Here is a 44,126-nt window from a genome sequence, read left to right on the forward strand (position 1 = left end):
GAGGTAGGGTGCGACCAGACCCCATTCCTCATCGGATACGTCGGACGGATAAGCCTTGCGGGTCATCCCGCAAATCTGGACCTCCCCTCAGTCCACAACAGCCTCTAGGGTGTTCTGGCCTGGCGCTGTCCCCGGACGGCCCGGGGTTGGCGGACGTGCTGGAGCACGCTGGGATGTTCGCGCCCGTGGACCGGGACGCCGACGCGATCCGGGCGCGCATGGTGGCACTGTCAGCCGGCTACGCCGAACGCGCCGCGGCGATGGCGGTAGCGAGCCAGGACAACACGCCCGACGATTGGCTGGGCCGGGTGGTGGACGTTCCCGTTGATGCCGCGCCCGTTGCCGCCAGCATCGGGGACGTTGAGACGGCCGTGTCGGACGCGCTGGCCGGCTTCTTCGCTGGTGCAGGGGACCGCTTGGCGGCACGCCGCCCTGTGGCAGCGCGGGGTGCCCGGCCGTGAGCGGCACCGATGCGCTACCCCTGGAGGATCTGGCCGGCGGGCCGCAGGTGGGCATCCGTGCTCCGGTGGGCATCGGCAAGACCCGCGCGCTGGCCGAGCGCATCCGGGACGTGCTGGCCCGCGATCCCGCCGCGCGCGTGGCCTTTGTCGTGCCGGATCATCGGCTCGCGGCCGAGGCGCAGGCCCGGCTCGCGGCCGAGCTGGGTTCGGCTGCTACCGTCGCGACCTGGCCGGGACAGGACCAGCCGGACCCGAACGTGCCAGGCGAGCGCATGTGCCGCCGCCCGGCCGAGGCGCGCGCCGTGCAACGTGTCGGTGGCGAGCTGTCCACCCTCTGCGGCGGGCCGCGCGTGGGCATGTGCCCGTTCCACCCGGACAACCCGGCGGGGACAGCGGCGTGCGGCTACCGCGCGCAGGGGACAGCGGCCCGCGCGGCGCGCGTCGTGGTGCTCGCCACGGCCAACCTGTCCCGGGCCGCGCCCAAGGCGCTACGCCGGCGCGAGACGGACGCGGCGGGCGTCGTGCGCGAGCTGCCCCCCTTCGACCTGGTGGTACTGGACGAAGCGTTCTGGCCGGCGCTGCTGGGCGGGTTCGGCCCGGAACCCGTAGCGGTGTCGCTGGCGGACCTGGAGCCGGCGCTGTGGGCTGGCGTGCCCGCGCGTGGCAGCGAACCTGCCGGCTGGGCCGCGGGGCACGTCCAGGCTGCCCTGGGCGCTCTGGCAAAGGCAGTGGGTGCATCCACACCGGGGGACGGCTTGTCGAAGGCTGCGCTGCAAGCCGCCGGGCTACGCTCCCCCGGCGAGTGCAGCACGGCCCGCGAATACGTCTGGCGGTGCAAGCAGGACGTGGCGGGCACGGTCGGGCGGCTGCTCCAGCCGCAGGACGACGCGGCGCTGTCCCAGACCCTCGCGCCGCTGGCGGACACGAACCGGCGTGTCCTGGCCGTGGCGCGGCTGCTGGACATTGCCGGGGACATCCTGGCCGGGCGGATCGGGCCGGCGGCGCTGCGCGCCGGGACGCGCCAGGGACAGCCGGCGCTTTTCCTTCGGTGGCGGGAGGACATTCACCAGCACTGGCTGGCCGCGCCGCTGGGCATCGTCCACGCCGACGCCACGATGCAACCGGACATCGTGCGCTGCTGGCTGCCGGATTTGGTGGTGGCGCCTACCCCGGCGGCGCCGGCACCGCACATGCGGGTGGTCCAGGTAGAGGACCGCCAGGTGGGCTACGGCTCCCTGCTGGAAGCCCGGAACCGAAGCCAGGACGGGCAGCGCGCTGCGCGCAACAACACGGCGCGCGTTCTGCGCGTGCTGGAGCGCATGGGTCGGGTGTTCCGAGGCCAGGGCGCCGCGGGCGGCCCGGACGTGCTGGCGGTGCTGCCGAAGGCCCTGGAGGACGCGTTGCGCGGGAAGCTGCCGGCCAACGTGGGCACGCTGCATTTCAACGCGCTCCGGGGACAGGACGCGTTCCGGGGCGCGGCCGGCGCGCTGATCGTGTCCCGACCGATGCCGGGCGTGGCGGACGTAGAGGACCGGGCCGAGGTCATCTTCGGCCGGGAGGTCCAGCGGCTCCCGTCAGGCGTGTTCTTCCCGAAGGTCGCCGGCGCTCGCCGGATGGCGGACGGGACGTTCCGCGGCGCCGTCGCCCACCGTCACCCCGACCCGGACGCTGAGGCCGTGCGCTGGGCGACATGCGAGGCCGAGCTGGTGCAGGCGGTGGGCCGGGTGCGCGGCGTGCGCCGGACGGCGAACAATCCCGTGGAGGTCTGGTTGACGACGAGCACGCCCCTGGATGACGTGGCGGTGGCCGAAGCGATCCCGCTGCGCGAGGCGTGGGAGCGGTGGGGCGGGCTGGACCCGGCGACGGCGCTGCTGGAGGCCGGCGTTGTCCCCGCCGGGTGGCGCGGGCGGGGCGCCGTGCTGGAAAAGGCCGGGTTCTTCCCGGGCGCCGCCGATAAGGGCGAGGCGTGCCGGGATTGGTTCCGGCGGGACAAGACGGCCGCCGGCCGGCTGGGCGCCGGGCTGTCGGAGAGACCGGGTTGCCCGCCTGTCCTGTCGGGGGATGGCGCTCCCGGGACTAAGCGCACGAGTTCCGGGAAAACCTCTATAAAGATGTCTATAGAGGAAAACCCGGAAGTCGCGCGCGCCCACCCCGCGGCCACCGAAGGCAGTAACCCCGGCCCGTCCGCGGCCCTCCGCTGGGCCGCCTTCACCTACCGCGCCGCTGGCAGCCGCCAGCGCGATACGGTCCACGTCGCCGCTTGGCACCCGGACCCGCGCGCCGCGGTGGAAGCCCAGATCGGCCCTCTGGACCTCTTCGCGCCGGCAGCACAGGCACCCGCTTCCTTGGTCTGCGCGCGCCGCCAGCGCCGGCCCGCCCGGGCTGTCACGCCGGCCAGTGGCCCGACCCCGGCTGCGTTGCTCCCTGACCCGCTGCTGGCGCTCCCGGCCCCGCCGCGCCTGCTGGCGTTGCCCGCGCCTCCTGCGCCTGCTGCCGTACCTGCCCTGGCCATGGCCACGGCCGGGGAGGAACCTCCCACCGCGAGCCCCCCGGCCCCGGCGCGCCTCCCTGTCCGGGACAGGCAAGTCCGCCTGCCCGACGTGATCCGCGCCGCGGGCCTGGACATGGCCGGGCTGCGTTCCTTCATGCTGCGCGGCGAGGCTCGCGACCTGGAACGGGAACTGGCTAACCGCGGCGTGCGGCTGGAGCTGCGCCGGGCCGCGGCAGCGCGCGTCTGGATCGGCCCGGCTGAGTTCGACGCGGCTCTGTCCCGGGTGGCGTCTGGTGCGTCCGACCGGCTGGCCGCGTAATCGGGACGCTGGCACCCTGTCCAACGGACGCCGGCCCCCGCGCGTGGCGCTGGCTGGAGGCCATCCGATGCTCGACTTCTTCGAAGCCCTACAGCTCACCGTAGCAGCCGCCAACGCGAGAACTGGGAAGCACGAACCTAAGCTAGAGCTTCCTCGGAACGGGAGACATTGGGCAAACTGCGGCGGCTACCTTGGCCATGAATGGATGTACCCGAGCGTGGATTTTTGGGCTCCCGCCGCGATCTCAACCTCCTTCTATTTCGATGCCAACAAGGACGGGAACGGTCTGCACCTCTACAATGAGGTCCACCTGCCCTTACAGGCTGCGCTGTCCCGAGCGTTCCCAGACCAGGAAGTCCGACTCAGTAAGCGCAAGGACGGCTCAGCTGTGGTCGTCAGGGCTTCAGAGCGCGTGTACCAACTAACAACGGAAGAGGCGGCGGTGGTCGTAGCGGACCAGTATGCACGCATGATTGCGGCCGGCCGGCGTGTGTTCCGGCGACATGCTCTCGATGCAGACCAGCCGACGCTGGAGACGCTGCGGAGTGAGTTCGACGCCGATGTCAAGGCGTCGCTAAAGGACCCTGAATCGAGGCGCAAAGCACTTGCTGATCTGGCGAACAAGCGCGGTCCTTCAAAGCGGGTAGAGCGGACAGTCACAGTCTATGAGCGCAATCCGCATGTCGTGGCCGACGCCCTCATGCGTGCTGACGGCACGTGCCAGGGCTGCCAGCAGCCAGCCCCGTTCACCCGCGTCAGTGACGGCACGCCATACCTGGAAGTCCATCACAAGATACCGCTGGCCGAGGGTGGGCCGGACACCCCGGACAACGTGATCGCACTCTGCGCCAACTGCCACCGGGACAGGCATTACGGGCCAACGTCACGCTGACCGGCTCTGCCGTGCAGCACAGTGTCCTAGTCGCACCAGGCCGCCGCGCCGCGCGTCTGGATCGACTGACCTGAGTTCGACGCCGCGCTGTCCCGGGTGGCATCGACCGCGCCAGAGCGGATGGCTGCCTCACTAGACGCCTAGTGGGACTAGGGAAGCCATGGAAGGTTGGTGCCTACTTTAGCCCTGGAGAATCGGCGGCATGCCGGACGCCCTAGCCAAGATCATCGAGCGCCTAACATCTGCTGAGAGCTCGGGCTTCCTCCTGTTTATTGGTGGTGTTCTCTGCGTTCTTCTCGCGGCCGCCGGTGGGTCGGCAAAGTACGACCTCGTAGTCTCGGACCCTTTCTGGCGGTACGCTCTCGGCGCACTCGGCGCCGGGTTTGCCCTGGTAGGGAGTTACTTGCTGAGCAGCGCCCGAGGCTCGTCGCGCAAGCTCCCGAAGGCCGCTGACTGCAAGATCACCATCGACTACCCGCAGGAAGGGATCGCGGTCCGGCCACCCTTCCAGGCACACGGTGAATGTAAGTCCCTACCCGCTGGCTATCGCCTTTGGATGTTCGGCTCGACGCCAAAGAGCAGTGGCAGGACGTACTGGCCCAAAGACGAGATCATCCCGGTGAATGGGAAGTGGCATGCCGAGTTCCGAGCTGGAAGTTTCCAGGATCTGAGTGAGAGGCGCTTCTCCGTGTTCCTCGTTGGCGAAAGCGCAGTGACGTTCATCGAGTACTATCAGAGCGCTGGCGAACACCTTTCGGCGCACGCTTCTGGTGCGGGCATACCGTGGGCTCCACTGCCTAAGCTGCTGCCCGACATGATCGAGTGCGCAAGCCGCACAGTTCGGCTGGTCAGCAGTAAGCCGTCGCCGCACACGTACTCCTAAGCATTCAGGTACCCAGCCGTTTCATCCCAGCTACCGGCCCCGTAGCGCCGCTACCGCGTCCATCCACTGCCAGTGGTCCAGCTCGCCGGCGTTTAGCCGGTCCAGGGCCAGCATGAGCCGCAGCCGGGCATCCTCGCTCACCACCAGCCGCAATAGGTCCCGCTGCGCCGGCCCGTGCTCAGCACAGGCGCGCACCGCGCGGGCGTGGTCGGCCGGGGACAGCGGCTCCAGGTCGGGCGGGACAGCCGCCCGAGCGGGCGCAGCCTGCCCTCCCCCGGCCTGTCCCAGCCGGCGGCGCTTCGACCACGGCCCCGGCTCCCGGGCACGGTACGGCGCGCGCGTCGGGTGCGCGCTGTCCTGGTGCGGCGCCCAGCCGTCAGGTGGCGGCCCCGCTGCGGCGAGGCGCGCCGGTAAACCCCGCTCCGTCGTCTGCCACAACGCGGGCTTGTCCCGCCCGTCCAGCCAGGCCCGCCGCCAGCGCCAGCGTAGATGGTCCAGGACTGCGGGTGGAAGCCATTCGGGACGGTGGCCGGCCCGGGACAGCGCCAGCCACAGCGCCGCGTCCTGGTTCTCGGGCAGCGCCAAAGTGGCGCCATGTGCTCAGGGATTGCGGTCCCAGGCCCCGCGCTGCCGCCCGGCGGCGAGCCGCGCACCCGAGCGCGGCGGGACAGCCCGGCCCAGATGGAGCCGGCACCGCGTCTCGCCCGACAAGGCCCAGCCGCGGCAGGGCGTCCCGTCGCGCCGATTGGCGCAGCAGCGCCGGGCCAATGGGCCGCCGAACCGGCTCGGGATACCAGCCGCCATCACCGCCGCCCGGTGCTCGGGTGAGTGGAATCCTGGCACAAGGGCTTCAGGGTGTCCCAACATCAGCGGCACGCCTCCAGAAAGGTCCGTTTCGGTTCTTTCTCATTTAGGTGGGCGGGCTGCGCCATTCATGGGGTGAGTGGTGGATGGGGGCCGTATTCCCGGTCATGCTGCGGCCAGAACAAGCGGGAATCCGAGATGAACCCCGACGCCTTGCGGGACCGAGAACGCCAGCTGCGCGGCCGGAAGCACATCGCGGGCGCTGTCCTGCTCGCGCTCGGCACGGCGGTCCTAGTGAGCGCGTTCGCGGCAGAGTTCGACGTGCGGGAAACCATCCACGGCTTTCTGCTGCTGGTGGGCGGGCTGTCCGTGTTGGCCCTGGCGGGCTGGCTCTGGCACGAGCAAGGGGCGATCCGGCGCGAGGAACACGCCCTGGACAGCGCCGCGTCAGCACGCGCCCTGACAGCGGCCACCCGCTCCTGGGATGCCGACTAGGTGCCGCTACCCAAGCGCGTTGCCCTGCTGGCACCTGTCCCCTGCATCCACATCCACTCGGCCCTGCCCGTGATCCAGGCCGGCGGCACGCTTGCATTTGGGACCGGCAAGCTGGAGATGTTCGCGGACAGCGAGCGTGTCCCGCCGGGCATCCGAGCACTGATCTATGTGTCCCAAACTGACGGGTACAAAGACGTTGATGCGGCGAAACTCGCTGGAGGCGTGCTCGCCGGCACCTACACCGGCTGGACCATGGCGGATCGGCGCGGCCGATACGCGGGCGACCCAGCGCACCGGCCGCCCACAGCCCACCGGGACGACACTGCCTGGACGTGCTTCTTCACCGTCCACGATTTGCGCTGGTGCTCGGTGCCCCTAGGCGAACTGCGTCACGCTGGGACAGGTCGGCGGGTAGCTGTCCCGCTGCGCGGCCCGGAGTTGGTGGACGACCTGGCAGGTTGACCGCATCCGCGAAGCACGGCACCAGCCGGAGCGTGAACGGACGCTTGCACACCATCGGGTATGAGGGAGCTGCCATTGCCGGCTTCCTGACCGCACTGGAGGCAGCCGGCGTGTCCCTGGTGGTGGACGTGAGGGCCGTTGCCGTGTCCCGCCGGAAGGGTTTCTCCAAGACGGCTCTCGGCCTAGCACTCGCCGACGCCGGCATCCGCTACATGCACCTTCGCGACCTCGGGGACCCGAAGCCTGGCCGTGAGGCAGCTCGCGCCGGCAAGATGGCTGCCTTCCGGCGCATCTACCGCGCCCATCTCGCGACCGACGCTGCCCAGCAAGCTCTGTCTCAGGCCACGGGACTAGCCCAGGCGGAAGCGGCCTGCCTACTCTGCTACGAGGCCGAACCGACCGGGTGCCACCGGTCCATCGTCGCGGCCGCCATTGCGGAGACGACTGGCCTTGGCGTTCACCACATCTACGTTGATGGGCTCGCAGGAAGAACTACTGGTTTTGGTGAAGGCCGTCCCACGGCCGAGTAAGACCTACGGGGAGACGGTCTGCTGCGCCGGCGTTACCGGGTCGGGCGAGTGGCGCAGGATCTTCCCAGTCCGCTTTCGGCAGTTGGCCAGCGCCCAGCAGTTCGCACGCTGGCAGTGGGTCCGGTACTCGTGGCGCCGTCCGGTCGGAGACAACCGGATCGAGAGCCGGCGCGTCGAGGAAAACACTCTCAAGACAGTTCGCAGGCACCCGGAGGCGGATCGCTGGCGGGTGCTGTCCCCGTTGCTGCGGGCGTCCACCCGAGATGCAGCGGAGCGCCGGGAGAGCCTAGCGCTGATCGAGCCGCGTGATCTGCGCCTCCGCGCAAAGCCCAAGACGCCCAGCTTCTTAGCTGAGGAACGCGCGCGGTACCAGGCCGCGGCACGGCAGCACGGCATGTTTGACCGCACCGTGGCCGAGATTGAGCCCTGTCCCTACTCCGTCGCTATCGCCTTCACGGACCACGATGGAGAGAAGCACACGCCGCAGTGCGGCGATTGGGAAACCACCGCAGCGTTCTTCAACCTGCGGCGGTCCATGACCGACCCGGACATCATCCGGCACCTAGAGAGCACCTATACCCAGCCTAGGCCGGGGTCGCGCATCCTGCTTGCAATGGGCACCGTGAAGTCTCGCCCTCGGCAATGGCTCCTGCTGGGCGTACTGCGGGTGCGTGATCCCGCTCCAGGACAGTTCCAACTCGGGCTGTGATACCAGCAGGTACCGGGTGCCACGAGAGCAGCACCCGGCATCGCTGGCGTCAGTAGCCCGGGATGGGTACCGGAAAGGCGTCAGCGAAACGGCGCCCGTGGACGATGTGGCACACCGTCCCGCCATTCAGGCCGACCGTGATAGCGGCCTGGGTCTGAGTCCAACCCATGACCTTGACCGCCCAGAGAACATGGCAGGCTTTGTGGTAGCTGCCGGGGTAAGAGCGACGCGACATGGCGCGGTTCTCCTATGTGGTAAGTAGGAGCTTCCGGCCTTGAACCGCGGAATCGAACGTGCGACTCTCGTTGGGCCTGTCAGGGCACCCCGTTGCGGAGCTAGGCCGAAAGCTTGGTTCGTGACTGGTTCGGCTGGATCGGGTCCGTAGTTACGAGCTACGGTTCCCGATCCAGCTAACTACCTCGGCCGCGGTAGATGCGGCGCAGACCGGCGTTATTGGTCAACCGCCCCTTCCTCCCTCTCCTGTGTGTTTCCATCCCCTTCGGTCGCGGCATCCTCCGGGATTCCGTCATCCTCCGGATTACCATCGTCCTCTGGGATGTTGTCCCTGGCGTCGCGATCTTCCGGGTTGCTGTCCTCGGAATCGCTGGCACGGGAGGGGAGAGCCTCGCCAACCATCTGCTTGTAAGCCTTGAACCTGCCAAGCAGATCCAGTCCCGCAGCGGTTAACACGAAGTGGTCAATCGTGCCGCTGACCATGCCGATTTTGACATCCGCGAGCATCTGCTTCCGGATTGTTCTCTTACTGTAGCGAGTGGCCACAACTAGTTCGGCTAGGCTCATTCCACCGGAGAGTGCCAGGGCCTGGAACATCCAGAACCTCTGAGGACCAATTCTCGCTCTGGCTGGCTTGGTTGAGGCAGGCAGGTCCACGGGCGCGGAAGGCGGAAGCGGAGGCGGAGGCGGAGGCGGAGGCGGAGGCGCAGAAGGCTGAGATCCCGGCAAATGGATGGGCACACCGATTAGTGCCTCAAGCTCCAGTTCCAGGTCCGACTTCTGTTGTTCGGGGACGAAAGCCCGCTGGTAAATGTCCTCAGCTTCCTTGAGCGCCGCCAACTCGCGTTCGGCTACTTGGCGAGCCGCCGCACATTCGGCCAGCTGGCGTCGGAGTTCCGCTTCGCGACCATCGATCTCAGCCAGCCGCTCGGACAGCTCGGCTCGGAGCTGTTCATGGAGTCGCATCAGGGCGGTAAGGGCGCCGGCCATGAGTCAGACCTAACAGGAACGGCGACACCAAACAAGTACATGGCGCTGTAGTTTAGGTCTTGTCCCACTAAAACCCTGTCGCCGCTTGGCTCCCCCTTCCCTCCTATCAGGGCCGTTGCCACGTCCCCGGCCATCTGCGGCGACGTGGCGTACTGCATCGTCGCGCCGGCCAGCGCGCCTGTAAGGGGGCCGCCGGGCAGAGCCGTCAGCGCCAGCGCAGCCGCGGGCACCCCGAAGGCCCGCCAGGCACCCTGGACCGCGTTCCGCTCGGCCGTGTTGGTGTTGGCGCTGTTCCGGCCCACCGCGGCGCCCAGCATCGCGCCGGCGGCGTCAAGGAAGTAGGATGCCTGGGCACCGGCCAGCAGCGAGGACAGGTCCCGCTCGTAGCGAAGGCCCTGGACCACACGCACCAGCGGCTCGAAAGGCCCGGTCACGCCCATGCGTCCCCACGCCTGGGACATGAGCCAGCCTTCCAGCTCCCCGGCCTTGTCCCGCTCATCCCACTTCTCGCCGTTGAAGATTGCTTCGCGCGCCACGGTCACGAGCAGCTGTCCCAGGAACATCGTCCCCGCAAACACCGCGGCCTGTCCCGCGTACCCGCCCGCGGACTTTCCCCAGGCGCGCAGGTTGTCCTCACCCGCCTGCTTCCGCACGTCGGCGTCGCGCGCCGTGGCGTTGACCATGCGCGTCACGACGTTGCGCCAGAACGCATATTTGAATGCAGTCAGGCCGAACATCAGCCGGCCGAGCGGATGGGACGCCAGCTCGGGCCGATCCACCTTCTGCGGGTTCTGGATCACCTGATCCACGAAGCGCGCGATGGCGACGCCGAACAGCTTCCCCTGCCCCTGCTGGAGATCCCCGACATCGGGCAGTGCTTCTGCCTGGAGCATCCACCGCGCGAAGTCCTGGACCTCGGCGTCGGGGATGCCCAGCTCCCGCAGCTCGGCGCGCGCGATTCGCTGCGAGGTTTCCGTGCCCTGTCCCGGCTCGACGCCGCGGGACAGCGAGCGGAAGTATTCCGCGCCCGCCTGCACGGCAACGCGGCGCTGGGCATTGGTCAGCTGCGTCAGGCCCGTGCGCCGGAAGAAGTTGGACATGAGCACGTCGGCGCGCGGGCTGTCCCCGTAGTTGCCCGAGAGCCGGTTGGAGATGAGGTATCGTAGAACGACGACGTGACGACGCCGAGCGCGCGGGCAAGCTCGGCCCGCTGCTGCACGTCCGCGCCGCCCACGATCTCGCGGAACAGGTTGCCGGAGGCGCGGAAGTTCACGCCCATGTCCCCTGTGCGCGAGTAGAGCGTGATCGGCTCGGCCAAGCTGGACCACATGGCGCGCGGGAGCAGCGTCAGCGTTCCCGCGACATGCACCGCCCCCAGAATGTCCTGCACCTTCTGCGGGAAAGACACCGTGCCGCGGCCCGTGGTCGTCTCCACGAAGCCGCGCATGACGGGGATATCCTCCGGTGCAGCACGCCCGGCGTCGTTCGGGTCGCCGGCCACGCGGAGCCACCCTTCCAGCTTCTCGCTGCGCGCCGAAGCGTTCGGTGTAGGCGATCTTGCGCGCCGTGCGCCACAGGTACGTGCTGCCCAGATCCAGGGGATCGTTCACCAGCCACCGCTCGATGATGGTGTCCGCCCCAGCCGGCAGCATCCGCTCGTTCGCACCACGAGTGCTGCACGGTGAGCACCTTGCACACTACGACCAGGGTCGCGGCGTTAAGGCCGATCCTGTACCGGAAATGAGAGGCATTCTGAGAGTTCCGGCTTTGTCACCACGGCACACCCGGCTGACGCGTCATCGCCGGCGGGCGCTGCCGCCGGCGGCGCTGCGGGGGCCGGGACAGCCGGGGGAGTGCTCGGGGCGATAGCGTCGCCCTCGGCAACCACGGCCCAGGGATCGGCCGGCGGTAGCGCGCCGCTCAACGCACGCGCACCGGCTGGCCGGCCTGGATCGTCCAGACCTGGCCGTTGGCGAACTGCCGCGGGACACCCTCGCCCAGCCCGGCGAAGGCCGCCGCGGGCGGCGCGCCGGGAGCCGCGGCGGCAGCCTGCGGCCGGGCGGCGGGAGCCGGGACGGGCGCGGGTGCGCCGCCGGACGGCGGGCGAGGGGTGGACGATGCTGGACCAGAGCCGGTGTAAACGTTCCCCACGACTGGGTTCCAGCGTCCTGTGATGTTGGGCTCGTTGCCCCCCAGCTCGCCTTCCACGATCTCGTCCACAGCCTGCGCGGCGTTGCGCGTCTGCTGATACCGGACCGTGGCTTTCGACACGAGTTGATCCAGCAAATCCGGCGCGATCCGGCCGGCTTCGTCGTAGAAAAGCGTGCCCTCGTTGAGCCGCGCCAGGATGCGCGACTGAACGCTGTCCCGGATAAGCTTGGCTTCGGCCGGGGAAACATCGAGCGCCTGCGGTGGGTTCGCGGTGCGGCGGAATGCCGCCGCTCGCCGGGCAGCATCGTCCAGCGCCGCTGTGACCGCGGGGTTGGGCGCCTGCCCTGCCGCGGCTGCAACCACGGGAATATCGGTTGGATCGGTCGGGGCCAGGATGTCGCCCAAGCCCACTTCCCGACGCGGCGCTGTGGCGAGCTGCCCGCCACGAACGATGTTCACCGGCTGGCTGCCGGCGGTGTGAGCGGCCGGCGCGAGGATCGCTTCTTGATTAGGCGTCATAGCCGGCGCGTTCGGCGCCAGAAGCGGGGCGAGCGCACCGGCGCGTACCTGGTCCTGCGACGGGACCACGCGCGTCTGGCCGGGCACAACGCTGCCGCGGTCCGTGTAGACGGGCGTGCTACCGTCCGTGCCGCCCAGGGTCTCTACAAGGGAGCCGTTCCACTGGCGCTGGTTCTCGCCCAGCGTCGCCCGGAAATGCTGGTCGGCCTGGCCGAGCGAGGCGTCGTGGTAGCGCCGGCTCTCGCCCACCGCGGCGTAGCCCGGCCCGGCGGCGATGTTTGCCCGGCGGATGGTGTTGTCCTGATCCAGCCGGAACCCGCCCTGCGTCTGACCGTAGCCCTGGCCGGCGCCCAGCATGGCGTTGTCGATCTCGGCCGGCGTGGCGCCGGGCCGGTTGGCAACGCTGGCCCGGATGGCTTCGGGCGAGGCAGCAAGAGACGGCGCGCCGGCCAGTGCCGCACCGGCCAGAATGTCAGCGATGGAGCCGTTCTGCCTGAGCGCCTGGGACATTTGAGTTCGCCCGGTAGTCCCTAGCTCCACATCAGCCGTGCGGGCTCGATTGAGCCGAGCGGTGCTCGCATTGGCAAGGGCAGCCGCTTCCTTCTCAGGGTTGGGGAACAGCGCGTCGGCCAACGTGGCGAGGCCCTGAGTAACCCCCGCGGTATTTGAGCTGACGATGGTGCGCGCCATGGCAGGGCATCCAGGAATGATGGTCTAAGATAATGTTCCTTGTCTGTTCCTTCTATTTGCTCTGCATGGAGCGTGGGAGGATTGAACTCGGGAGCGTCCCCTTCGCGCGGGGACGGTGCTGTCCTGCGAAGTTGGTGAAGGCCGCAATTTTCCCGCGGCACCCGGTAGGGACAATCACGCGCGCCGCCGCCCATGCCGGGGGGCCGGGGTGGGTTCCGGGGGCCATGGGCTGGCGGTGATGGGCGCGGCTTGGCCGCCGCTCGTCCCGGGACAGCCTTGGGTGGGTACGCGCCGGACAGGACACCCTTAGCCCAGGCTCGGCACGCGGCTGTGCCAGCTGGGCAGCTTCACTCTTGCGCGGGACAAGACAGGCCCGGCGCTGCGTCTGGATCCGCTACAGTGCTTGACGCGGCATCAAGGGAGCACGCATCTCGCGCCATCCCGGCAGTCGGCTAGGCCGGGGTGCTGGAGCTGCACGGCGCTGGGCGCGCCGTTGATGCCGCAAAAGCAGACGGGACAGGCCGCGGCATCCGCGATCTGTCCCGTTCGGTCACACGCTACTGAGCTGCCACCGGGCGCCCCACCCTCTCAGGTGAGGGCGCCGGCCTGAAGGATGTCGCGGGGTGTCAGGTGGTCCTGACGGGATAGCCCAGGGCTTCCAGAACCCGCCCGACGATCTCGTGCGCCTCGTACCCCTCGTTGTCGCGCAGCTCCACGGCAGCACCTGCCAGCATGGTTAGGAGGGCCGGGGCGTGCGGAGCTATCGGCCGGCTTTTGCTGAGACGGTGATCGAGCATGAACAACAACGTTCTGACCGATCTCGCGCCCTCCTCCTCAGCATAAGCGTGGGCAGCGTTCAGCCGGCGTTCCTCGGCAGCGATTGATTGCGGATGCCGCCGGCGTCCGTGGACGACTGGTGCCTGGGCCGTTTCCTGGCTCGGTACGCCCTGCTTCTCGCTGGTCTGGATCTGGTTCACTCGCTTGCCCTCGTGGTTGCGGAGGGCATCCATCTACTAGCGGGATTCGTGTCCTGGAATCGTGCGCGATGGCGCAGACGGCGCAGGACAGATGCCGACAGTGTTCGGCGTGGGGCGTGCCCCGACGCGCAGGAAAGCCAGCTCGGAGCTGGAAAGAGCGTCCCCTTAGTAGGGGGATGTCCTTTCAGTGTTGCGCGAGCGTGCAGACAAGCCGCAGGACAGCAGCCGGGCAGCAATCGTTATAACGTTTTCGTGAGTGACAAGGCTGTCTAGCTGGAACCCTGGGCTCAACTTGGGACAGGAAGTTGGGACGAAATACCCGACCAGCCGTAAGCCATTGAAACCAAATGGCGTCCCCAAGGGGATTCGAACCCCTGTTACCGCCGTGAGAGGGCGGTGTCCTAGGCCTCTAGACGATGGGGACCCAGCCGGTAGCGGCCTTGTATCCAGGCTTGCCCCGGGGATCAACCCATCCCCGGCGCATTCTTCACAGGAACCACAGCGGGATGCTTCCCCGACCGACAGGCGTCCGAGCAGAAGCGCACCTCCGCCCAGCAACGAGCCCATTTCTTCCGCCAGGCGAAAGGCCGGCCGCAGGCGCCGCAGATCTTGGTGGGCAGGTTCGGCTTGCGATGCGCCATGCGCAGCGCCTAGTCGCCCAGCCGGACTTCGCCGGCCAGACGGCCGCTGCGGGGGTCCAGCAGCAGCACCCGCTCCCCTTCCGGCCGCGACACCCACAGGGCGATGCGCCCTTCCGCACCGGCCATGCCGAGGATTCGCGTCCCCGGCGGCTGGCCCAGCGACGCCTCGACGCCCACCGGGGGCGCCTCGACGCGCGATGCCACCGGCACCGCGCCGCCCATGCGCTGGACGATCAGCGCGACCAGCGTCACGGTGCCCGCCACGATCAGCACCCCCATCACCACGACGAGCACCTTGAGCGCACGCACACCCGACCCCGCTTCGCTGGATTTCATCGCCACGCCCGAACAGGACGGCAGTCGGCTCGACCGCGTGCTGGCGGAGGCGTCAGGGTCACTCTCGCGCTCCCGTGTCAAGGCGCTGATCGAGTCCGGCCATGCCAGCCGCGACGGCGCGCCCGTGACGGAACCGGCGGAAGCCGTGCGCGCCGGGCGCCGCTACGCGCTGGCCGTGCCGCCGCCGGTTTCGGCCGTGCCGCTGCCGCAGAACATCCCGCTGGAGGTCCTGCACGAGGATGCCGACCTGATCGTGCTGAACAAGCCGGCCGGGCTGGTGGTGCATCCGGCGCCGGGCAACCTCGACGGCACGCTGGTGAACGCCTTGCTGGCCCACGCCGGGGACGACCTGCCGGGCATCGGCGGCGAGAAACGTCCGGGCATCGTGCATCGGCTGGACAAGGACACCTCGGGGGTGATGGTGGTGGCCAAGACGGAGGTCGCGCATCGCGCCCTGTCGGAAGCCTTCGCCACCCGCGACCTGGACCGCGAATACCTCGCCCTGGTCTGGGGCCTGCCCTCCCCCGCCCGCGGCGAGATCGAGGGCGACATCGGCCGCCACCCGATGGACCGCAAGCGCATGGCGGTGGTGACCCGCAACGGCAAGCCGGCGCTGACCCGCTACAGCACCGACCGCGCCTGGGGCACGGCCTGCTCGCTGCTGCGCTGCCGGCTGGCGACCGGGCGGACGCATCAGATCCGCGTGCACCTGGCCGAGAAAGGCCATCCCGTGGTGGGCGACCCCGTCTACCTCCGCCGCACCCCGGCGGCGGCCCGCGGACTCGGCCCGGAAGCGCGCGAAGCCCTGCTGGCCTTTCCGCGACAGGCCCTGCACGCGGCCACGCTGGGCTTCCGCCATCCAATTTCCGGGGATCAGCTACGCTTCAGCGCACCCCTCCCCCCGGACTTCCTTAAGCTATTGGAAATACTGAATTCATCTACGGTGTAACCCCACCGTTACCGTCGGTTTTCCTTGCGTACCGCAGCGGTACGGTTTAAAAGATCAACCAGCCCCGCAGCCGGGTGCCAAGCCAAGGCGTTATCGCACCGAGCCGCCCCGACGTGACCGGGACGTCCGCGATCATGCCGGGCCCGCGCTGCGGAGGGCTTCAGAAGGAACCCCGGTTCCAGGTCCCGCCGTCACGGGGGATGCTGGGCCGGCGCAGGAGGCAGTACCCCTCATGGCTTCCAGTTCCGTGATTCCGATGATGGCCCCGGAAGGCAATCTGTCCCGGTACCTTCAGGAAATCCGCAAGTTCCCGATGCTGGCTCCCGATGAGGAGCTCGCCCTGTCCAAGCGCTGGAGGGACATGGGGGACGAGAAGGCCGCGCACAAGCTCGTCACCTCGCACCTTCGTCTCGTCGCCAAGATCGCCATGGGCTACCGCGGCTACGGCCTGCCGGTGGGCGAGCTGATCTCGGAAGGCAATGTCGGCATGATGCAGGCGGTGAAGCGGTTCGACCCGGACCGCGGCTTCCGCTTGGCGACCTACGCGATGTGGTGGATCCGCGCCGCGATCCAGGAATACATCCTGCATTCCTGGTCGCTGGTGAAGATGGGCACCACCGCCGCGCAGAAGAAGCTGTTCTTCAACCTGCGCCGCCTCAAGGCGCAGATGTCTGCCCTCGAGGAAGGCGACCTTCAGTCCGAGCAGGTCGAGAAGATCGCGCGCGTGCTGCAGGTGCCCGAGCAGGACGTGGTGTCCATGAACCGGCGCCTCGCCTCCTCCGACCAGAGCCTGAATGCCCCCGTCCGCGCCGACAGCGAGGGCGAGTGGCAGGACTGGCTGGTGGATGAGGGCGAGAGCCAGGAAAGCGAGCTGGCCGACCGGGAGGACATGTCCAACCGTCGCCACCTGCTCGACACCGCGCTGAAGACGCTGAACGAGCGCGAGCGGCACATCCTGATCGAGCGGCGCCTCAAGGACGAGCCGACCACGCTGGAGGAGCTGTCGCAGCAGTACAACATCTCCCGCGAGCGGGTCCGGCAGATCGAGGTCCGTGCCTTCGAGAAGCTGCAGAAGTCGATGAAGAACCAGATCGTCGAGCGCCGCCTTGCGGTCGCCTGATGGATACGACGGAGACCTTGAGAAGGGCGGCGGGGCAACCCGCCGCCCTTTTTCTTTATTCGGCCCGCCAACCCGTCAGCATCAGTCCCAAAGCGGCGAGGCAGGTCACCGCCCCCGCCAGGAACAACGCGGGATAGCCGGCCAGCGCGGCCAGCGCGCCCGCCAGCGGCCCGGTCAAACCGTTGGCCACGTCCACGAAGGCCAGGAAGGCGCCCACCGCGAGTCCGCGGCTTTCCGGCGGCACGCGCCGCACCGCCTCGATCCCCAGCGCCGGGAACACCAGCGAGAAGCCGATCCCCGTCACCGTGGCGCCCAGCAGCGCCACCCCGGCATTCGGCGCCAGCCACAGCAGCAACTGCCCGAAGATCTCGATCACCACCGACACGATGCCCACGGTGCGGCCGCCCATGCGGTCCGGCAGGTGCGCGAGGAACAGGCGCACCACGATGTAGCCGGCCGCGAAGCCGCTCATCGCCAGCCCGGCGCGGGACCAGCCCTGGCTGCCGTAGAACAGCGCGATGAAGCCGCCCAGCACCGCGAAGGGCACGGAGGCCAGGGCCAGGGCGAGCCCCTGCCGCCAGATCAGCCCGATCACCCCGGCAAAGGACACGCGCCGCCCGCCCGTCCCGCTCGCCGGCACCGCCGGCAGCAGCAGCGCCACCGCGAGCGCCAGCAGCGGCAGCACCAGCGTCACGAGCGCCACCCCGCGGAAACCGGCCCAGCCCATCACCCACAAGCCCAGCGGTGCCCCGGCGCCCAGGGCCACGAACATCGCGATGCCCTGCCAGGCCATCACCATGCCGGTGCGCAAGGGTCCCACCCGGGCAATGCCCCAGGCCATGGTGCCGGTCAGGAACAGGCTTTCCGCCAAGCCCAGCAGCAGCCGCCCCAGCAGCAGCACCGCCAGCGCCGGCGTGCCCGAGAGCAGCGTTGCCGCGAGGTAGAACAGCCCGGCCAGCGCGGCCAGCGGCAGCCCCACCAGCACCGCCCGCTTGGCGCCGCGCCCGTCCACGATCCGCCCGGCGGTGCGGCGGGTCAGGATGGTGGCGAGCGACTGGATGCCCACCACCCAGCCCGCCGTCACGGTGCCGAAGCCCAACTCCTCGTGCACGTAGACCGGCAGCACCGGCAGCGGCAGCCCGATGCACAGGAAGCCCAGGCACACGATCGCCACCAGCGGCAGCAGTCGCAGCGCCGGCCTGGGAAGCGCGGATACGTCAGGCGTGGGGGTTCGAGCGTCCATGGGCGGCGCCTCCGGTCAACAAGGGCCTCCCGGAAACAGCTGGCCCGCGGCGGGGCGCATTGGCGGCGCGAGGGCGCCCGCGGCGGTTGCGCACCGCGGGGCTCCCGGCAACGCCGCCATGTGGCGTGCAGGGCGCGTGGGGGTCAAGGCCGCGCGCAGAAACGGCAGCAGGGCGGCGCGCGGGCACCTCGCCCGGCGCGCCGCGTGGCGGATCAGCCGGCGGTGGGGACCGGACCGCGCGTGGGCGCTTCCGGCGCCTGGGTCTGCACCGGCCGGTTCTCGGCGGCGGAGCGGTACAGCGCCTCGGTCAGCCGCTGGTCCTGCAGCCCTTCCTCGCCGGGGGTATGCGGCTGCTCGTTGCTCTTCACCCGCTCGGAGAAGTGGTCGATCTCGGTGGCGAACTGGTTCTTGTGCTCAATCACCCGCTCCTCGCGCCCCACCACCTGGCCGGACTTGCGCGACACCTCCATCCGCTGGCCGACATAGGAGAAGGCGTCGGGCATCTCCACCGTGCCGGCCTCGAAGTGCAGCCGCAGGTCCTTGTTGTTGAAGGCGCCGTAGGAGGCCAGGCAGTTGGCCATCACCCCGGACGGGAAGCGCAGCGAGAAGCTGATGCTCTCCTCCACCTCGGCCCAGCGCGTGTCGCGCTCGGGGCTGAAGGTGTGGGCGGTGACCTCGATCGGCTCCTCGCCGGTGATGTAGCGCGCGGCGTTCAGGCAGTAGATGCCAATATCCGGCATGGCGCCGCCGCCCGCCAGCGCCTTGGAATAGCGCCATTGCGGCCCGGGACCGTTGGCCTGCACGTTGGTCGCCTCGATGAAGCGCAGCCGGCCGAGCTGGCCCGAGCGGACGAGGTCGATGGCCGCGCGGTTATACGGTTCGTACTGGCAGCGATAAGCGATCATCAGCCGCACCCGCGCTTCGGTGCAGGCCTGCACCATGGCCTGCGCGTCGGCAACGGAGGTCGCCATGGGCTTCTCGCACAGCACGTGCTTGCCGATCGCCGCGGCGCGCTGCGTGTATTCCCGGTGCATGGCGTTGGGCAGCACGATGTAGACCGCCTGGACGCCGGGCATATCACGCAGCTTCTCGAAATCGGCGTAGCCCAGCACGGCGCTCTCGGGCAGGCCGTACTGCGCCGCCACCACCTTGCCCTTCTCGGGGCTGCCGGTGACCAGCGCCGCGAGGCGGGATCGCTTGCACTCGCCGAAGGCGGGCAGGATCTCCTCCAGGCTCAGGCGGCCCAGCGCGACCACGGCGTAGCCCACGCGCTCGGCCGGCGGCAGCGGCGCCGGCGGCGGGGAGCTGCGCGGCTCCACCTCGCTGCGCCAGTTCGGGAAGGCCACCTTGCCGTCCTGCACCCCGCCCACATCCATGTTCGAGGGCTCGGGGTAGCCGGGCGCCCCGGCACCGCCCAGCGCGATGCCGAGGGCCGAAAGGCCGGACACGCGCATCAGCTCGCGGCGGCTGGGTGAAAGGAGGTCGAAGGGCATGGCATGCTCCGGCTGGTCCCCGGCAGAACGCCCCGCGGCGCACGGGTGTTGCGCCGCGCCATGACCGCCATTCGCCTGGCCGATTGGACGCGCCCGGCCGCGCAGCCCATCTGTCCGTCACGATCGGAGGAGTGATCCCCATGCCCGACGGTACCCCCCTGCCCCAAACCGCGGCGCCCCGGCCCGGCGCGCCCGCGGCGATGCGGATCGGCCACGTCCACCTCAAGGTCGCCGAGCTGGAACGCGCCCTGCGCTTCTGGCGCGACGTGATCGGGCTGGAGGTCACCCAGCGCGCCGGCGACCAGGCGGCCTTCCTGTCGGCCGGCGGATACCATCACCACATCGCGCTCAACACCTGGGACAGCCGGGGCGGTCCGCCGCCGGCGCCGGGCACCACCGGCCTGTACCACGTGGCCCTGCTGTTTCCCGACCGCGCTACGCTGGGCGCCGCGCTGCGCCGGGTGCTGGACGCCGGGATCACCCTGGAAGGCGCTGCCGACCACGGCGTGTCGGAGGCGATCTACCTGCGCGACCCCGACGGCAACGGCGTGGAACTCTACCGCGACCGTCCGGCGGAAAACTGGCCGCGCGACGCTGCCGGCGGACTGGCCATGTTCAACCGCCGCCTGGACCTGCAGGCGCTGCTGCGCGAAGCCTCGGCCTGAAGGGTCAGGCCGGGTCTTCCCGCACCGCCACCGCGGCGTCGCGCGACCAGCCCAGCCGCACCGGTAGCCCCTCGGCCGGCGCGATGGGCGCGCCCCAGGTGGGCAAGGCGACGCGCAGCTCGCCCAGCTCGGCGGTCCGCACCGTCAGCGCGTAGCCGGCGCCGCCGTAGGACCAGGCGGTCACGACACCCTCCACCAGGTTGTCCGCCGCCGCGCCGGGGGCGAGCACCCCGATCTTCTCGGGCCGCAGGCTCATCAGCACCGCCTCGCCCGGCAGCCCGTCGCCGCGCGCCAGCAGGCGCCGCCCACTCACCCGCAGCGCCACGAAATCCGGTCCGTCCCGCGCTTCCACCGTGGCGGCCAGGAAGTTGGACTTGCCCAGGAACCCCGCCACGAAGCGCGTCGCCGGCCGCTCGTAGAGCTCGGCCGGGCTGCCCTGCTGCACCAGCCGACCGCGATCCAGGATGGCGATGCGGTCCGACATCGACAGCGCCTCCTCCTGGTCGTGCGTGACGTTGACGAAGGTGCGGCCGACGCGACGGTGCAGCGCCTTCAGCTCCTCCTGCAGCTCCGTGCGCAGCTTGCGGTCCAGCGCCGAGAGCGGCTCGTCCAGCAGCAGCAGCGCCGGGTCGAACACCAGCGCCCGGGCCAGCGCCACGCGCTGCTGCTGCCCGCCCGAAAGCTGCGCCGGCCGCCGGTCGCCCAACGCCCCGAGCTGCACGAGGTCCAGAGCCGCCCGCACCTTGGCATCCCGCTCGGCGCGGCCGAGGCGGCGCACGCGCAGGGGAAAGGCGACGTTCTCCGCCACCGTCATGTGCGGGAACAGGGCGTAGCCCTGGAACACCATGCCGAACTCGCGCTGCTCCGGCGGCAGGGCGGTGATGTCGCGCCCGTCCAGCAGCACCTGCCCGGCCGAGGGCGCCACGAAGCCCGCGATCACCATCAGCAGCGTGGTCTTGCCCGAACCGGACGGGCCCAGCAGCGTCAGGAACTGCCCGCTTTCCACCGCCAGCGACACGTCGCGCACCGCGGCGGCGTCGCCGTACAGGCGGGTGATGCCCTGCAGGGTAAGCGCATGGCCCACCGAAGCGGCGCGCCGCGGCGCTGCCGCCACCCCGGGCGGTGGAGCGGCCATTTCGGCGAGAGGAGCGGCCGCGCTCACGCGCCGCGCTCCGGCGGCACCGCGGAACGCGACCACCCGGGTGGAAGGAGGAACGGCATCAATAGCCTCGGGCGGGATCGTAAAGGTTGGGAAGCGGCGCGCCCCGTTCATGCGCCGCGATGGCCGCGGCCACGAAGCGCGCCCGGCTGCCCAGGCTGGGCAGCGAGGCGACATGCGGCGTCACCGTGACCTTGGGATGCCACCAGAAGGGGCTGGAATCCGGCAGCGGCTCCTCGGGAAACACGTCCAGCAGCGCACCGGCGAGATGGCCGCCGTCCAGCGCCGCGAGGAGATCCGCCTCCACCAGGTGACCGCCGCGCCCGACATTCACCAGCTGCGCCCCGCGCGGCAGCTTCGCCAGCAGCGCGGCATCGATCAGCCCGGCCGTTTCCGGCGTGGCCGGCAGCAGGCAGACCAGGATGTCGGTGCGCGCCAGGAAAGCGTCCAGCTCCCCGGCGCCGGCAAAGGACTCCACGCCCTCCACCACCTTGCGGCTGCGCGACCAGCCCGCCACGGGAAAGCTCACGCCCCGCAGCATGGCCGCCGCGGCGCGGCCGAGATTGCCCAGGCCGAGGATGCCGACCCGCCGCTCCCCCGCCGTGTGCCGGGCGGCGAACTGCTTCCAGCGGGACGCTTCCTGGTTGGCCGCCATCAGCCGGGCGCCGCGCAACAGGCCCAGGCAGGCCCAGGTGACGAATTCCGCCATGCGCTGTGCCTGTTCCTCGCCGCCCATGCGCACCAGCGGCAGGTGCGCCGGCCAGTCCGGGTCGCGCAGGATGTTGTCCACCCCCGCAGCCGAGGAGAACACCACCCGGAGGTTGGGCAGGGCCGCCAGCCGGCCGGGCTCGGGGTCCCAGACCACCACGTAGCGGACCTCCCCCGGCCGAACGGAGGGGTCGTCCCACCAGCGCACGTCCAGACGCGGGTCGGCGGCCAGGAACTCGGCGCGCCAACGGGGGACGGTTTCCTCGCCGCCCGACTTCACCAGCAAGATCACGTCGTTCTCAGCCCACCTGTCCCACCGCGCCCGGGCGATCCCCGGGGACGCACGCCACCGGCGCGGCCGGCAGGGATGCGGCCGGCGCCCCGCCACGCCACATGCCGCTCGCCGCCGCCCCCATACCACACTGCCGGGAAAGCCTCGTCCATGACCCTTTCCGCTGCCGACACCCCGACGCGGCCGCCCGCCCTGCGCACCGGAGAGGCGACCGTTGCCGGACAGGGCGCGAGCAGCACGCGTGCCGCCATCGTGATCTTCGGGGCCGCGGTGCGCCCGGATGGCAGCCCCAGCCCGACCCTGCGCCGGCGGGTGCTGGCGGCACGTCGCTTCGGTGCCCGGCTGCACCCGCCGCCGCTCTTCGTGCCCACCGGCGGCCAGGGCCGCCACGGCCCGCCGGAGGCCACGGTGATGGTGCGGCTGCTGCGGGAACAGGGCGTCGCGGAAGCCGACCTGCTGCCCGAGCCCACCGGCACGGACACCCTGTCCTCCGCCCGCGCCGTGGCGGCGTTGCTGTCGGGCTGGAGCGGGCCGGTCTTCGCCGCCTCCTCCGGCTACCACATCCCGCGCTGCACCCTGCTGCTGCGGCTGCTGGGCCTGCCCGCCCGGCCCGGCCCCTTTCCGATCCCCCGTCCGGGCTTCCCCGAGGGCTACTGGCGCCTGCGCGAGTCGGCTGCCCTGCCCTACGACGCCGTGCTGGCGCTGTGGCACCGCTTCCGCCCGCGGTCGGTGGGTGGCCGGGAGAAGCGGCATCCGGCGTCCTGAACTTCCGCCCTCCGGCGCCGTTCACCCCGCATGGCCGGCGCGGCAGCGCGACCCGGCCAAGGCTCTTCCGCACCCTTCCCAGGGTTGGAACGGGCTCACGCTCCATGCATTCGGGAGGCTCCGATCATGCCCATCGATCCCTATGTCGCGCAGCACGACCCCCAGGCCGGCAAGTCGGCCAAATCCGCCAACCAGGAGGCGGTGCTGGACACGTTTCCGGCCAGTGACCCCGCGCAGAAGGCGGAGACCGGCGCCCGCGCGGTGCCGGCGGCCGACATGATGATGCGGCCCGAAGACGAGGTGATCCCGGAAAACCCGATGACCCTGGCCTTCAGCTACACCGACCGCGAAAAGGCGAAGCTGGCGCTGGAAGGCGTGGTTCGCGACATCCCCCTGGAGCGCCACCTCACCTCCATCGAGGAACAGGGCGAAGGCGCCATCCTGCGCGTCACGGCGGGCAAGGTGGACGTGCAGCGCGTGGCGGACATGCTGGCCCGCTCGGGCGGCGAGCAGCGTTGAACCGAAGGCGGGGCGGTCCGGCGGGCCGCCCTGCACCGGTCCGTTTCTGGGCGCGGCGGCGCTAGTTCGGCCGCGGCGCGTCGAAGGGCTGCGTCGCGTCCGGCGTCGCCGGCTTTCGGGACGGCACCACCAGCACGGAATTCTGCCCCGGCCCGGCTGCCTGCAAGCAGTCGGCAAAGGCGTCGATCGCGCGCTGCGAGCCGGCGAGCGGCGCCCGCCAGGTGCCCTCGTTGCCGTCCAGGAAGCGGATCACCAGCGTACTGCCCGAGGCGAAACCCTGGGTGAAGCGCGACACCGCCTCGGAGCTGGGAAACACCGCCTCGATGGTGCTGGTTTGCGGCACGCCGGACAGTTCGCGTCCCGTGCGGACCTGGGCGAACTGGCCGATCCACAGCGTGCGGCCGTCCACCTCGAAAGCGACGTTCATCCGTGCCTCGGCGGGGATGCGCCAGGTGTCACGGTGCAGCAGGGCTACCGTCTCGCCACCGTCCGCGGCGGTGCGCAGCACGAAGCCCCGCCCGAGCAGCTGGCGCGACACGCCGCAGCTGCCGGCCGTGGCACCGGCCTCAGGACCGGCGAAAAAGGTTTCCCAGGAGCCGGAGCGCTGCAGCGTGCCCGGCGTTTGCGCCAGGGCGGGCAGCGCCAGGGTGGAGAACAGGAGCGCCAGGAGGCGCCGCTTGGCGAGGAGGTCCGACATCGCCGCGCGACCTAGCCCCGCGGCGCGGCAAGAAAATGGCAGCGCGGCCGCCGCTGCTCAGTCGCAGGCGCAGCCGTCGGTCGGGCCCTGGTCGGCGCGGATGACGTGGTGGTCGACCCATTCCGCCACCAGCCGCTGCGCCTCGCTCACCGAGGATTCAGGGTGGTGGATGCGGTACAGCGCGGTGCAGGCCCGGAAGGAGGACATGTCGTCATTGCCGCCTTCCCGCAGTTCGCGGAACGCGGTGACAACGGCTCGCTCGCAGCGTCGCGCGATATGACTGAAGTCGTAGCCCATGCCGCCTCCGTGGATCGCGCTCTAGTTGAGAATAATTCGCAACCACTGTCACCGTTATAGTCTCACCTGAACATCTGTTCAAGTGTCCTGATAGCCGAGGGTGGCCCTCGCACCGGTGTGCGTCAGGCGCTCCCCACCACCTCGGCCAGGGCGCGCCCGAGATCCTCCGTGCCGGCCTGTCCGCCCATGTCGCGGGTGCGGGGCCCACCCTCGGCCAGCAACTTCTCGATGGCCGCCACGATGGCGTCCGCCGCTTCCTTCTCGCCCAGGTGTTCCAGCATCATCGCGCCGGACCAGATCTGCCCGATCGGGTTGCAGACGTGCTTTCCGGCAATATCCGGGGCGGAACCGTGCACCGGCTCGAACATCGAGGGATGCGCCTTTTCCGGGTTGATGTTGGCCGAGGGCGCGATGCCGATGGACCCCGCCACCGCCGGGCCGAGATCGCTGAGAATATCGCCGAACAGGTTGGAACCCACCACCACGTCGAACCAATCCGGGTGCTGCACGAACTGCGCGCAAAGGATGTCGATGTGGAACTGGTCCGTGGTCACCGCCGGGTAGTTCGCCGCCATGGCCACGAATCGCTCGTCCCAGTAGGGCATGGTGAAGGTGATGCCGTTGGACTTGGTGGCGGAGGTCAGCTTGCGGCGCTTGCGCGTCATCGCCAGTTCGAAGGCGTAGCGCATCACGCGGTCGCAGCCATGCCGGGTGAAGACGCTGTCCTGGGTGACGAATTCCCGCTCGGTGCCGGGAAACATCCGCCCGCCGGAGCTGCTGTATTCCCCTTCGGTGTTTTCCCGCACCACCACGAAGTCGATATCCTCCGGCCCGCGTCCCGCCAGGGGCGAGCGCACGCCGGGCATCAGCCGGCAGGGCCGCAGCGAGATGTACTGGTCGAAGGACCGCCGCATCGGGATCAGCAGCCCCCAGAGCGAGACGTGGTCCGGCACGTCCGGCCAGCCCACGGCGCCCAGGAAGATGCTGTCCGCCGCGCGCAGCTGGTCCAGCCCGTCGGCCGGCATCATGGCGCCGGTGGTGCGATAGCGATCGCAGGACCAGTCGTATTCCGTGCAGTCCAGGGAGAAGCCGAAGCGCCGCCCGGCCGCTTCCAGCACGCGCAACCCTTCCGGCACGGTTTCGCGGCCGATGCCGTCCCCGGGGATCACCGCGATGCGATGCTTGCGCGTCATGAACCATTCCTTCCCGCTGCGGCGCGGCAAGGTGAACGGGGCGGCCCCGGGCGGCAACCCCGGCCGGCCGCGCCGCAGCGAGTCGTGCGCGGCGGTTCACGCCGGGCCCCGCGCCCACGGTCAGCCTCGGCGGCGGAAGCAGCATCTTCAACATCAATGCTGACCGCCGCCAATTTTCCTTTGTTACGAAACGCGTCGAAATATCAAGAAAAGAGAAAACTCTCACCCACGCATTACAGCGACTCCGAATCCGCATATCGCGCCTCCCGCCGGCGGCCGGTCATTTCACCTGCCGTCCTGCGTCGATTCGCCCCGCCAAATTATCTCCGCAGGCCGGGCAGATTGCCGGTTTTGCGGCCGCAAAGGCCTGCGACCCCCATTATCTCTGCCGTCACGCGAGAAATTCGAAGTCCCGAGTTGACGTTCGGGGAAAGCAGACATTATCCCCAGCGCGGTTCAGAAAAGCAGGAGCAAGAAATGGCCGATAAAGCCAAGATCAACCTCGATGGCCTGTCGGTGCAGGAACTGACCACGCTGATCCAGGATGCCGAGAACAAGCGCCGCGAAGCGCTGGAGGAAGCCAAGGCCTCCCTGATCGCGGAGATGGAGGAAAAGGCCGCGGCGATCGGGCTTTCGCTGCAAGGCATGCTCGACCGCCCCAGCCAGGCTTCCTCCGGCCGCAAGACCCGCAAGGATGCCGGTGCGCCGGTGGCCGCCAAGTACCGCGGCCCCAATGGCGAGGAATGGTCCGGCCGCGGCCGCCCGCCGACCTGGCTGACCAAGCAGGAAGCCGCCGGCAAGAACCGCGAAGCCTTCCGCACCTGAAGCCCGGCGCGGCGGCGGATCAGTCCGGGAGCCAACCCCGCGACCGGATCGCCGCCGCGACCCGCCCCGTTTCATCCAGCGGGGCCCGGGAAAAGGGCCGCTGCGCCAGTCGCAGCGGCCGTGCCGCCCCGGCGGCATAGAGGCTTTCCACCAGCCGCTGGTGCCGCCCCTCCTCCCGCGTGGCGACGAAGACCGGCGCGGCGGTGGCACAGGCTTCGCTGAGCATGGACACGCTGTCCCCCGTCACCACGACCGCGTCGGCCCAGGCCAGGAAGCCCATGTAGGGGTTCGGCCCGGCATCCCCCCAGCGGAACAGCCGGTGCGGCACGCCCGACAGCGCGGCCGCCAGTGCTTCCGTGGCAGGCGCCCCCGTGCGGCGGCTGGCCGTGGCCAGGATCGTCGCACCGGGAAAGCGCTTCAGCACCCGCGGCACCAGCCGCGCCGCATCCTCCGGCGGCATCCCCGCGCCGCGCACCGGCCCGCCCACCAGCAGCGCCACCCGCGGAACGGCCGAAGCTCCCAACTCCGCCCAATCCTCCCGGGCTGCGGCCAGCCGCTCGGGCGACAGCCGGTGCGTGGCGCCCAGGATGGGCAGGATGTTCCCGGCAGCCCGCGGCGCATCGTGCCGCCCGATCACCAGCAGGTCGAAATCCGCCGCGCCGAAACCCGGCCGCATGCAGTGGACCGTACGCACCCCCCGTGCCCGCAACCAGCGCGACACGGGCGTCGAACGCCGCCCGGCCGAGATCGCCAGCCTCGGCCAGGGCGGCGCCAGCGCGGCCCGCGCCCCCGGCGCCAGTCCCGCAGCCGTCGGCCAGAACAGCGGCAGCCGCGCCAACCCGCCCCATTCCAGCGGCACCGTATGAAAGGGCTGCGCCAGCCGCTCCGCGATGCCCAGTGCCTGGGCCGCCGTGCCGGCGCGGGGGTCGGCCAGCACCCAGACCGGTGCGGCATCCCGCGCCCCGTTGGGCACGCCGTGGGCATGGCGCTTCAACATGGACGCCGAACCGCGCCGCGGTTAACCCTGGCGGAAACTGGAGACCCCCGCATGACCGCCCGACACGCCTCCGCCAGTGGCGCCTCCGAATGGGACCGCGACGCGGCGCTCACCACCGCGCGTATCCTGCTGGAAATCAAGGCGGTCAATTTCCGGCCCGAGGAGCCCTACACCTTCACCTCCGGCTGGAAGAGTCCGGTCTATATCGACTGCCGCCGGATCATCTACTTCCCCCGCGCACGCACCCGCATCTGCGACATGGCGGTGGAAAAGATCGGCCGCCACATCGGCTACGAGACCATCGAGGCCGTGGCGGGCGGCGAGACCGCCGGCATTCCCTTCGCCGCCTGGATCGCCGAGCGGATGATGGCGCCCATGGCCTATGTCCGGAAGAAGCCCAAGGGCTTCGGCCGCAACGCCCAGATCGAGGGCGACGTGCCGGAAGGCAAGAACACCCTGCTGGTGGAGGACCTGACCACCGACGGCGGTTCCAAGATCCGCTTCGCCCAGGCGCTGCGCGATGCGGGTGCGATCTGCGACCACACCTTCGTGGTGTTCTTCTACGGCGTGTTTCCCGGCTCCTTCGAGACGATGAAGCAGATGAACCTGTCGCTGCACGCGCTGTGCACCTGGTGGGACGTGCTGGAGGTGTGCCGCGAACGCCCCTATTTCGAGGAGCCCGCGCTGCGCGAGGTTCGCAAGTTCCTGGAAGACCCGGTGGCCTGGAGCAAGGCCCACGGTGGCGTCGGCAGCGCCGAGGAAGCGCGCGCGGCGATCGTGAAAAAGGACGCGGCGTGAGGGCAGCCGCCCTCCTCCTCGGCTGCGCGACGCTGCTGCCGGCCGGGGCGTTCGCGCAGGACGCCCCCGGCACACGCGAGCAGCTCAGCATCGGCATCACGCAGTTCCCGTCCAGCTTCCACCCCAACATCGAGAGCATGGCCGCGCGCTCCTTTGTCGAGGGCTTCGCGCGCGTGCCGCTCACCGCCTTCGGCCCGGATTGGCGCCTGCAATGCCTGGGCTGCGAAACCCTGCCGAGCCTGGAGAACGGCCTCGCGCAGCGGGAAACCACCCCCGACGGCAAGCCCGGCCTGCGCGTCACCTGGCGCCTGCGCGAGGGGCTGTGCTGGGGCGACGGCACGCCCGTCACCGCCGAGGACCTGCGCTTCGCCTGGGAAGCCGGTCGCGCCTCCGAGACCGGCTTCGGCGGCGCCGAGTTCTACCGCTCCGCCTACGAGTTCCTCAGCGACGACCCGCGCAGCGTCACCCTGCGCTTCGACCGCGTCACCTTCGATTTTGCCTCGGCCGGCGACTTCGCCCCGCTACCCGCGCATCTCGACCGCGCCCGCTGGGAGGAGAACAAGCGCGACTACCGCTCGCGCACCCTCTACGACACGGACACGTCGAATCCCGGCCTGTGGAACGGCCCCTACCGCATCGCCGCCGTGCAGCCCGGCGCCGGCGTGACACTGGAACGCAACGCGCACTGGTCCGGCCCCGTCCCCGCCTTTGGCCGCATCCAGATCCGCACGGTGGAGAACACCGCCGCCCTGGAAGCGCAGCTGCTGGCGGGTCAGGTGGACATGGTGGCGGGCGAGCTGGGCTTCGCCCTGGACCAGGCCGTGGCGCTGCAGGCGCGCACCCGCGACCGCTTCCGCTTCGAGTTCCGCCCCGGCCTGGTCTGGGAACACATCGACCTCAACCTGGACAACCCCGCCCTGGCGGATGTCCGGGTGCGGCAGGCGCTGATGCTGGGCATCGACCGCGAGCGCATCGTGCAAAGCCTCTATGCCGGCCGGCAGCCGGTGGCCAGCAGCGGCATCCATCCCGACGACCCCATGTACGACCCGCAGGTGCGTCGCGGGAACTTCGACCCCGCCCGCGCCCAGGCCCTGCTGGAGGAGGCGGGCTGGAAACGCGCGCCCGGCGGCGCCCGGCAGAACGCCGCCGGCGAGCGCCTGACGCTGGAGTTCATGACCACCGCCGGCAACCGCTCGCGCGAGCAGGTGCAGCAGGCCATCCAGGGCATGTGGCGCGCGGTCGGCGTGGAAGCCCGCATCCGCAACGAGCCGCCGCGCGTGTTCTTCGCCGAAACCCTGTCGCGCCGCCGCTTCACCGGCGCCGCCCTGTTCGCCTGGATCTCCTCGCCCGAGAACGTACCCCGCACCACGCTGCACTCCGAGGAAATCCCGCGCGCCGAGCGCAACTGGTCCGGCCAGAACTACCCCGGCTTCCGCAACGCCGAACTGGACGCCCTGCTGCAAGCCCTGCCGGAGGAGCTGGACCCCGAAAAGCGCCGCCCGCTCTGGGCCCGTCTCCAGGCCATCACCGCCGAGCAGCTGCCCGCCCTGCCACTCTGGCACCGCGCCGACCCGCATGTCTGGCCGCGCTGGCTGGACGGGGTGCGGCCCACCGGCAACCTCTACCCTTCCTCGCTCTGGGTGACGGATTGGCGAGTCCGCTGAAGCCGCCATGCTCGGGCTGATCGCCTGGCGGTTGCCGCAGGTGGCCGCCACGCTGCTGATCCTGTCGCTGGCCGCCTGGTTCGCCATCGGGCTGATGCCGGGCGACCCCGTGTCGCTGGCCCTGACCACCGACCCGCGGCTGACGGCCGCCGACGTGGCCCGGCTGACGGCGCTCTACGGGCTGGACCAACCGCTCTGGACGCGCTGGCTGAGCTGGGCCGGCGGCGTGCTGCGCGGCGAGTTCGGCTATTCCCGCCTCTTCGCCCGCCCGGTGGTGGAGGTGCTACTGCCCGCGCTCCGCTCCACCCTGGTGCTGCTGGGCGCGGCGCTGCTGCTCTCGGCCGCCACCGGCGTGGCGCTGGGCGCGCTGGCGGCGCTGCGGCCGCGCTGGCGGGTCGCCGTGGATACGGTGGCGGTGCTGGGGCAGGCGGCGCCGGTGTTCTGGCTGGCCATCCTGGCCATCCTGCTCTTCGCGGTCACGCTGGGCTGGCTGCCGGCGGGCGGTGCCTCCGACACGGGCTGGCCGGACGAGGCGCGCTTCCTGCTCCTGCCCGTGACGACCCTGGCCGTGCACGGGCTGGCCGCCTATGCCCGCCACACCGCCTCCGCCATGGCCGAGGTGCTCACCCAGCCCTTCATCACCGCCGCCCGCGCCCGCGGCGCCGGCGGGGGGCGCATCGCCTGGCGCCACGCCTTTCCCAACGCCGCCGTGCCGGTGCTGGCCATCGCCGCGGTGGATGTGGGCGCGCTGGTGTCGGGCGCCCTGGTCACGGAAACCGTCTTCGCGCGGCCGGGCATGGGCAAGCTGCTCTTCGATGCCGTGATGGGCAACGACTACAACCTCGCCCTGCTCTGCCTGCTGCTGGTGGCGGCGGTGACGATGCTAGCGACGCTGCTGGCCGATCTCGGGCAGCACGCCCTGGACCCCCGTCTCGGGTGACGCGCCTGCGGCTCGGACTCGCGATGCTGGGCGCCTTGGCGCTGGCGGCGCTGGGCGCCGATGCGATCGCCGCGGCCCTGGGGCTGGATGCGGAAACGCCCGACCTGCTGCTGCGCTTCGGCCCGGCCTCGGCTGCACATCCGCTCGGCACGGATGAGCTGGGCCGCGACGTGCTGGCCCGGCTGCTGCTGGGCGCCCGGGTGTCGCTGGCCGTGGGCCTCTGCACCGCCCTGCTGGCAGCGGCGCTGGGCACCGCCCTGGGCCTGCTGGCGGCCTGGCGCGGCGCCTGGGTGGATGCCGTGCTGATGCGCCTGGCCGACGGGCTGCTGGCGCTGCCCGCCCTGCCGCTGCTGGTGATCCTGGCTGCGGCTGACACCGCCGCGATCGGCCTGCCGCGCGGTGAGGCCGCAGCGGATGTCGCGCGCATCGTGCTGATCCTCGGCGCCTTCGGCTGGGTCGGCGTGGCGCGGCTGGTGCGGGCATCGGCGCGCGGCGTGCTGGCCCGCGACTGGGTGCGCGCTGCCCGCGCCCTGGGCGCTTCCGAGGCCCGGGTGCTGCGCCGCCACGTGCTGCCCTCGCTGCTCGCGCCCGTCTCGGTAGCGGCCGCGCTCACCGCGGCCGGCGCGATACTGGCGGAAAGCACGCTGAGCTTCCTGGGCCTGGGCATCCAGCCCCCGACCCCCTCCTGGGGCAACATGCTGGCCAACGCGCAGGACCTCGTGCTCTCGGCGCCATCGGTGGCGCTGTGGCCGGGACTGCTGATCGTGCTGGCCGTGGCGGGCTTCACCCTGCTGGCGGACGGTTTGCGCCGCCGTTGAACCTGCCCGGGCCCGGGCCCAAGCGGGGGCGGCAATCCGGCAGCACGCTCGACCCGGTACGGACCGCGCCTGGGCCGCGTCCGCCCTCGCGCTCAGGCCGGCGCGACCTCGCCCGGTGCCTCGTCCAGCGGCAGGTCGCCGAGCTTGCCCAGGTCCAGCGACACCAACCCGCCCTCGCGCCGCTGGCGGCGAATCCACTGCCGATGCCGCATGGCGCGCGACACGTCGGCGAAGCCGGCCTCCCAGTGCTCCAGCATGGTCAGGCGGGAAAACTCGTAATCCTTGCTGTGGCTCTCATAGGCGCGGCGCCGGTAGATCAGCTGCAGCACCGTGACGGTGTTCTGCTGCGACAGCTCCTGCAGCATGCGCCGCTCCTCCGCCGTGGCGAGCTCCGGCGGCAGCCGGTCCAGCAGCCGGCGCAGCGTCGCGCGGGTTTCGCGGATCTGCCGGCTGTCATCCGTGCCCAGCCGCGTGCGGGAGGAAAAGCGGATGTCCTTTTCGCGCTCCGCCGCCTCGAACACCGTGCGCGGCAGCGGGCCGGACGCGCTGAACAGGTCCACCTGCAGCACCAGCAGGTCGCGCCGGCGTTCCACGTCCAACACGTATTGCAGCGGCGTGTTGCTCAGGAGCCCGCCGTCCCAGTACAGCTTTCCCTCGATCTCCACCGGCGGAAAGCCCGGCGGCAGCGCGCCGGAGGCCATGATGTGCTCCGGCCCGAGCTGCTGCCGCTGCGTGTCGAAATACACGGAATTGCCCGAGCCCAGCTCCACCGCGCCGACGCTCAGCCGGATCTCGCCGGAATTGAGCCGGCCGAAATCCACCAGCCGCTCCAGCGTCGCGCGCAGCGGGGCCGTGTCGTAGAAGCTCAGCGCCGCGGGCGTGCCCGGCAAGGCGCCCAGCGGCCCGGGAAAGCGCGGCAGGAAGAAGCCCGGCGCCCCCGCGGCCAGCGACCACAGCGCGCTCACCTCGTTCAGGGTGGAGCGGAACCCGTCCAGCATCGGCGGCACGGCATAGCCGAGGCCGGAGGTCACGGTGTTCCAGAACTCGCGCAACCGCGGCACCCGCAGCTCCGGCGGATTGCCGGCGATCAGCGCGGCGTTGATGGCTCCGATCGACACGCCGGCGATCCAACGCGGCGGGTCGCGGACATCGTCCAGGGCCTCGAAGGCCCCGGCTTGGTAGGAGCCGAGCGCGCCGCCACCCTGCAGCACCAGCACGCGGATTTCGTCGCTCGCGGTCGTGTCGGCCTCCCGTTGCGGCACGGGACCTCCCTAGAACGGATGGCGGCGAAGGGTAATCCGGCCCACGCGAGGGGACGGAAGCGGCACCGGAGACCGCGACGACGAACGCTCACGCCGATTCCAGTTGCGAGTAATTCTCACTTTCGGCAAACATGCGCTTCCAGGGTCGAGCAACAGGAGTCCCCATGCAGCACCACCGGTCGATCGGGCTCACGGACCTCGTCGCACTGATGGCGGCGCACCGGGCCGCGGCGCGCCATCCCCTGCGGCCCGGACAGCTGGATGAAGGCGGCGTAGCCCGCATCTCCGCCTATCTCCGCGACGAGGAACTGCCCTCCGGTGACGCGCCGCCGCCCAGGTCCGGTGCGCGCCCCTCCGCCGCGGCCGAGCCTCGCCCGGCGCGCTGAAGGCCGGGCCCGGCCAGCGCGCCGGAGAACACCCCCTCGGGCCGGCAGTCCCACTGCCGGCCCATCGGCGAAAACCCGCTCAGGGGCTCCCGGCCACGGCCAGGGGCACGGCCTCCGGGCGCGGCAGCCTCGCCCGCTCCTCCTGCCGGCGGCCGAGCCACAGCGCTCCCACCAGCCAAACGGCCGAGAGCGGCACCGCCACCCAGGCCACCCCCGACAGCCCCAGCCCCACCGCGCCCAGCAGCGCATAGCTCCAGGAGCCGACCTGGTCGCCGGCGCGGTACACCACCGTGTCGATGAAGCTCTTCGCCTTGTACTTGTCCTCGCGCGGCAGCACGGTGAAGAGCAGCTCCCGCGTCGGCCGCGCCAGGGCGAAGTTGCTGACGCGCCGGGCCACCTGCACCGCCACCACGGCCGCGATGCTGGGCGCCACCGCCAAGACCCCGAAGCCCAGCAGGCTGCACAAAGGCAGCGCCGCCAGCGTCAGCCCGACGCCCAGCGCGCCGAGGATGCGGCTGGTCAGGAAGACCTGCACCACCAGCGTCAGCACGTTCACCAGCAGGTCGATGTTGGCGAAAAAGGCGGTGCGCGACGCGCGGTCGGCAAAGGCCGTGCTCGCGATCTCCGCCTGCTGGAAATACAGGAAGGTGGAGGTCACGGAATACAGCAGGATGAACAACGCGACGTTGAGCAGGTAGGGCGAGCGCAGCGCGTGGGTCAGCCCCGCCAGCACGCCGCCGCCGATCGGCGCCTCGCCCCCGCCTTGCCCGGGCAGTCGACGGAAGGCCTCGCTCAGCCGCGACAGGCGGCGCACGGCGAAGACCGCGACCTCCAGCATGATGATGGATGCCAGCAGCAGCCAGAAGGGCTGCACACGCTCGATCACTCCCGAGGTCAGGCTGGAGCCGAGGATCGCCCCCAGCGTCGCCCCGGCGGCCAGGAAGCCGAACAGCCGCTTGCCCTGCTCGGAGTCGAAGACGTCCACGATGAAGGCCCAGAACACCGACACCACGAACAGGTTGAACACGGAAATCCAGACAAAGAAGGCGCGGTCCACCCAGATCCGTCCCTCCCCCGGCGGCATGGCCAGCAGGAATGCGAACAGCACCAGGTTCAGCATGAAGAAGCGATAGGACAGGCTGATGAAGCGCTGCCGCGAGAAGCGCTTCACCAGCGCCGCGAAGGCCGGGTTCACCGCCAGCATGGCCAGCAGCGTCGCGGTGAAGAGCCAGGGCAGGTTGTTCACCCCGCCCTCCACCCCCGCCGCGTCGCGCAGCGGCCGCAGCACGTAATAGGCCGACAGGATCGAGAAGACGTAGAGCCAGGACCAGCCCAGCGCCGCGACCTCCGCCTGCCGCACGTCGATGGCGTAGCGTAGCAGCCGGTAGGCCAGCCCGCCTCCCTCGGCGGGCGCGGCGGTGTCAGAGGCCATCGATGAAGGCTTCCATCCGGCGGCGGCCCGCGGCGTCGGGCATGCGGCCGCGCGCCGCGGCCAGATTGTCGTCCACGTAGCGCGCCTGCGCCATGCCCGGCGCCGGGCAGGTCACCGCCGGATGCGAGACGAGGTACTTCAGGAAGAACTGCGCCCAGGAGGCTATGTCGTATTCCGCGGCCCAGTCCGGCAGCTGCTTGTCGCGCACCGCCTCGAACAACCGGCCGCGGCCGAAGGGCAGGTTCAGCATCACGGCCATGCCGCGATCCGCGGCCAGCGGGATGATGCGCTCCGCCGTCTTGCGGTTGTCCAGCGCGTAATCGACCTGGATGAAGTCCACCTGCTCGCGGCGCATCACCGCCTCGAACTCCTCGTATTGCCGCTCAAAGGAGGTGGTCAGACCGACATAGCGGATGCGCCCGGCCGCCTTGAGGTCCCGCAGCGTCCGCAGGTGGATCTCCGTGTCGCGCAGGTTGTGCACGGCCAGCAGGTCGATCTTGTCCGTGCGCAGGCGGCGGAAGGACTGCTCGATCTGCGCCACGCCCTGCTCGCGGCCGCTGATGCTGACCTTGGTGGCCAGGAAGAGCTGGTTGCGGATGCCCAGACCCTCCACGATCTTGCCGATCACCTCCTCCGCCGTGCCGTAGGTGGGCGAGGTGTCGATCACCGTGCCGCCCCCTGCCGCGAAGCGCGCCACCGTGTCGCGCAGCGGCGGGATCTCGGCGTCGCTCTTCACGTCCTCGTAGCGGCGGGCGGTGCCCAGCCCGAGCGCCGGGATGGTCTCACCGGAAGACGGAATCGGCTTGCGCAGCAGCGGCGCGCCCTGCTGCGCCGCCGCCCCGCCCGGCCGCAGCGGCGGGAGGCCGGCGGCGAGGGCCGCGGACAACAGGGTACGGCGTTGGGTTCGCATCGCGCGGCAGTCTCCATGTCCCGGATGTCCCCCGTCCCGTCCCGGCCGGCGCGGGGGTTGCCCGCGGAATGCGGGTTTCCGTCAAAGCGTCACAGACTTCGGACCTCGCGCGCAAGCGGCAAGGCCCGGCGCCTCCTCCCGTCTGCCGCCGCGGGTGCCGGCCGGACGGCGAAGCACGCGCAGCCCCTCCGCGCGTTTCCGCATTGGCCCCGGCACCCCGTCCCGTGGCATGGGTCGGCCCCATGACAGACCCCGAGCTCGACGCGCTCTTCGCCCTGGCCGCCGACGTGCAGCGCCACGCCCATGTGCCCTATTCCAACTTCCGGGTGGGCGCGGCCATCCAGGCCAGCGACGGCCGCCGCTTCGCCGGCTGCAACGTGGAGAACATCGCCTATCCCCAGGGCAGCTGCGCCGAAACCGGGGCGATCTCGGCCATGGTGGCGAGCGGCGGCAGCCGGGCCATCAGGCGCATCGTGATCCTGGGCACCGGACCCGCCGGGCCGGTGGCCTGCGCGCCCTGCGGCGGCTGCCGCCAGCGCATCCTGGAATTCGCCACCCCGGACACGGAAGTCTGGTTCGGCCCCGACCGTGCCGGCCTGCGCCCGCACCGCATCGACGCGCTGCTGCCCGGCGCCTTTCACAGCCTGACCGAGGGCCCGGCCGGCGATCCGGCGGCGACGCTTGCCCCGCCCTCGCCGGGGGCCTAGTCCGACCCTGGCGCGCCGGACACCATCCCGGCCGCGCCGCAGGCGGAGGTGTCGCGAGCATGTCGGATCTTTCCGCGGAGAACGGCCTCCGCTTTCCCGCCACCAGCCCCGCCCTGCGCCGGCCGCACCGCCTGGGCGCGCTGGCCCTGGGCGGGCTGCGAATCGGCTTCTGGGGCGTGGTGCAGTTCGCCCTGACCCTGGCCGAGATGGTGGCCGAGGTGCTGGCGCCGCTGCTGCTGGTGGCCGGCTTCGGCTGGTGGGCGGCGCTGAACGTGCTGGGCTCGCTGAGCCAGGCGCCGGAATTCCAGGCCGTGCTGGCGGAACTGCCCCACCGGCTGCGCTTCGGCGACCATTGGCTGACGCCCGCGGGGCTGATCTGGAACGGCGTCGCGCTGATGGCCGTGGTGGCGGCCTGCCGCACGCTGAACACCATCATCGTCAAGGAAACCTGAGCGCCGGAACCACCCGCCGGCGCGCCCCGGCCCGGGAGCGCCCGCGCCCTTCCCCGGGGTGACCCTCAGGCATCCGCAACGCCCTGCCGCGCCGCCCGGGACACGCTTGCGCCGCCTGGGGATAACCGGTTCTCTGCACCGAGTTGGAGGCTATCCGCCATGACCCCGCCGCTGAACTCCCTGGCCGCCCGCGACGTCGCGCACCTGCTGCACCCCTATACCGACCAGGTCGCCCATGCCGAGAACGGCCCGGTGGTGATCACCCGCGGCCAGGGCGTGCATGTCTGGGACGACGCGGGCCGCGAATACATCGAGGCGGTGGCGGGGCTGTGGTGCGCCTCGCTGGGCTTTTCCAACGAGCGGCTGGCGCAGGCGGCGGAAAAGCAGATGCGCGAGCTGCCCTTCTACCACGCCTTCACCTCCAAGTCGCACGCACCCGCCGTGGAGCTGGCGGAAATGCTGATCTCCCGCGCCCCCGTGCCGATGAGCAAGGTGTTCTTCGCCAATTCCGGTTCGGAAGCGAACGACACCGCGATCAAGATGATCTGGTACCGGAACAACGCGATCGGCAAGCCGGCCAAGAAGAAAATCATCTCCCGCCTCAAGGCCTATCACGGCGTCACGATCGCCAGCGCCTCGCTGACCGGGCTGCCGGCCAACCACGCACTGTTCGACCTGCCGATCGCTGGCATCCACCACGTCTCGACGCCGCACCACTACCACGGCGCGCAGGAGGGTGAGACGGAGGAAGCCTTCGCCACCCGCCTGGCCGAGGAGATCGACACCCTGATCCGCGCCGAGGGCCCCGACACCGTGGCGGCGATGTTTGCCGAGCCCATCATGGGCGCCGGCGGCGTGATCATCCCGCCCGCCACCTATTTTGAGAAGGTGCAGGCCGTGCTGCGCCAGCACGACGTGCTGCTGGTGGCCGACGAGGTGATCTGCGGCTTCGGCCGCACCGGCAACTATTGGGGCAGCCAGACCTTCGGCATGCAGCCGGACATCATCACCTGCGCCAAGGCGCTGTCCGCCGCCTTCCTGCCGATCTCGGCCGTGATGGTGAACGAGGAGGTCTTCGCCGGCCTGTCGCAGGGCAGCCACAGCATCGGCACCTGGGGCCACGGCTTCACCTATTCCGGCCATCCCGTGCCCGCCGCCGTGGCGATCGAGACGCTGAAGATCTACGACGAGATGAACGTGGTCGGCCACGCGCAGACCGTGGGCGCCCACCTGCAGGCCGAGCTGCGCCGCCGCTTCGGGCAGCACCCGATGGTGGGCGAGGTCCGCGGCGTCGGCCTGATCGCCGCGATGGAGCTGGTGGCCGACCGCCACGCCCGCCGCAATTTCGACCCCGCCCGCAAGGTCGGCGCCCGGATGGGCAAGCTGGCCGAGGCCAACGGGGTGATCCTGCGCGCCATGGGCAATGACACGATCGCCTTCTCGCCGCCGCTGATCATCACCGAGGCGGAGGTGGACACCATGCTCGACCGCGTCGGCCGCGCGCTGGACCAGCTCGCCGTGGAGCTGCGGCGGGAAAACCTGGCGGTGGTGTGACGGCCGGCTGGCGGTCGCCCGCCTTTCCGCTGGCCGTGGGCGCGGCGATCGCGCCCACCGCGGCCATGCTGCAATCCAAGGCCATGGCGCCGCTCGCCGTGGTCTGCCTGCTGCTCTCCGTGCTGGCCGACCGCCGCGCGCGCGGCAGCTGGCCCTGGCCCTCCGGCGCAGCGCTGGTGGCCGGGCTGCTCCTGGCCGGCTGGGGCGCGCTCTCGGCCCTCTGGGCGGTGGAGCCGCCGCGGGCGTTGCTGGCCGCGGCGCAGCTGGGTGGGCTGGTGCTGCTGGCCGGGGCGGCGGTGCGGGCGGTGGCAGGCCCGGCCACCGCGCCGTGCGACCGACTCCTGCTCGGGCACTGCCTGTTCTGGGGCGTGCTGTTCGGGCTGGCCGCGTCCACCGTCGACAACCTGACGGGCAACGCCCTGCGCATGGCCGTGCGCGGGCTGGATGCCACGCGGCCCGGGCTGGAATTCGGCCTCAAACCCGCCGCCTCGGTGGCCGCGCTGCTGGTGCCGCTGCTCTGGGCCGCGCCCCTGCCCCGCTTCGCCCGGCTGCTGGGGCTCGCCGCCGGCGCCCTGGCCCTGGCGGCGCTGACCGGCGAGTCCGCGCGGCTGGCGGGGTTGGCCGGGCCCGCGGTGCTGCTGCTCGCCAGCCTAGCACCCACCCCCGCGCGGCGGGTGCTGGCCCTGGGATTCGCGGCCCTGCTTCTCGCCGCGCCGCTGCTGGCGGGGCAGCTGATCCGGCCGGCGATCGCGGCCCGGCTGCCGCCTTCCGCCGTGCACCGGCTGCTGATCTGGGACTTTGCCCTGGCAAGGGCGGCCGAACACCCCTGGCTCGGCTGGGGCATGGAGGCCAGCCGCGCCATCCCCGGCGGGCAGGCGCCGCCCAGCGCCGCGACGCTGGACCACCTGGCGCTGCAGCGCCCGGACCAGCGCGGCTACTTCGCCGCGCCCGGGGTGCAGTCCCTGCCGCTGCACCCGCATAACGGGGCCCTGCAGCTGCGGCTGGAGCTGGGCTGGCCCGGCCTGGTGCTGGCGGCGGGCTTCGTCGCGCTGCTCGCCCTGGCGATCCCCGCGGGCATCGCCGCCGCGGGGCTGGGCGCCATGACCGCGGCGGCCGTCACCTTTCTGCTCTCCTTCGGGGCTTGGCAGCCCTGGTGGATGGCGACGCAGGCCCTGGCCGTTGCCCTGGCGGCGGGGCTGGACCGCCGGGCATGACGCCGCGCTTCGCCCTGCTCACCGCCGCTGCCCCGGCGCCTCAACCCGGCTCGGCCGGGCTGGCCTTCCGCCTGCGCTCCACCCTGTGGCTGATCGGCGAGCTGCGCACCGTGCTGATCGGTCCGCTGCCGGACGCGGCGGCCCGTGCCCGCCTGCGCGCGGAGCATGCGCTGCTGCTGCGCCCGGAACACTCGGCCGCGCCATCGGAAGCAGCCGGCCCGCCGCTGCGTCCCCACTGTCGGGCGCGGCTGCTGCGCCACCTCGCGCGCTTCCGCCCCGACGCCGTGGTGGTGTGCGGCCCGGAACTGCTGCCGCTGGTGCCCGGCCTCGCCGCGGCCGGATTGCGGGTCGTCGCGGTTCCCGGGGACGACGTCCTGCCGGATCCTGGGGCGGTGCCCGGCCCCCTGGCGGAGTCACTCGCGGCGGCCGCCGCGATCTGGGCTGTCTCGCCCGACGCGGCAGCCCGGCTGCGCGAGGTGGCAGGTCCCGACCGCGTCGCCCTGCTGGACGGCGGCGCGGCCACCGTTGCACGGGAACTGGCCGGCCTGGGCATCCCGGCCACCCCCGGCGCGGCGCGGCCGCCGGCCGCTGCGGAAGGTCTGACCACCCGCTACAACCCGCGCAGCGGCCTGCTGCAGATCGGCCTGCGCCTGCACACGCCCTTGCCGCCGGAGGCCGTGCGCGGGGAGCTGCGCGTGGCCGGCGCCACCGCCCTGAACCTCGCTGTGGAGACCGGCGAGGGCCCGCCCGGCCGCTTGCGGGTGGAGGCCACCGCCGTGCTGCGGCCGGGCGACGACCCGGCCGGGGTGCGGTTGCTGCTATCCGCCGGGGACGCGCCACTCCTTTCGGCCGGCACGGAGCGGCCGATCCTGGAAACCGCCGGGCTGGCCACGCTGGAACCGCAGCGCGGCGCCGCGGCGGTGGTGGTGCAAGCCTGGGCCGACACCCCGGCCCAGCTGCGCGTGGACGACCGCGAGGAACCCCTGGCTCCTGCCCTGCCCGGCCTGCTGCGCGGCCAGCTGCTGGCGCCGCCCACCCGGGTCGCCGCGGTTACCGGCACCGATCCGGGCATGACCACCAACCCGCTCGGCCCCTGGCTAGCTGCCGGGCCGCGGGCGCCCGGGCTGGACGCGCTGCGCAACCGCCATGCCGGGGAAACCGCCTGGCTGATCGGCAACGGGCCTTCCGTGCGGCCCGAGGACCTCGACGCGCTGCGCGGCCGGCTTTGCTTCGGCTTCAACCGCCTCTACCTCGCCTACGGAAGAACGGCGTTGCGCCCGCGCTACACGCTGAGCGGCGACGGCCAGGTGATCGGCGATTTCGGCGCGGAGCTGGTGCGGGAAGCCGGCGGCACCGTGTTCCTGGCCAGCGAGCACCGGCCGGAGCTGCCCGGGAACTGGTTCTGGCTGCGGCAATACTCGATCTGGCCGACGCTGTTCTCGCTCGACCCCGGCCGCGTCGTGGGGGCCGGCGGCTCCTCGCTCTTCGTGGCGATGCAGCTGGGCTGGTGGATGGGGGTGCGGCGCTTCATGCTCTACGGCGTCGATTTCCACTTCGCCGACGCCGCGCCGGTGGCGAACGGGCTGGCCCAGGGAGACGGCAACCACTTCATCCCCGGCTACCGCAGTGGCCGGGCCTGGATCCCGCCCTCCTGGCGCGACATCTGCACCGGGCTCCACGTCGCCGGCCGCTTAGCCGAGGCCGAGGGCGGCTGGATCCGCAACGCCACGCGCGGCGGCCGGCTGGAGCTCTTCCCCCGGCGCAGCTTCGAGGACGCGCTGCGCGGTGGCTGAAATGGCCGGGCGATGCCCGCCGGGCCCAGCGCGCGGCCGGGATGCGGGCACCGCCGCGGGAAGCTGCTACACGCCCCGCCCATGACCGACCCCGTTTCCGCCGGCACGCGCCTGTCCGGCCGCGCGCGCTGGCTGCTCCGTGCGACGCTGCTGCTCGGCCTCCTCGCCACGGCCGCTCCGGCCGGAGCAGCCCGCAGCGCCTGCCCGCAGCATCATCCCGACGGCGCCGCGCCGGACATCGCGCGCCGCTCCCTCGCGTCGCAGGCGCGCGAATTGTGCTTCAGCGGCTACGCGGTGCTGCACAGCGGCGTGTCGCGCACGCCCCTCGCCGCCGCCGAGCGCCTGACGCGCGCCCGGGTGCGCCGCGCGCGCCAGCTGCCGCGCGAGAACGCCTTTCACGAGGAACAGCGCCTGCCCGAGAATGAGCGGGCGGACCTGGCCGACTACGCCCGTTCCGGCTTCGACCGCGGCCACATGGCGCCCTCCGGCGACATGGCCACGGAAACCTCGCAGAATGAGAGCTTCTCCCTGGCCAACATGGTGCCGCAGTCGCCCGGCTCGAATCGCTGCCTCTGGGAGGGCATCGAGCGCACCGTGCGCGAACTGGCCACCGACGAGGGTGAGGTCTGGGTCGCGACCGGCCCGGTGTTCGAGGGTACGGAACTGCGCCGCCTGCGCGACCGGGTGCTGGTGCCGACTTCGCTGTTCAAGGCGATCTACGTGCCGTCCCTGGGGCAGGCCGGGGCTTACCTCGCCCCGAACGCCCCCGGGCTGAACTGGCGCGCCGTGTCGCTGGCCGAGTTGCGCGACATCGTCGGGCTGGACATCTTCCCTTCCCTGCCCGCGGCCGTACGGAACCGGACCATGGCGCTGCCGGAACCCGAGCCCAGCAACATCTACGGCAGCTGCGACAGCGAACCCGGCCCGGTCACCGCGGATCGGCGGCCGTCCCCATCGCCCGGCCAGCCCGCCCCGGCCCCTGCCAGCCGCACCTCCACCAGCCTGGGCGGCAAGCTCGGTCTGTGGCTGGGAGCGATCTTCGCGCTGCTCGCCGTGCTGGCGCTGTTTCGCGTGCTCGGCCGTCGTTGAGGAGGATCCGCACCATGGCCTTCGAACCCTTCGCCGACGAGGCCGCCAGCATCGCGCTGGGCGGGCTGACGATCGAGAACCGGCTGGACCGCGTGTCGCTCTTCGGCAGCCTGGACGTCACCCGCGACCGCGAGGGCCTTACCCACGCCAGGCGGCTGCGGGCCCTGCTGGATCAGGCCATCGCGGTGCTGGAAGGCGAGTCCGACCGGTTGCCGGCGCGCGTGCAAACGGGCACGGAGACCACCGTGGTGCGGAACCCCTTCGACTGACGCTGCTACCCTTGGCGTCCGGGCCGGACCGGGGCAGCCTTTCCGAAACGGCACCGCCGCGACGCGGCGCCGCAGGGAAGGAACGCTTCGCATGCACCGCCTCCGCGCCCTCGTAGCCGCGGCCTCGCTGGCCGGCTTCGCCAAACTCTCACCGGCTCAGGCCCAGATCAGCAACCTGCCGCCGGAGATCGTGGCCGGTATCGCCGCCATGGGGCCGGTATGGAACAGCGATGTGCTGCGCAACACCAGCGCGCTGTTCCGCCCCTTGCGCGAGTCACAGGGGACGGAAGGGCTGGAGGCCAGCAAGGACCAGCACTACGGCCCGGACGCGCGGCAGGTGCTGGACCTGTACCGTCCTTCCGGTGCTGCCGGACCGCTGCCGGTGATGGTGTTCGTGCATGGCGGCGGCTTCGTGCGCGGCGAGCGCGATCCCAACGTGGCGATGTTCTTCGCCCGCCAAGGAATGCTGGGCGTCACCATGACCTACCGCCTGGCGCCGCAGCACCCCTGGCCGGCCGCGCCGCGCGACGTGGGTGCGGCGATCGCCTGGCTGCGCGACAACGCCGCCCGCCTCGGCATCGATCCCGGGCGCATCTTCCTGTTCGGCATTTCCGCGGGCGCGACCCACGCCGCCTCTTACGCCTTCGACCCCGAACTGCATCCCAGCTCCGGCCCAGGGCTGGCCGGGTTGATCCTGGGCAGCGGGGTGTTCAAGGTCACGGCCGCCGATACGGCGGACAACACGCGCGCCTATTTCGGCACGGACCCCTCCCAGTACGAAGCGAGGTCACCCCTGACCCACGCCGCGTCCAGCCGCCTTCCGCTGTTCCTGTTCACTGCGGAATACGACCCGCCCTTCCTGGCGACGCCGACGCTGGAACTCATGCAGCTGGCCTGCCGACGTGATGGAAAATGCCCGCATTACCTACAGGTGCGCGGCCATAACCACGTTTCCGATCAGTATTCACTGGGTACCGCGGACCAAGCGCTCGGCGGAGCGCTGATGGAGTTCACGCGCACCCTGCGCTGAATAGGTGGGAATGGCCCGGGATGCCGCAAACCGGCCAGCATTTCAGTACTCGGGCCACTCTCGGCAGCCAGAACGTACAGCCCTGCCCTTCATTGGTCGGTTGCAAAAACCACTTAAACGCGCAGCACCCCGGGCCTTGGGAGACCGGGGTGATTTGCAATCCGTGAAACGTGATTACCGGGCAAAAGGGAGATGCGGGGACAGGATTTGAACCTGTGACCTTCAGGTTATGAGCCTGACGAGCTACCGGGCTGCTCCACCCCGCGTCGGTGGTGTTTGTGGGACAGGGAAACGTTCCTCTC

Annotated in this window: 46 protein-coding genes and 2 tRNA genes; 27 read left to right on the forward strand and 21 right to left on the reverse strand. The window is 71.1% G+C overall.

From position 1 onward, the window contains the following. Positions 1 to 173: 173 nt before the first annotated feature. The 4 genes from ACLIBK_RS21065 to ACLIBK_RS21080 all read left to right on the forward strand — a co-directional run bounded on the left by ACLIBK_RS21065 (position 174) and on the right by ACLIBK_RS21080 (position 5,046). Positions 174 to 461: a hypothetical protein gene (locus tag ACLIBK_RS21065; protein ID WP_415389275.1), complete on the forward strand. Its 288-nt coding sequence runs from the start codon at positions 174 to 176 to the stop codon at positions 459 to 461. Then, a complete protein-coding gene (locus tag ACLIBK_RS21070) occupies positions 458 to 3,271 on the forward strand; it encodes a hypothetical protein (RefSeq protein ID WP_415389276.1) in 2,814 nt (937 codons plus the stop codon). Before ACLIBK_RS21065 ends, ACLIBK_RS21070 begins: the two co-directional genes overlap by 4 nt. Positions 3,272 to 3,338: 67 nt before the next feature. After that, complete coding sequence (locus ACLIBK_RS21075) at positions 3,339 to 4,163, forward strand: HNH endonuclease (protein WP_415389277.1); 825 nt, start codon at positions 3,339 to 3,341, stop codon at positions 4,161 to 4,163. A 202-nt stretch (positions 4,164 to 4,365) separates the two neighbouring features. After that, the gene (locus ACLIBK_RS21080; protein WP_415389278.1) at positions 4,366 to 5,046 is read left to right on the forward strand and encodes a hypothetical protein; all 681 of its coding nucleotides are present in this window, start codon (positions 4,366 to 4,368) and stop codon (positions 5,044 to 5,046) included. Between the two features lie 30 nt (positions 5,047 to 5,076). Here the strand turns inward: ACLIBK_RS21080 and ACLIBK_RS21085 are convergent, their stop codons facing one another. Next, on the reverse strand, positions 5,077 to 5,631 hold the full coding sequence (locus tag ACLIBK_RS21085; RefSeq protein WP_415389279.1) for a hypothetical protein: 555 nt from the start codon (positions 5,629 to 5,631) through the stop codon (positions 5,077 to 5,079). Between the two features lie 417 nt (positions 5,632 to 6,048). Here ACLIBK_RS21085 and ACLIBK_RS21090 point away from each other — a divergent pair, with 417 nt between their 5' ends. From ACLIBK_RS21090 to ACLIBK_RS21105, 4 genes are read left to right on the forward strand one after another with little or no spacing between them, the layout of a single operon-like run. Next, positions 6,049 to 6,345, forward strand: a complete 297-nt coding sequence (locus ACLIBK_RS21090; protein WP_415389280.1) for a hypothetical protein — start codon at positions 6,049 to 6,051, stop codon at positions 6,343 to 6,345. Next, entirely contained in the window at positions 6,346 to 6,807 is a 462-nt protein-coding gene (locus ACLIBK_RS21095) for a hypothetical protein (RefSeq protein WP_415389281.1), read from the forward strand. It begins immediately after the preceding gene. A gap of 44 nt (positions 6,808 to 6,851) precedes the next feature. Then, positions 6,852 to 7,337, forward strand: a complete 486-nt coding sequence (locus tag ACLIBK_RS21100; RefSeq protein WP_415389282.1) for a DUF488 family protein — start codon at positions 6,852 to 6,854, stop codon at positions 7,335 to 7,337. Continuing rightward, on the forward strand, positions 7,309 to 8,046 hold the full coding sequence (locus ACLIBK_RS21105; protein ID WP_415389283.1) for a hypothetical protein: 738 nt from the start codon (positions 7,309 to 7,311) through the stop codon (positions 8,044 to 8,046). Before ACLIBK_RS21100 ends, ACLIBK_RS21105 begins: the two co-directional genes overlap by 29 nt. 450 nt (positions 8,047 to 8,496) lie before the next feature. Here ACLIBK_RS21105 and ACLIBK_RS21110 read toward each other — a convergent pair whose 3' ends face one another. From ACLIBK_RS21110 to ACLIBK_RS21145, 8 genes are all read right to left on the reverse strand, one after another. Continuing rightward, a complete protein-coding gene (locus tag ACLIBK_RS21110) occupies positions 8,497 to 9,270 on the reverse strand; it encodes a hypothetical protein (RefSeq protein ID WP_415389284.1) in 774 nt (257 codons plus the stop codon). Further along, positions 9,246 to 10,370, reverse strand: coding sequence for a hypothetical protein (locus tag ACLIBK_RS21115; RefSeq protein ID WP_415389285.1), 1,125 nt, complete (start codon positions 10,368 to 10,370; stop codon positions 9,246 to 9,248). The genes ACLIBK_RS21110 and ACLIBK_RS21115 overlap by 25 nt, the downstream gene beginning before the upstream one ends. Next, positions 10,340 to 10,717 carry a hypothetical protein gene (locus ACLIBK_RS21120; protein ID WP_415389286.1) on the reverse strand — a complete coding sequence of 126 codons (378 nt, stop codon included), beginning with the start codon at positions 10,715 to 10,717 and terminating at the stop codon, positions 10,340 to 10,342. Before ACLIBK_RS21120 ends, ACLIBK_RS21115 begins: the two co-directional genes overlap by 31 nt. A 473-nt stretch (positions 10,718 to 11,190) precedes the next feature. Then, positions 11,191 to 12,630, reverse strand: a complete 1,440-nt coding sequence (locus tag ACLIBK_RS21125; protein WP_415389287.1) for a hypothetical protein — start codon at positions 12,628 to 12,630, stop codon at positions 11,191 to 11,193. 626 nt (positions 12,631 to 13,256) lie between these two features. Further along, entirely contained in the window at positions 13,257 to 13,640 is a 384-nt protein-coding gene (locus tag ACLIBK_RS21130; RefSeq protein WP_415389288.1) for a hypothetical protein, read from the reverse strand. Positions 13,641 to 13,955: 315 nt separating this feature from the next. Further along, positions 13,956 to 14,031, reverse strand: a tRNA-Glu gene (locus ACLIBK_RS21135). 40 nt (positions 14,032 to 14,071) lie between these two features. Beyond that, positions 14,072 to 14,248 carry a DUF2256 domain-containing protein gene (locus tag ACLIBK_RS21140; RefSeq protein WP_415389289.1) on the reverse strand — a complete coding sequence of 59 codons (177 nt, stop codon included), beginning with the start codon at positions 14,246 to 14,248 and terminating at the stop codon, positions 14,072 to 14,074. Positions 14,249 to 14,257: 9 nt separating this feature from the next. After that, the gene (locus tag ACLIBK_RS21145) at positions 14,258 to 14,557 is read right to left on the reverse strand and encodes a DUF6476 family protein (protein ID WP_415389290.1); all 300 of its coding nucleotides are present in this window, start codon (positions 14,555 to 14,557) and stop codon (positions 14,258 to 14,260) included. On the opposite strand from ACLIBK_RS21145, the gene ACLIBK_RS21150 reads away from it, so the two are divergent. Both ACLIBK_RS21150 and rpoH read left to right on the forward strand, forming a co-directional pair. After that, positions 14,544 to 15,533, forward strand: a complete 990-nt coding sequence (locus ACLIBK_RS21150; RefSeq protein ID WP_415389291.1) for an RluA family pseudouridine synthase — start codon at positions 14,544 to 14,546, stop codon at positions 15,531 to 15,533. The genes ACLIBK_RS21145 and ACLIBK_RS21150 overlap by 14 nt on opposite strands. 232 nt (positions 15,534 to 15,765) lie before the next feature. Then, positions 15,766 to 16,653: an RNA polymerase sigma factor RpoH gene (gene rpoH, locus ACLIBK_RS21155; RefSeq protein ID WP_415389292.1), complete on the forward strand. Its 888-nt coding sequence runs from the start codon at positions 15,766 to 15,768 to the stop codon at positions 16,651 to 16,653. Between the two features lie 55 nt (positions 16,654 to 16,708). Here rpoH and ACLIBK_RS21160 read toward each other — a convergent pair whose 3' ends face one another. Continuing rightward, on the reverse strand, positions 16,709 to 17,896 hold the full coding sequence (locus ACLIBK_RS21160; RefSeq protein WP_415389293.1) for an MFS transporter: 1,188 nt from the start codon (positions 17,894 to 17,896) through the stop codon (positions 16,709 to 16,711). 212 nt (positions 17,897 to 18,108) lie between these two features. After that, positions 18,109 to 19,389, reverse strand: coding sequence for a Gfo/Idh/MocA family protein (locus tag ACLIBK_RS21165; RefSeq protein WP_415389294.1), 1,281 nt, complete (start codon positions 19,387 to 19,389; stop codon positions 18,109 to 18,111). A gap of 140 nt (positions 19,390 to 19,529) precedes the next feature. Between ACLIBK_RS21165 and ACLIBK_RS21170 the strand changes: the two genes are divergently transcribed. Beyond that, the gene (locus tag ACLIBK_RS21170; protein WP_415389295.1) at positions 19,530 to 20,054 is read left to right on the forward strand and encodes a VOC family protein; all 525 of its coding nucleotides are present in this window, start codon (positions 19,530 to 19,532) and stop codon (positions 20,052 to 20,054) included. 4 nt (positions 20,055 to 20,058) lie between these two features. On the opposite strand, the gene ACLIBK_RS21175 is transcribed toward ACLIBK_RS21170, so the two are convergent. Beyond that, positions 20,059 to 21,189 carry an ABC transporter ATP-binding protein gene (locus ACLIBK_RS21175; protein ID WP_415389320.1) on the reverse strand — a complete coding sequence of 377 codons (1,131 nt, stop codon included), beginning with the start codon at positions 21,187 to 21,189 and terminating at the stop codon, positions 20,059 to 20,061. A gap of 85 nt (positions 21,190 to 21,274) precedes the next feature. Then, positions 21,275 to 22,213, reverse strand: a complete 939-nt coding sequence (locus ACLIBK_RS21180; protein WP_415389296.1) for a 2-hydroxyacid dehydrogenase — start codon at positions 22,211 to 22,213, stop codon at positions 21,275 to 21,277. A gap of 150 nt (positions 22,214 to 22,363) precedes the next feature. Here ACLIBK_RS21180 and ACLIBK_RS21185 point away from each other — a divergent pair, with 150 nt between their 5' ends. After that, positions 22,364 to 22,978, forward strand: a complete 615-nt coding sequence (locus ACLIBK_RS21185) for a YdcF family protein (RefSeq protein ID WP_415389297.1) — start codon at positions 22,364 to 22,366, stop codon at positions 22,976 to 22,978. 126 nt (positions 22,979 to 23,104) lie between these two features. After that, entirely contained in the window at positions 23,105 to 23,497 is a 393-nt protein-coding gene (locus tag ACLIBK_RS21190) for a hypothetical protein (protein WP_415389298.1), read from the forward strand. Between the two features lie 61 nt (positions 23,498 to 23,558). Here the strand turns inward: ACLIBK_RS21190 and ACLIBK_RS21195 are convergent, their stop codons facing one another. The 3 genes from ACLIBK_RS21195 to ACLIBK_RS21205 form a co-directional block, all read right to left on the reverse strand. Next, positions 23,559 to 24,194 (reverse strand): hypothetical protein, encoded by a 636-nt coding sequence (locus ACLIBK_RS21195; RefSeq protein WP_415389299.1) that lies wholly within the window; start codon positions 24,192 to 24,194, stop codon positions 23,559 to 23,561. 57 nt (positions 24,195 to 24,251) lie between these two features. Beyond that, entirely contained in the window at positions 24,252 to 24,491 is a 240-nt protein-coding gene (locus tag ACLIBK_RS21200; RefSeq protein ID WP_415389300.1) for a hypothetical protein, read from the reverse strand. 122 nt (positions 24,492 to 24,613) lie between these two features. Beyond that, a complete protein-coding gene (locus ACLIBK_RS21205; RefSeq protein WP_415389301.1) occupies positions 24,614 to 25,684 on the reverse strand; it encodes a tartrate dehydrogenase in 1,071 nt (356 codons plus the stop codon). Between the two features lie 477 nt (positions 25,685 to 26,161). Here ACLIBK_RS21205 and ACLIBK_RS21210 point away from each other — a divergent pair, with 477 nt between their 5' ends. Continuing rightward, a complete protein-coding gene (locus tag ACLIBK_RS21210; RefSeq protein ID WP_415389302.1) occupies positions 26,162 to 26,509 on the forward strand; it encodes an H-NS family nucleoid-associated regulatory protein in 348 nt (115 codons plus the stop codon). A 19-nt stretch (positions 26,510 to 26,528) separates the two neighbouring features. Here the strand turns inward: ACLIBK_RS21210 and ACLIBK_RS21215 are convergent, their stop codons facing one another. Then, complete coding sequence (locus ACLIBK_RS21215) at positions 26,529 to 27,506, reverse strand: mitochondrial fission ELM1 family protein (RefSeq protein ID WP_415389303.1); 978 nt, start codon at positions 27,504 to 27,506, stop codon at positions 26,529 to 26,531. Between the two features lie 51 nt (positions 27,507 to 27,557). On the opposite strand from ACLIBK_RS21215, the gene ACLIBK_RS21220 reads away from it, so the two are divergent. From ACLIBK_RS21220 to ACLIBK_RS21235, 4 genes are read left to right on the forward strand one after another with little or no spacing between them, the layout of a single operon-like run. Further along, positions 27,558 to 28,304: an orotate phosphoribosyltransferase gene (locus tag ACLIBK_RS21220; protein WP_415389304.1), complete on the forward strand. Its 747-nt coding sequence runs from the start codon at positions 27,558 to 27,560 to the stop codon at positions 28,302 to 28,304. After that, positions 28,301 to 29,968 (forward strand): peptide ABC transporter substrate-binding protein, encoded by a 1,668-nt coding sequence (locus ACLIBK_RS21225; protein ID WP_415389305.1) that lies wholly within the window; start codon positions 28,301 to 28,303, stop codon positions 29,966 to 29,968. Before ACLIBK_RS21220 ends, ACLIBK_RS21225 begins: the two co-directional genes overlap by 4 nt. A gap of 7 nt (positions 29,969 to 29,975) precedes the next feature. Continuing rightward, the gene (locus ACLIBK_RS21230; RefSeq protein ID WP_415389306.1) at positions 29,976 to 30,908 is read left to right on the forward strand and encodes an ABC transporter permease; all 933 of its coding nucleotides are present in this window, start codon (positions 29,976 to 29,978) and stop codon (positions 30,906 to 30,908) included. A gap of 23 nt (positions 30,909 to 30,931) precedes the next feature. After that, on the forward strand, positions 30,932 to 31,726 hold the full coding sequence (locus ACLIBK_RS21235; RefSeq protein WP_415389307.1) for an ABC transporter permease: 795 nt from the start codon (positions 30,932 to 30,934) through the stop codon (positions 31,724 to 31,726). Between the two features lie 92 nt (positions 31,727 to 31,818). Here ACLIBK_RS21235 and ACLIBK_RS21240 read toward each other — a convergent pair whose 3' ends face one another. Beyond that, on the reverse strand, positions 31,819 to 32,988 hold the full coding sequence (locus ACLIBK_RS21240; protein WP_415389308.1) for a DUF3734 domain-containing protein: 1,170 nt from the start codon (positions 32,986 to 32,988) through the stop codon (positions 31,819 to 31,821). Between the two features lie 164 nt (positions 32,989 to 33,152). Between ACLIBK_RS21240 and ACLIBK_RS21245 the strand changes: the two genes are divergently transcribed. Then, positions 33,153 to 33,374: a hypothetical protein gene (locus ACLIBK_RS21245; RefSeq protein WP_415389309.1), complete on the forward strand. Its 222-nt coding sequence runs from the start codon at positions 33,153 to 33,155 to the stop codon at positions 33,372 to 33,374. Between the two features lie 79 nt (positions 33,375 to 33,453). Here the strand turns inward: ACLIBK_RS21245 and ACLIBK_RS21250 are convergent, their stop codons facing one another. Next, positions 33,454 to 34,806, reverse strand: a complete 1,353-nt coding sequence (locus ACLIBK_RS21250; protein ID WP_415389310.1) for an NTP/NDP exchange transporter — start codon at positions 34,804 to 34,806, stop codon at positions 33,454 to 33,456. After that, complete coding sequence (locus tag ACLIBK_RS21255) at positions 34,796 to 35,716, reverse strand: aldo/keto reductase (RefSeq protein ID WP_415389311.1); 921 nt, start codon at positions 35,714 to 35,716, stop codon at positions 34,796 to 34,798. The genes ACLIBK_RS21250 and ACLIBK_RS21255 overlap by 11 nt, the downstream gene beginning before the upstream one ends. 242 nt (positions 35,717 to 35,958) lie before the next feature. Here ACLIBK_RS21255 and ACLIBK_RS21260 point away from each other — a divergent pair, with 242 nt between their 5' ends. The 8 genes from ACLIBK_RS21260 (at position 35,959) to ACLIBK_RS21295 (ending at position 43,824) form a co-directional block, all read left to right on the forward strand. After that, on the forward strand, positions 35,959 to 36,423 hold the full coding sequence (locus tag ACLIBK_RS21260) for a cytidine deaminase (RefSeq protein WP_415389312.1): 465 nt from the start codon (positions 35,959 to 35,961) through the stop codon (positions 36,421 to 36,423). Positions 36,424 to 36,482: 59 nt separating this feature from the next. Continuing rightward, complete coding sequence (locus ACLIBK_RS21265) at positions 36,483 to 36,875, forward strand: hypothetical protein (RefSeq protein ID WP_415389313.1); 393 nt, start codon at positions 36,483 to 36,485, stop codon at positions 36,873 to 36,875. A 159-nt stretch (positions 36,876 to 37,034) separates the two neighbouring features. Continuing rightward, positions 37,035 to 38,429, forward strand: coding sequence for an aspartate aminotransferase family protein (locus ACLIBK_RS21270; RefSeq protein ID WP_415389314.1), 1,395 nt, complete (start codon positions 37,035 to 37,037; stop codon positions 38,427 to 38,429). After that, on the forward strand, positions 38,426 to 39,643 hold the full coding sequence (locus tag ACLIBK_RS21275; protein ID WP_415389315.1) for an O-antigen ligase family protein: 1,218 nt from the start codon (positions 38,426 to 38,428) through the stop codon (positions 39,641 to 39,643). The genes ACLIBK_RS21270 and ACLIBK_RS21275 overlap by 4 nt, the downstream gene beginning before the upstream one ends. After that, a complete protein-coding gene (locus tag ACLIBK_RS21280; protein WP_415389316.1) occupies positions 39,640 to 41,436 on the forward strand; it encodes a hypothetical protein in 1,797 nt (598 codons plus the stop codon). Before ACLIBK_RS21275 ends, ACLIBK_RS21280 begins: the two co-directional genes overlap by 4 nt. A gap of 81 nt (positions 41,437 to 41,517) precedes the next feature. Then, positions 41,518 to 42,525: a DNA/RNA non-specific endonuclease gene (locus tag ACLIBK_RS21285; protein ID WP_415389317.1), complete on the forward strand. Its 1,008-nt coding sequence runs from the start codon at positions 41,518 to 41,520 to the stop codon at positions 42,523 to 42,525. 14 nt (positions 42,526 to 42,539) lie between these two features. Next, on the forward strand, positions 42,540 to 42,794 hold the full coding sequence (locus ACLIBK_RS21290) for a hypothetical protein (protein WP_415389318.1): 255 nt from the start codon (positions 42,540 to 42,542) through the stop codon (positions 42,792 to 42,794). A gap of 91 nt (positions 42,795 to 42,885) precedes the next feature. Further along, complete coding sequence (locus ACLIBK_RS21295; protein WP_415389319.1) at positions 42,886 to 43,824, forward strand: alpha/beta hydrolase; 939 nt, start codon at positions 42,886 to 42,888, stop codon at positions 43,822 to 43,824. Between the two features lie 192 nt (positions 43,825 to 44,016). Here ACLIBK_RS21295 and ACLIBK_RS21300 read toward each other — a convergent pair. After that, positions 44,017 to 44,090 (reverse strand) — tRNA-Met (locus ACLIBK_RS21300). Positions 44,091 to 44,126: the final 36 nt, after the last annotated feature.

The organism is Roseomonas sp. BN140053 (genome assembly GCF_047690175.1).
In the GTDB taxonomy this organism is placed as follows: Bacteria; Pseudomonadota; Alphaproteobacteria; order Acetobacterales; family Acetobacteraceae; genus Roseomonas.

Bases quoted from the DNA above. Each gene is read 5' to 3' on its own strand.
- ACLIBK_RS21065 (WP_415389275.1), top strand. From the start codon at position 174: ATGTTCGCGCCCGTGGACCGGGACGCCGACGCGATCCGGGCGCGCATG.
- ACLIBK_RS21075 (WP_415389277.1), top strand. From the start codon at position 3,339: ATGCTCGACTTCTTCGAAGCCCTACAGCTCACCGTAGCAGCCGCCAAC.
- ACLIBK_RS21080 (WP_415389278.1), top strand. From the start codon at position 4,366: ATGCCGGACGCCCTAGCCAAGATCATCGAGCGCCTAACATCTGCTGAG.
- ACLIBK_RS21090 (WP_415389280.1), top strand. From the start codon at position 6,049: ATGAACCCCGACGCCTTGCGGGACCGAGAACGCCAGCTGCGCGGCCGG.
- ACLIBK_RS21110 (WP_415389284.1), bottom strand. From the start codon at position 9,270: ATGGCCGGCGCCCTTACCGCCCTGATGCGACTCCATGAACAGCTCCGA.
- ACLIBK_RS21115 (WP_415389285.1), bottom strand. From the start codon at position 10,370: ATGTCCAACTTCTTCCGGCGCACGGGCCTGACGCAGCTGACCAATGCC.
- ACLIBK_RS21120 (WP_415389286.1), bottom strand. From the start codon at position 10,717: ATGCGCGGCTTCGTGGAGACGACCACGGGCCGCGGCACGGTGTCTTTC.
- ACLIBK_RS21125 (WP_415389287.1), bottom strand. From the start codon at position 12,630: ATGGCGCGCACCATCGTCAGCTCAAATACCGCGGGGGTTACTCAGGGC.
- ACLIBK_RS21130 (WP_415389288.1), bottom strand. From the start codon at position 13,640: ATGGATGCCCTCCGCAACCACGAGGGCAAGCGAGTGAACCAGATCCAG.
- ACLIBK_RS21140 (WP_415389289.1), bottom strand. From the start codon at position 14,248: ATGGCGCATCGCAAGCCGAACCTGCCCACCAAGATCTGCGGCGCCTGC.
- rpoH (WP_415389292.1), top strand. From the start codon at position 15,766: ATGGCTTCCAGTTCCGTGATTCCGATGATGGCCCCGGAAGGCAATCTG.
- ACLIBK_RS21160 (WP_415389293.1), bottom strand. From the start codon at position 17,896: ATGGACGCTCGAACCCCCACGCCTGACGTATCCGCGCTTCCCAGGCCG.
- ACLIBK_RS21165 (WP_415389294.1), bottom strand. From the start codon at position 19,389: ATGCCCTTCGACCTCCTTTCACCCAGCCGCCGCGAGCTGATGCGCGTG.
- ACLIBK_RS21170 (WP_415389295.1), top strand. From the start codon at position 19,530: ATGCCCGACGGTACCCCCCTGCCCCAAACCGCGGCGCCCCGGCCCGGC.
- ACLIBK_RS21175 (WP_415389320.1), bottom strand. From the start codon at position 21,189: ATGGCCGCTCCACCGCCCGGGGTGGCGGCAGCGCCGCGGCGCGCCGCT.
- ACLIBK_RS21185 (WP_415389297.1), top strand. From the start codon at position 22,364: ATGACCCTTTCCGCTGCCGACACCCCGACGCGGCCGCCCGCCCTGCGC.
- ACLIBK_RS21190 (WP_415389298.1), top strand. From the start codon at position 23,105: ATGCCCATCGATCCCTATGTCGCGCAGCACGACCCCCAGGCCGGCAAG.
- ACLIBK_RS21195 (WP_415389299.1), bottom strand. From the start codon at position 24,194: ATGTCGGACCTCCTCGCCAAGCGGCGCCTCCTGGCGCTCCTGTTCTCC.
- ACLIBK_RS21200 (WP_415389300.1), bottom strand. From the start codon at position 24,491: ATGGGCTACGACTTCAGTCATATCGCGCGACGCTGCGAGCGAGCCGTT.
- ACLIBK_RS21205 (WP_415389301.1), bottom strand. From the start codon at position 25,684: ATGACGCGCAAGCATCGCATCGCGGTGATCCCCGGGGACGGCATCGGC.
- ACLIBK_RS21210 (WP_415389302.1), top strand. From the start codon at position 26,162: ATGGCCGATAAAGCCAAGATCAACCTCGATGGCCTGTCGGTGCAGGAA.
- ACLIBK_RS21215 (WP_415389303.1), bottom strand. From the start codon at position 27,506: ATGTTGAAGCGCCATGCCCACGGCGTGCCCAACGGGGCGCGGGATGCC.
- ACLIBK_RS21220 (WP_415389304.1), top strand. From the start codon at position 27,558: ATGACCGCCCGACACGCCTCCGCCAGTGGCGCCTCCGAATGGGACCGC.
- ACLIBK_RS21230 (WP_415389306.1), top strand. From the start codon at position 29,976: ATGCTCGGGCTGATCGCCTGGCGGTTGCCGCAGGTGGCCGCCACGCTG.
- ACLIBK_RS21235 (WP_415389307.1), top strand. From the start codon at position 30,932: ATGCTGGGCGCCTTGGCGCTGGCGGCGCTGGGCGCCGATGCGATCGCC.
- ACLIBK_RS21245 (WP_415389309.1), top strand. From the start codon at position 33,153: ATGCAGCACCACCGGTCGATCGGGCTCACGGACCTCGTCGCACTGATG.
- ACLIBK_RS21250 (WP_415389310.1), bottom strand. From the start codon at position 34,806: ATGGCCTCTGACACCGCCGCGCCCGCCGAGGGAGGCGGGCTGGCCTAC.
- ACLIBK_RS21255 (WP_415389311.1), bottom strand. From the start codon at position 35,716: ATGCGAACCCAACGCCGTACCCTGTTGTCCGCGGCCCTCGCCGCCGGC.
- ACLIBK_RS21260 (WP_415389312.1), top strand. From the start codon at position 35,959: ATGACAGACCCCGAGCTCGACGCGCTCTTCGCCCTGGCCGCCGACGTG.
- ACLIBK_RS21265 (WP_415389313.1), top strand. From the start codon at position 36,483: ATGTCGGATCTTTCCGCGGAGAACGGCCTCCGCTTTCCCGCCACCAGC.
- ACLIBK_RS21270 (WP_415389314.1), top strand. From the start codon at position 37,035: ATGACCCCGCCGCTGAACTCCCTGGCCGCCCGCGACGTCGCGCACCTG.
- ACLIBK_RS21280 (WP_415389316.1), top strand. From the start codon at position 39,640: ATGACGCCGCGCTTCGCCCTGCTCACCGCCGCTGCCCCGGCGCCTCAA.
- ACLIBK_RS21285 (WP_415389317.1), top strand. From the start codon at position 41,518: ATGACCGACCCCGTTTCCGCCGGCACGCGCCTGTCCGGCCGCGCGCGC.
- ACLIBK_RS21290 (WP_415389318.1), top strand. From the start codon at position 42,540: ATGGCCTTCGAACCCTTCGCCGACGAGGCCGCCAGCATCGCGCTGGGC.
- ACLIBK_RS21295 (WP_415389319.1), top strand. From the start codon at position 42,886: ATGCACCGCCTCCGCGCCCTCGTAGCCGCGGCCTCGCTGGCCGGCTTC.